43 protein-coding genes are annotated in these 57,671 nt (G+C 51.7%); 19 read left to right on the top strand and 24 right to left on the bottom strand.

Going from position 1 to position 57,671, the window contains the following annotated elements; genetic code table 11:
• Positions 1 to 191: 191 nt before the first annotated feature.
• On the top strand, positions 192 to 1,790 hold the full coding sequence (locus tag B036_RS0105210) for a 7TM diverse intracellular signaling domain-containing protein (RefSeq protein WP_083926140.1): 1,599 nt from the start codon (positions 192 to 194) through the stop codon (positions 1,788 to 1,790).
• A gap of 5 nt (positions 1,791 to 1,795) precedes the next feature.
• Here B036_RS0105210 and B036_RS0105205 read toward each other — a convergent pair whose 3' ends face one another.
• Together B036_RS0105205 and B036_RS0105200 are read right to left on the bottom strand one after the other, a co-directional pair.
• On the bottom strand, positions 1,796 to 2,296 hold the full coding sequence (locus B036_RS0105205; RefSeq protein WP_026231714.1) for a hypothetical protein: 501 nt from the start codon (positions 2,294 to 2,296) through the stop codon (positions 1,796 to 1,798).
• Between the two features lie 333 nt (positions 2,297 to 2,629).
• A complete protein-coding gene (locus B036_RS0105200; RefSeq protein ID WP_020567631.1) occupies positions 2,630 to 3,457 on the bottom strand; it encodes a hypothetical protein in 828 nt (275 codons plus the stop codon).
• A 379-nt stretch (positions 3,458 to 3,836) separates the two neighbouring features.
• On the opposite strand from B036_RS0105200, the gene carB reads away from it, so the two are divergent.
• Both carB and B036_RS0105190 read left to right on the top strand, forming a co-directional pair.
• Positions 3,837 to 6,674: a carbamoyl-phosphate synthase large subunit gene (carB, locus tag B036_RS0105195; protein ID WP_020567630.1), complete on the top strand. Its 2,838-nt coding sequence runs from the start codon at positions 3,837 to 3,839 to the stop codon at positions 6,672 to 6,674.
• Positions 6,675 to 7,156: 482 nt separating this feature from the next.
• Positions 7,157 to 7,762: a 3-keto-disaccharide hydrolase gene (locus B036_RS0105190; RefSeq protein WP_020567629.1), complete on the top strand. Its 606-nt coding sequence runs from the start codon at positions 7,157 to 7,159 to the stop codon at positions 7,760 to 7,762.
• 196 nt (positions 7,763 to 7,958) lie between these two features.
• Here the strand turns inward: B036_RS0105190 and B036_RS0105185 are convergent, their stop codons facing one another.
• The 5 genes from B036_RS0105185 to B036_RS0105165 all read right to left on the bottom strand — a co-directional run bounded on the left by B036_RS0105185 (position 7,959) and on the right by B036_RS0105165 (position 13,420).
• Positions 7,959 to 9,047, bottom strand: coding sequence for a catalase family protein (locus tag B036_RS0105185; protein WP_020567628.1), 1,089 nt, complete (start codon positions 9,045 to 9,047; stop codon positions 7,959 to 7,961).
• Between the two features lie 11 nt (positions 9,048 to 9,058).
• On the bottom strand, positions 9,059 to 10,903 hold the full coding sequence (locus B036_RS0105180) for a di-heme-cytochrome C peroxidase (RefSeq protein WP_020567627.1): 1,845 nt from the start codon (positions 10,901 to 10,903) through the stop codon (positions 9,059 to 9,061).
• A gap of 301 nt (positions 10,904 to 11,204) precedes the next feature.
• Entirely contained in the window at positions 11,205 to 11,687 is a 483-nt protein-coding gene (locus B036_RS0105175) for an Lrp/AsnC family transcriptional regulator (protein WP_020567626.1), read from the bottom strand.
• 97 nt (positions 11,688 to 11,784) lie between these two features.
• On the bottom strand, positions 11,785 to 13,212 hold the full coding sequence (locus tag B036_RS0105170) for a Glu/Leu/Phe/Val family dehydrogenase (RefSeq protein ID WP_020567625.1): 1,428 nt from the start codon (positions 13,210 to 13,212) through the stop codon (positions 11,785 to 11,787).
• Positions 13,199 to 13,420, bottom strand: a complete 222-nt coding sequence (locus tag B036_RS0105165) for a CcmD family protein (RefSeq protein ID WP_020567624.1) — start codon at positions 13,418 to 13,420, stop codon at positions 13,199 to 13,201. Before B036_RS0105165 ends, B036_RS0105170 begins: the two co-directional genes overlap by 14 nt.
• A gap of 481 nt (positions 13,421 to 13,901) precedes the next feature.
• On the opposite strand from B036_RS0105165, the gene B036_RS0105155 reads away from it, so the two are divergent.
• The 4 genes from B036_RS0105155 (at position 13,902) to aroC (ending at position 16,638) form a co-directional block, all read left to right on the top strand.
• Positions 13,902 to 14,282 (top strand): hypothetical protein, encoded by a 381-nt coding sequence (locus B036_RS0105155; RefSeq protein ID WP_020567622.1) that lies wholly within the window; start codon positions 13,902 to 13,904, stop codon positions 14,280 to 14,282.
• 53 nt (positions 14,283 to 14,335) lie between these two features.
• Positions 14,336 to 14,737, top strand: coding sequence for a hypothetical protein (locus B036_RS0105150; RefSeq protein ID WP_020567621.1), 402 nt, complete (start codon positions 14,336 to 14,338; stop codon positions 14,735 to 14,737).
• A 23-nt stretch (positions 14,738 to 14,760) separates the two neighbouring features.
• Positions 14,761 to 15,213 carry a GNAT family N-acetyltransferase gene (locus tag B036_RS0105145; protein ID WP_044101887.1) on the top strand — a complete coding sequence of 151 codons (453 nt, stop codon included), beginning with the start codon at positions 14,761 to 14,763 and terminating at the stop codon, positions 15,211 to 15,213.
• Between the two features lie 336 nt (positions 15,214 to 15,549).
• Positions 15,550 to 16,638, top strand: coding sequence for a chorismate synthase (gene aroC / locus B036_RS0105140; RefSeq protein ID WP_020567619.1), 1,089 nt, complete (start codon positions 15,550 to 15,552; stop codon positions 16,636 to 16,638).
• 24 nt (positions 16,639 to 16,662) lie between these two features.
• On the opposite strand, the gene rfbD is transcribed toward aroC, so the two are convergent.
• A complete protein-coding gene (rfbD, locus tag B036_RS0105135) occupies positions 16,663 to 17,508 on the bottom strand; it encodes a dTDP-4-dehydrorhamnose reductase (protein WP_020567618.1) in 846 nt (281 codons plus the stop codon).
• 209 nt (positions 17,509 to 17,717) lie between these two features.
• Between rfbD and B036_RS0105130 the strand changes: the two genes are divergently transcribed.
• Positions 17,718 to 21,116 (top strand): DEAD/DEAH box helicase, encoded by a 3,399-nt coding sequence (locus B036_RS0105130; protein ID WP_020567617.1) that lies wholly within the window; start codon positions 17,718 to 17,720, stop codon positions 21,114 to 21,116.
• A gap of 170 nt (positions 21,117 to 21,286) precedes the next feature.
• On the opposite strand, the gene B036_RS0105125 is transcribed toward B036_RS0105130, so the two are convergent.
• The 5 genes from B036_RS0105125 to hpf all read right to left on the bottom strand — a co-directional run bounded on the left by B036_RS0105125 (position 21,287) and on the right by hpf (position 26,619).
• On the bottom strand, positions 21,287 to 23,617 hold the full coding sequence (locus B036_RS0105125) for a TonB-dependent receptor (protein WP_020567616.1): 2,331 nt from the start codon (positions 23,615 to 23,617) through the stop codon (positions 21,287 to 21,289).
• Positions 23,618 to 23,768: 151 nt separating this feature from the next.
• The gene (locus B036_RS0105120; protein ID WP_020567615.1) at positions 23,769 to 24,395 is read right to left on the bottom strand and encodes a fumarylacetoacetate hydrolase family protein; all 627 of its coding nucleotides are present in this window, start codon (positions 24,393 to 24,395) and stop codon (positions 23,769 to 23,771) included.
• 147 nt (positions 24,396 to 24,542) lie between these two features.
• Complete coding sequence (locus tag B036_RS0105115; RefSeq protein WP_020567614.1) at positions 24,543 to 24,896, bottom strand: hypothetical protein; 354 nt, start codon at positions 24,894 to 24,896, stop codon at positions 24,543 to 24,545.
• Positions 24,897 to 25,170: 274 nt separating this feature from the next.
• Positions 25,171 to 26,133: a phosphoribosylaminoimidazolesuccinocarboxamide synthase gene (locus tag B036_RS0105110; protein ID WP_020567613.1), complete on the bottom strand. Its 963-nt coding sequence runs from the start codon at positions 26,131 to 26,133 to the stop codon at positions 25,171 to 25,173.
• A 105-nt stretch (positions 26,134 to 26,238) separates the two neighbouring features.
• Positions 26,239 to 26,619: a ribosome hibernation-promoting factor, HPF/YfiA family gene (gene hpf, locus B036_RS28130; RefSeq protein ID WP_020567612.1), complete on the bottom strand. Its 381-nt coding sequence runs from the start codon at positions 26,617 to 26,619 to the stop codon at positions 26,239 to 26,241.
• Between the two features lie 237 nt (positions 26,620 to 26,856).
• Here hpf and B036_RS0105100 point away from each other — a divergent pair, with 237 nt between their 5' ends.
• Positions 26,857 to 27,681: an alpha/beta fold hydrolase gene (locus tag B036_RS0105100; protein ID WP_169435033.1), complete on the top strand. Its 825-nt coding sequence runs from the start codon at positions 26,857 to 26,859 to the stop codon at positions 27,679 to 27,681.
• Between the two features lie 71 nt (positions 27,682 to 27,752).
• On the opposite strand, the gene B036_RS0105095 is transcribed toward B036_RS0105100, so the two are convergent.
• From B036_RS0105095 to recQ, 6 genes are all read right to left on the bottom strand, one after another.
• A complete protein-coding gene (locus tag B036_RS0105095; RefSeq protein WP_020567610.1) occupies positions 27,753 to 30,857 on the bottom strand; it encodes an AAA family ATPase in 3,105 nt (1,034 codons plus the stop codon).
• Positions 30,854 to 32,173, bottom strand: coding sequence for an exonuclease SbcCD subunit D C-terminal domain-containing protein (locus B036_RS0105090; protein WP_020567609.1), 1,320 nt, complete (start codon positions 32,171 to 32,173; stop codon positions 30,854 to 30,856). Before B036_RS0105090 ends, B036_RS0105095 begins: the two co-directional genes overlap by 4 nt.
• A gap of 444 nt (positions 32,174 to 32,617) precedes the next feature.
• Positions 32,618 to 33,043, bottom strand: coding sequence for a gamma-glutamylcyclotransferase family protein (locus B036_RS31660; RefSeq protein ID WP_020567608.1), 426 nt, complete (start codon positions 33,041 to 33,043; stop codon positions 32,618 to 32,620).
• 223 nt (positions 33,044 to 33,266) lie between these two features.
• Positions 33,267 to 33,626: a GyrI-like domain-containing protein gene (locus B036_RS28120; RefSeq protein WP_020567607.1), complete on the bottom strand. Its 360-nt coding sequence runs from the start codon at positions 33,624 to 33,626 to the stop codon at positions 33,267 to 33,269.
• Positions 33,627 to 33,701: 75 nt separating this feature from the next.
• Positions 33,702 to 34,667 carry a ThuA domain-containing protein gene (locus B036_RS0105070; RefSeq protein WP_020567606.1) on the bottom strand — a complete coding sequence of 322 codons (966 nt, stop codon included), beginning with the start codon at positions 34,665 to 34,667 and terminating at the stop codon, positions 33,702 to 33,704.
• A 233-nt stretch (positions 34,668 to 34,900) separates the two neighbouring features.
• Positions 34,901 to 37,054 carry a DNA helicase RecQ gene (gene recQ / locus B036_RS0105065; RefSeq protein WP_020567605.1) on the bottom strand — a complete coding sequence of 718 codons (2,154 nt, stop codon included), beginning with the start codon at positions 37,052 to 37,054 and terminating at the stop codon, positions 34,901 to 34,903.
• A 336-nt stretch (positions 37,055 to 37,390) separates the two neighbouring features.
• Between recQ and B036_RS0105060 the strand changes: the two genes are divergently transcribed.
• From B036_RS0105060 to B036_RS0105050, 3 genes are all read left to right on the top strand, one after another.
• The gene (locus tag B036_RS0105060; RefSeq protein WP_020567604.1) at positions 37,391 to 37,798 is read left to right on the top strand and encodes a hypothetical protein; all 408 of its coding nucleotides are present in this window, start codon (positions 37,391 to 37,393) and stop codon (positions 37,796 to 37,798) included.
• A gap of 364 nt (positions 37,799 to 38,162) precedes the next feature.
• Complete coding sequence (locus tag B036_RS0105055; protein ID WP_020567603.1) at positions 38,163 to 39,344, top strand: carboxypeptidase-like regulatory domain-containing protein; 1,182 nt, start codon at positions 38,163 to 38,165, stop codon at positions 39,342 to 39,344.
• Between the two features lie 70 nt (positions 39,345 to 39,414).
• Positions 39,415 to 40,704, top strand: coding sequence for a carboxypeptidase-like regulatory domain-containing protein (locus B036_RS0105050; RefSeq protein ID WP_020567602.1), 1,290 nt, complete (start codon positions 39,415 to 39,417; stop codon positions 40,702 to 40,704).
• A 30-nt stretch (positions 40,705 to 40,734) separates the two neighbouring features.
• Here B036_RS0105050 and hemC read toward each other — a convergent pair whose 3' ends face one another.
• Positions 40,735 to 41,622 carry a hydroxymethylbilane synthase gene (gene hemC / locus B036_RS0105045; RefSeq protein WP_020567601.1) on the bottom strand — a complete coding sequence of 296 codons (888 nt, stop codon included), beginning with the start codon at positions 41,620 to 41,622 and terminating at the stop codon, positions 40,735 to 40,737.
• A 103-nt stretch (positions 41,623 to 41,725) separates the two neighbouring features.
• Positions 41,726 to 43,159 (bottom strand): asparagine--tRNA ligase, encoded by a 1,434-nt coding sequence (gene asnS / locus B036_RS0105040; RefSeq protein WP_020567600.1) that lies wholly within the window; start codon positions 43,157 to 43,159, stop codon positions 41,726 to 41,728.
• A gap of 436 nt (positions 43,160 to 43,595) precedes the next feature.
• Here asnS and msrA point away from each other — a divergent pair, with 436 nt between their 5' ends.
• A complete protein-coding gene (gene msrA, locus B036_RS0105035) occupies positions 43,596 to 44,090 on the top strand; it encodes a peptide-methionine (S)-S-oxide reductase MsrA (RefSeq protein WP_020567599.1) in 495 nt (164 codons plus the stop codon).
• A gap of 15 nt (positions 44,091 to 44,105) precedes the next feature.
• Here msrA and B036_RS0105030 read toward each other — a convergent pair whose 3' ends face one another.
• Both B036_RS0105030 and B036_RS0105020 read right to left on the bottom strand, forming a co-directional pair.
• Positions 44,106 to 44,912 carry a Cof-type HAD-IIB family hydrolase gene (locus B036_RS0105030; RefSeq protein WP_026231711.1) on the bottom strand — a complete coding sequence of 269 codons (807 nt, stop codon included), beginning with the start codon at positions 44,910 to 44,912 and terminating at the stop codon, positions 44,106 to 44,108.
• Positions 44,913 to 45,460: 548 nt separating this feature from the next.
• Entirely contained in the window at positions 45,461 to 46,036 is a 576-nt protein-coding gene (locus B036_RS0105020) for a YceI family protein (protein ID WP_020567596.1), read from the bottom strand.
• Between the two features lie 501 nt (positions 46,037 to 46,537).
• Here B036_RS0105020 and B036_RS0105015 point away from each other — a divergent pair.
• From B036_RS0105015 to B036_RS0104995, 5 genes are all read left to right on the top strand, one after another.
• Positions 46,538 to 49,699, top strand: coding sequence for a tetratricopeptide repeat protein (locus tag B036_RS0105015; RefSeq protein WP_157472040.1), 3,162 nt, complete (start codon positions 46,538 to 46,540; stop codon positions 49,697 to 49,699).
• Between the two features lie 179 nt (positions 49,700 to 49,878).
• A complete protein-coding gene (locus B036_RS28115; RefSeq protein WP_052333915.1) occupies positions 49,879 to 51,516 on the top strand; it encodes a TonB-dependent receptor in 1,638 nt (545 codons plus the stop codon).
• A gap of 265 nt (positions 51,517 to 51,781) precedes the next feature.
• Positions 51,782 to 52,771, top strand: a complete 990-nt coding sequence (gene trpD, locus B036_RS0105005) for an anthranilate phosphoribosyltransferase (RefSeq protein WP_020567593.1) — start codon at positions 51,782 to 51,784, stop codon at positions 52,769 to 52,771.
• Between the two features lie 139 nt (positions 52,772 to 52,910).
• Entirely contained in the window at positions 52,911 to 53,726 is an 816-nt protein-coding gene (trpC, locus tag B036_RS0105000; protein ID WP_020567592.1) for an indole-3-glycerol phosphate synthase TrpC, read from the top strand.
• Positions 53,727 to 53,882: 156 nt separating this feature from the next.
• Positions 53,883 to 54,536, top strand: a complete 654-nt coding sequence (locus B036_RS0104995) for a phosphoribosylanthranilate isomerase (RefSeq protein WP_020567591.1) — start codon at positions 53,883 to 53,885, stop codon at positions 54,534 to 54,536.
• 364 nt (positions 54,537 to 54,900) lie between these two features.
• On the opposite strand, the gene mdh is transcribed toward B036_RS0104995, so the two are convergent.
• Entirely contained in the window at positions 54,901 to 55,833 is a 933-nt protein-coding gene (gene mdh / locus B036_RS0104990; RefSeq protein WP_026231709.1) for a malate dehydrogenase, read from the bottom strand.
• Positions 55,834 to 55,986: 153 nt separating this feature from the next.
• Here mdh and B036_RS0104985 point away from each other — a divergent pair, with 153 nt between their 5' ends.
• Positions 55,987 to 57,510 (top strand): zinc-dependent metalloprotease, encoded by a 1,524-nt coding sequence (locus B036_RS0104985; protein ID WP_020567589.1) that lies wholly within the window; start codon positions 55,987 to 55,989, stop codon positions 57,508 to 57,510.
• The last annotated feature ends 161 nt before the right edge of the window (positions 57,511 to 57,671 follow it).

Below are 57,671 nucleotides of genomic sequence, written 5' to 3'. Positions count from 1 at the left end.
CGCTTACCCACGAAACAGCTCCTGCTACCACGAACCTGATACCCGAAGCTTGATTTGCCTACGCATGTTAAAGGTGCCCCCCTTAACCTGCCGTCAAATAATTCTTTGCACCTGCGTCCGCGCCAGAATTTATTAAAAGCGAAATACAGTCAAGCATCCCACATCCAGCCCAAAATCCTTATTATTACAATATGAAATCGTGTCGCAACACGCTGATTGCCTTAATCTTATTCAACTGCTTACTCTTCAGTCAGGAAAGTTTTGACCTGTGGGACATTAGCCATGTCTTTACTGATTCAACGAACACACTTTCCGCAACTGAAATATTAGCGTTGCCAGGCGGTAGTTTTTCACCGCCACAAGGTGGTTCCAGACGATTAAGCACGTTTCATCCTACCTACCTTAAGTTTGACCTGCCTGCACAAGATACAGGTATGCGGTACCTCATTTTAAATCCACAGACGACGGATTCGATTGTTTTGTTGCAAAACGGGGTGCCTATCGGACTTACAGGAGGTGATATATGGATAAAAAATCGCACCAGCCCCACCAGTAGAAACGGATTTGTTGTTCCCAATGAGGCAGACCAGTACTTATTGAAATTAACCAACTATACGCCTAATTTTAAAAGCCACAACACCAATCCTATAGCCATCTCACTGCTTACTTCAGCTTATGCATGGGAAGCGTCTCTGGAGGAAATTGATTTCCAAACACGCATACGGGCGAATAATGAAACGTGGTTTCTGAGCTTCATCCTGATTGTACTAATACTTGTATTCATATCCTGGATTATTCTAAGAGAAATGACCTTTGCCTACTACGCAATGTATGTGACGGCAATTTTGGTGTATTACCTCGTTCGGCGGTCTTACCTATTCTATAATGATGTATTTTATTTGCCCTCCTGGCTCAGGAGTTCTTTTGAATTCCTTTGGATCCCGGTAATTCTGTTGTCGTATTCCCTATTTGTAAAAGCTTTTCTTGAAACTCGTACCAGCTCCCGTAATCCTCGTATTCTCAAAACCTTGTGGCTGGCCATATACCTGGCTATTGGTGCTTTTGGCATTAACTTGATTTTACTCCCGCTTGCCGGACTATTCTGGAGGGGTAGTTTCAGTATTTTCACCCAATTATGCTTTGCCCCCGTCACAGCGTATTTGGTCTTTCTACTTCTTCGCAACAAAGACCGGTTCTCGCGCATCATTGCTGGCGGAATGACGCTACTGGTTTTTGGCGCGCTCCTCATTCTATTAAATAATTGGCTCAAACGCAAGTATGGTCTTGACCTCGAGCCGCCGCCTTTTGGCTTTTTCCAATATGCCATATTGGGGGAACTTTTCATCTATTGGATTGGCCTGATTTATAACTGGTATGACCTTCGGAGAGAAACGGAGCGAAGCCAGGGAGAACTTAAGAAGCTCCGCAAAGAGATGGTGCTACGGGAATTGAATCTTGCGCAAAAGCAGCTAATCATTACCACTCCACGTAAGCAATACAAGTGGGCGAGGACGCAGGTGCAAGGTTTCACGGCCGACCGGGAGATCACCCATTGCCTACTCGCGGGCGGGCAAACTGTATCTATTCCCCTCCGTCTTGGGCAAGTAGAAGAGCAATTGCCTGAGGAATTCATCCGCGTTCAGAGAAGCTATATCGTCAATAAAGAATTAATTGTTCGGTTGGATACTGGTCGCAAGGCTCGTCTGCATTTGGCTAATTGGCCTTCCCCTATTCCCGTCGGAAATCGATTTCGGGAAATTGTACATGCGGAAATCAAAGGAGCTCACTAAAAAAACTACCGCTTTCCACCTCTCCCCAGTTCAGGAAGCTTAAAACCACCCTTTTTCTTCCCCCCCTTAGGTATCCGCCGGGTAGCCGCATCCTCGTGGCCTTCCTTCAGTCTAGTCCTGACGAATGACCTGAAATCCCCAGTCAGTACATCTTCTAACGCTAAGCTATCCCGGTCCAGGCTGATAATACTATAAGTCAGGTAAAAATCCCGCCCATCCCGGTATCGGCCAGGAACCATGTTCTTTCCCAAAAAGTAATCAACCGCGAAGGTGATCGTATGGCCCGTTGAATCGACCGTCCATCGCCCCATCAGGTATTGAGAAGAACGTTTATAAGCCCGGCCTGCATCTTCTTCGAAGGTACCATACTGGTCCAGTTGCAATACGTACCCATTTCTTTCTCCCCCAGATGTCTCTTCCCAAACGGTATTCACCAAAAGGCTGTCTGCCTGCGCAAAGAGCAGGCAAGAGCAAAGAAACATTGCGGAAGTATAGAGTAGGCGCATAACAAATAGAGGTTTGTTCCTACTTAAGACGTAGAAAGCTCTTCTTAGGCTAGGGTTCGACTTGAGTTTAAGAGGGGTTTAACTTAAAGTGAAAGACGTACCAAAAGCAATTGCTTCTGGTACGTCTTTGAATTTTAAACAGCTTTAATAATGGGGTCCTCTCAATTCCAGAGGTTCGCCGATGTTAATATGAGAGACGATGTTGAACAGTTTGAATAACACTATGAACGGTGCAAAAATAACACGTGACTCATAATAGAAAAAAGCAAATCTGTCCTACCTAAGACGATTCCTGCCGTTAAAATTAAATGCTTCTTCTGGCTTTCGGTCCCCTCATTCATCCGGGGAACTAAAGATTTCATTCAAAAAAGCAGCGAAAGTTCCTACCGAACCAAGTGTGCACTTTGGGAAAGCGACCTTTGCCGCGCGCAGGATTCTGGTGTTTGCCTTGTTCAACGCTTGTTGATTGAGAGAAAGCAGTTCTTGCATACGTGAACTTGAAGGCGGCGTCCATTTCCCATCAACCAGTACCGTATTTAATCGATAAGCCAGTAGGTTTCGGTAGGATGAGTTAGTCAAAATAATTTTCAACTCCCTGTCAATGGCGTCGCCAGCCGCCAGTTTCAACTCTTCGCTGTAAATTTCATTCACCACTCCATTAGTAGCAATTTCAGGTGCGAAAGGACGTAAATCATCAAACGGCCCCAGCCGCAAATACTCGTGATGTAAGTGTACAATCTTCTCTTCCTTGTCAAAGGATCCAAGAAGAAGAAACTGCTTGTACCAGGAATAGCTGCCATCCTGCTGTCGCATGGGTATGTAGCCAGAGTAAGAGCGCTTTTTAGCGAGTCCGTCTGGGGTCATTTCCCTGGATATTTCATAGCCGGCAAACGTAAGCCGGCGGTAAGTTGACTGCCAGTGGGGGTGGATCAAGTCAAAATAATTTGAGAAGGTCAACTTCGGCTGCCCAAAATGCAAACCTGTATTGTGCTGCCAGAATATCGTGACCGGGAGCCTAACATCTATCGTGATGTAAAAGCTGTTCAGGTTGCGGCGCTTCACGCAATTAGATTGAATGGCCCGCAACTCTGCACTTGACGCAAGAGTAGGTTCTCCGATGTCATCGAAAAGGTGCTTTTTAAAAGGGCGTTTGGCTCTCATTTCACAGTGTATTCGTTTCAGATCAACAAAACATCACACGCTTTCCTTTGCTCAATATTCTAATTTAGGGAATTCATTGCAACAATACCTCACTTGTAAAATCAATGTATCAGCACAGAAATAGTTGAGTAGGGCGGTTTCTCTTCATCACCAAAAAAACCAAGAAACCATCCATTATTTGCTAGATCTGTGGATCTTTAACGTATGACCATCAATAATATGGATTTAGTCTAAATTTTTCCCAAGTGCCTTTTTCTCGAGTTTTCTGTAAAAGAAACTGGAAATTGGACCGATTCAAATAGCAAAAGTCTTCCTAAAAGTCTTTCTTCCCTAGCAGTGGTCCCTATCTTTGCGCGAATTTGAAAACACCCCATCAGGCATGCCAAAGGATACCAGCATAAAATCAGTACTCATCATAGGTTCCGGTCCCATTATTATTGGTCAGGCTTGTGAATTCGATTATTCGGGAACTCAGGCAAGCCACAGCTTGAGGGAAGAGGGCATTGAGGTTACCATACTTAACCCGAACCCGGCCACGATCATGACCGATCCTTCTACGGCCGACAACGTGTACCTGCTTCCTCTTACGCCGGAATACGTTGAACAGGTCTTGAGGGAACAACCACAAATAGATGCCGTACTTCCTACTATGGGAGGTCAGACCGCGTTAAACCTGGCCATCGAGTGTGGTGAGATCGGACTTTGGGAAAAATACAACACGCGCCTGATCGGCGTCGACCTCGAAGCCATCGACCTGGCTGAAAACCGGGAACTTTTCCGACTCCATATGGAGAAACTCGGTCTCAAGTGTGCTCCCGCCATGATCGCCAATTCCTTCCTGGAAGGAATGGAAGCTGCTCAGGAAATCGGATTTCCCCTCGTTATTCGCCCAAGCTATACGCTCGGCGGTTTCGGTGGTGGTTTTTGCTTTAAGGAAGAAGACTTCGCCGAAATGCTTCGCCGTGGACTCGATGCCAGCCCCACCCACGAAGTACTGATTGACAAGGCCGTCCTGGGATGGAAAGAGTTCGAACTTGAACTACTGCGTGACTCCGCCAACAACGTCGTCATTATCTGTGCCGTTGAGAACTTTGACCCGATGGGCATTCATACCGGCGATTCCATAACGGTAGCCCCCGCGATGACCCTTTCAGATAAGGCTTATCAGGACATGCGCAACCAGGCCATCATTGCCATGCGCGGCATGGGTAATTTTGCCGGTGGTTGTAACATCCAATTCAGCCAAAACCCGGAAACGGAAGAACTCATTGTCATCGAGATCAACCCTCGGGTAAGTCGTTCTTCCGCCCTTGCCTCAAAAGCTACCGGTTACCCCATCGCAAAGATTGCCGCAAAGCTTGCACTGGGCTACCAACTCGATGAGTTGAAAAATCAGATCACCCAAACAACCTCGGCTTTCTTCGAACCCACCCTGGACTACGTGATCGTAAAAATGCCCCGTTGGAACTTCGATAAGTTCCCCGGCGCAGACCACCGATTGGGACTACAGATGAAATCTGTAGGTGAAGTAATGGGCATTGGCCGTAACTTCCTGGAGGCACTCCAAAAAGCCTGTCAAAGCCTCGAAAATGGCCGCGCTGGACTGGGTTCCGACAAGAAGGAATGGATTAAAACTGACGATATCCTGCACCGTTTGGAAAACGTCTCTGACGACCGGATCTTCCGACTCAAGGATGCCTTGCGCCTGGGTGTTCCGCGTAAAACAATTCAGAAACTTACCAAGATTGATCCTTGGTTCATCAATCAGATCAAACGTCTGGTCGACCTAGACCTGCAAGTCCAACGATACAACGTACCCGAAGACATCCCCGCAGACTTTTTCCGGGAACTCAAAGAACTCGGCTACTCCGATGCCCAAATCGCCTATCTGCTAAGGGTTGATGAAGAAGCAGTTACCAAGCGCCGGTACGAACTTGGCATCCGCCGGACCTACAAGATGGTAGATACTTGTGCAGCAGAGTTTGAAGCAAAAACCCCCTACTTCTATTCTACTTTCGACAGTGAAAACGAAAGTATTGTCTCAGACAAACCGAAGGTGTTGGTCCTCGGCTCAGGTCCGAACCGCATCGGTCAGGGTATTGAGTTTGACTACTGTTGTGTTCACGGCCTTCGGGCGGTGCAGGAAGCGGGTTACGAAGCCATTATGGTCAACTGTAACCCGGAGACGGTTTCCACAGATTTCGACCAGGCCGACAAACTCTACTTCGAGCCCGTCTACTGGGAGCACATCCGGGAAATCATCGAACTGGAACAACCCGAGGGCATCATCGTTCAGCTTGGTGGGCAAACCGCCCTCAAACTGGCGGAGGAATTCCACAACCGTGGCATCAAGGTATTTGGCTCCAGTTACGAGAGCCTTGACCTCGCTGAAGATCGGGGCCGGTTCTCCAACCTGCTCAAGGAGTTGGACATCCCCTACCCCAACTTCGGCACGGCTAAAAACGCCGATGAAGCGCTCGACGTAGCCCACCGCGTTGGTTATCCTGTGCTTGTACGCCCCAGCTACGTGTTGGGTGGGCAAGACATGCGGATCGTCATCAACGACGACGAACTGGAACGCCACGTGCTTTCCATCTTCAAGAAGGATCCAAAAATGGTCGTCCTCGTAGACCATTTCCTCGACCGTGCAAAGGAAGCAGAAGTAGACGCCATCTGTGACGGTGACGAGGTACACATCATGGGCATCATGGAACACATTGAGCCCGCCGGTATCCACTCCGGAGACTCTTCCGCCGTATTGCCGACCTACTCCCTGAGTGTCGAAGCCGTAAACAAAATGCGGGAATACACAGAGAAGCTCGCTTTTGCGCTTAAAACCAAAGGTCTGATTAACGTTCAGTTTGCCATCAAAACCGAGAAAGACACGGGGGTTGAGACGGTCTACGTGATCGAGGCAAACCCACGTGCTTCCCGGACTACTCCGTTCATCGCCAAGGCCTACAAGGTTCCTTACCTCAATATTGCCACCAAGGTTATGTTGGGCACCCATAAGCTCAAAGACTTCGTGATCAACCCGCAACCAAGTGGTTTTGCCATTAAGGTCCCGGTGTTCAGCTTCAATAAGTTCCCGAACGTAGACAAGCAACTCGGCCCGGAAATGAAGTCGACTGGCGAGTCCATCCGCTTCGTTAAGGACATGACCGACCCCTTCTTCCGGGAGTTGGACCGAAACCGGAGCATGTACCTGACGCGGTAAGTAAGTAATAGAATGGGTGAATGGCTACCGGCAGTTGCTGCTTACTGCGCTGCGATTATTCGCCAGGGTGGGAGCCTGCTGGGCTACGGACGGAACTTTCGGTAGCGGTTCTCTCATTCAATAATTCACTTTATTTCGGGCGCGGTCGCAGGTGCTATGGGGAGATTTAAAGAGCTAGGTAAGGGCGGAACACCGTTATTACCAGCCCGTACATCTCCGGCGAGACAACCCCTTGTAATATTTGGAAAGAAATACTTCCAGCCCTTCGCAACACATTGGCAACCATTTGCCTTGTTGCGTTGGATTCGTATTTCCGGTTCTCTTGGCTTTGTGTGCTTTGTTCCCCGGCACTCGTGCCGGTTGATAGCAAAGGACCGGCACAAGTGCCGGGAAACAAAATCCGAAGCGCTATTTACAATGCACGCAAGACTAACCTCTCCGAAAATTTTCCGCTACATTGTCAGCAAATCAATCATTCGATCATGCTGAGAGTTACCAATCTACTACTGTTCACCTGCTTATTCGCCTGCCTGTTCACGAGCTGTGCCACCTCACAGACAAGCCTGTTCAATGGTAATAACCTGGACGGCTGGGTCAACCATGGCGAAGAGAAGTGGTTTGCCGAAAATGGAGAGATCGTCTGCGAGAGTGGCCCTTCGGCTCAATACGGCTACCTGTCTACCGAAAAATTTTACGACGATTTCGAGCTGACGCTCGAATTCCTACAGGAGGCCAACGGCAATAGTGGGGTTTTCTTCCGCTCTACATTGGAAGGTACCAAGATCACCGGCTGGCAGGCCGAGGTGGCACCTCCGGGTAATAACACTGGCGGCATCTATGAATCCTACGGACGTGGATGGTTAATTAAACCTGATCCGGAAAAGGACAAAGCACTGAAAATGGGAGAATGGAATAAAATGAAGATAAAGGTGGTTGGTTCGCGGGTAACCACCTGGTTGAACGGTACAGAAATGATTGACCTTACGGACGAAAAGATCGGGCAAGGAAAAGGGGCAATTGCACTGCAAATACACGATGGAGGGGGGATCCGCGTGCGGTGGCGGAACCTTAAATTGCGGGCTTTATAGGTCATGGTGTAATCATCAAAACGTTAACGACCAAAGAGTAATCGGCTTAAATAAGAACGGCCGCAGGTACAAATACCCGGTAATCCGGTGGATAAGAAGTATAACCTGCTCCTTTATCCTCGTATTTGCACCTGCGCACCGTCGCCAAAAAAATAAAGCTGTTGTCTCTCTTAAAAATAATTCTGGATAAAATAAACTACTCTTTGAAGTCTGCCCAGCTTCCCGGTTCAGACATTTTTTCCTCATTCCGGTCATGCCGGAACTTCGACATTGTATCATAAATAGCCCGACGACCACGGTTGATTCCTCCTAACGGGCGATGTACCGGCAGCGCGTGCCAGGGTGAGAAGGAGAGATTATCGCCGTAGAGCTGTTGAGCAGGCGTATCAAAAATCTGCTTTAAAACCTTAATTGTGGCCACCTTGATGAAGGGAGACTCATCTTGCGCCCAAAGTTTTCGGGGGTCTTCGATTGGCATTTTTCGGGCGTCCTTCTGAACCTGAACGTAAAAGTCCAGATATATATCGTCGTTCGCCAAATTTGCCGCCAGTCGTTCCCTTAGGTAGCTATCCGAAACATTGTCTTTCTTCCCCGGAATAGTCTCGGTAGTGGGCGTACGCGGTTTTACGGCATACTTTACTGCCGTTCCATCTCCCAGAAGATAGGGCGTTGTACTCCCCCACTCTATTCCCGTCAAATTAGGAAGCTGGATCTGGACTTTCAGAAACAGGGAAACCAACCGGGGGTGCGTCAGGAAATGCAGCCCGGCGTTCAATTTCCCACGGTTTATGGACCCGAGGAGATTTCCAAATCCCCGGACATCCTTCGTCACAAATATCTGGGTACTCATAAAGACGAAGTCCTGTGTCGGCGCGTCGATCAAATCAGGGAGAATTTTCTTTCCTTTGACGCCCATCACCTTGATGGCCATCCCCCGTGAATCTTTCTTTATATCGGGTTTCCCAGGTGAAAGATTGGAGTAACGGATCCAGGATTCGTAGGTCTTCGCTTCTCTGAAGATGCCAACTTTCAGATTCTCGGGAAGGTCTGGCTCGATGATGAATTCCGCTTTTACCAGACCGTGCTGCAGGGGGTGTGCGTCCCTTTCCATCCGGGCAGGGGCAGGGTAATCCTTCTCCAGCAATTCCTTTAGCAGACCGATGACCTTTGCGGTGGCCTTCTCTTCACTTTTTGAAGGGTATTCCGTGGCCAACTTCGCATTTCGCGGTGTTGAACAAGCTGTAATCCCGAAGGCAAGAATCAGGAATAAGCAAAAGTGTTTCATGATTCGTTTGTTTACATTGATTTCATGAACTCAATCAGGGCCCACTTCTCCTCATCCGTCAAATGGGTACCGTAATTGTGCCCAAGGTTGGAGTTGCCTTCGATAATGTTGCCGGAGTTGTCCCGTACTTTGAATTCATTCTTTCCCTTATTGTCGACAAAGCCAACGCGCGTAGGGTCAAATTCGGTACTGCCCACCCAAAAAGCGGTGGGACGATTTGGCGGGTCCGTCAGCAGCGCCCACAGGTTGGGTATTGAGCCGTTGTGCAGGTAAGGAGCTGTAGCCCAGATGCCGTTCAGAGGGCGGGCTTTGTAGTAAAGACCGTCCAGGTTCCGGATCGTTGGCGTACTATCGTCGTGATCATGATCTATATTTCCCATTAAGTCATGCTCATCGGCACGGTTCTCGGCGATGGCGTCCCGGTTATCGAGATTTTGGTTGAATGCTTGTCGGGGCTTAACCCGGTTAGTATTTGCTATGCCACTAACCACCTTTCCCGGGTGCTTCAGCACCAGACCGGCTACGCCGTTGACGGAAATACTTATGGACTGGGTGCTGTCCGGAAAGCGTTTGCCAACCAGGACTTTTCCTTTCGTCCCCTTAAGAATTCCAGTACTCGCCATATGATGTTCTGCCGTCCAGGAAGTCATGGGGTCAGTCCCCACTTCCTTTACGGGTGTAAGAACGGCATTATAAGGCTCATCCCACTGCTCCGGGGTCATAGTTTGGTGGCAGCTTTGGCAGTTGTTCGCAAACAGTATTCTTCCCGCAGAGATCTTGTCCGTATCAAGTTCCGGGAGGTTAGACGCAGGGTCGTTCCATCGCGGTGCTTGAATATTTCTCACCAAGCCTTCCAGTTGGCCCAGACTCTCGAAGTCAATGGTGGAGGAATACTGGATCTTTCTATGCCCCAGCAGCCTTTTCCAAAGCGGAGCTTTTTCCATTTCAAGCCCTCCGAACACCCCTACAACCTGGCCAATATTTCGAACCATAGGGCCTACTGCCCGGGGGATATTCGGTGCACTCCCGTTCCATTGAACCCGATCAGACTGGTGCGTACCCCACAAAAAGGGGTAGGACACCGGAGCATTGGTAGCATTACGGTTACTCAACAAGTTGAGGGCAAATGCGGTACCCGCATTCTCAATATTCGTAAAAGCATCCAGGCGGCCGTAGCTGGTAAAGTCTTTGGGGAGGTGAGGAGAAGTAGCGTTAACGCCCTGCCGCTCCGTAGCGCCAATCATCCACTTCTGGAGACGTTCCCGGAGTGCCTTCTGGGCTTCCGTATCTTGATAGTCATCTCCGAGCACTCTTTTGGCGAAGCGGCCGAATTTTTCCGGATCGTCGTAGGTCCTGTTCAATGTCAATACCAGGTTATCAAAAAAGCCTACGAAATTGGCCAGGGTTGGTGCCCCGTCGACCAGGAATTTTTTACCCTGATACTCTAGTTCATTGGTGTGACAGGCAGCACAGGTAAACCCGACAAAAGCTTCTTTCTGAGAGCCCGCCCGAGACATAGCAAAACCGACCGGTAGCCCGGAGGGATTCATCCTGGAAGAATCCATCGGCAGGTAGCCGAGCATCCCCATATAATCATTGCTCCGAAAGAACTTCTCATTGTCTGGCTGTTCCAACCAGGTGAACCAATCATAAGGGAGCACGTGGGCCCCCTGGGGGGTAAACCAAAATTGACCACGTTCATCATTGTTGAGCCCCTGTTCAAAGGACTCCCGCATTGGAGCTTTACTTCCATCAGCGGGATAGTATACGGTGTCATCAGGGATTAAATCCTTATAAGGAGCACAGCATACCACTATCAGGCCCATAAGCAGGGCACAAGCGTAAATCTTCTTCATCTTGGGTGTGTATGGATTGGGTGATTCTCTAAATGAGGACCTTAGGCAGTAAATCTCAAAATCTCTTAGACTTAATAATAACCTAAATCTAGTGCTGAAACAAGTGACCACCAAAGTACCGGGAGAAATACCGTACAAAAACCTTAACAAACAGGTATAAACCCCTGCTGATTATTATCGCCTTCCTGTGAGTAGATACCTGAAAAACGGTTGATTAAACTTACGGATAGGTCCAACAGAAATACCCCCAGGCGTTTAATAACGCTGGCGGTATACATTACCCAAATTCAAATAGAAGAGACTACTCTCCGCCTTCGTAGTCGAAGGGCAACACTTTCGAGTCTTTCACTGTCGAAAGCGTCATTAGAGTCTTCAGTCGCTCGATCTCATCAATCTGCTGTAAGGTCTTGAACAGTAACCGTTCGTAGGTAGGAATATCCTTACAAACAATTTTGATCAAAAAATCAGCTTCGCCAGTAATGATGTAGCACTCAGTGATTTCATCAATCCCTTCTACCTGGGAAAGAAAACTTTCACGGGCCTGGTTCTTACGCCAGTCGAGGGATACTAATACAAAAGTTTTGACCATAAGGCCAATAGCTTCCGGATTAACCTGAGCGTGGTAGCTGTTAATCACCACGTTCTGTTCCAGCTTTTTAACGCGCTCCAGAGTTGGTGCGGGGCTAAGACCAATTCGTTTAGAAAGGTCTAGGTTGGTGATCTTACTATTGTCCTGAAGGATTTTCAGGATATTCAGATCGATTTTATCAAGTTTATCGGACATAAGATGGGTCAGGGAATGTTGGTGCGGCGAAGATAGCCGCACCAACAATTATTTCAAAATTTCGCTTGAAAAAGTATAAAATTTTCCTGAAGTCCGGTTATGGCCAAATTCCAAGGGCAATGTAGTCACTGGATATCTTACTGATTGCCAGTGCGAAAGCAGCAGTTCTCAGGTCTTTGATCTCCGCGTTATCTTTGTACATAGAGTAAATGCCTTCGAAACCAGTGATCATAGTTTCTTCCAATCCGGAACGAACCAGGTCGACCTCGTCTGCTCCCCGGATGATCAACTGCTTATCGCGATCGCTGATCGATTTGCCGGTAGTCGCTTCGATTTGGTCTACGATCCGTCCGTAGGCACGTTCGTCAAAACGCTTCTCAAGGCGTCCGAAACGCATGTGGCTCAGGTTCTTCAGCCACTCGAAGTAGCTAACCGTCACACCACCGGCATTGAGGTAGATATCTGGAATAACGATGATGCCGCGCTCGGCCAGGATGGCAGCTCCATCTGCAGTAACGGGTCCGTTAGCCGCCTCAGCAACGATCTTGGCCCGAACGTTAGGGGCGTTTTCCGCATCGATCTGGTTTTCCAGTGCGGCGGGTACCAGAATGTCACATTCAAATTCCATCACCGCCCGACGCTTCTCTTTACCGTAGATCCGCGCATCCGGGTAGCTGAGGATACTGCCATGATGCGCACGGTGGCGGAGCAGGGCGTGAATATCGATGCCGTCTGGATTGTAGATAGCACCTTCGACCTCGGAAACACCGATGATCTTAACACCACCTTCATCCTGGCTGATGGTTGCAGTATGGGAACCCACGTTACCGAGGCCCTGGATCACCATGGTCTTACCTTCGATGCCCACCTCCATTCCGAGCTGGTCCATCAGGTCTTTCTGGTTACAAGCCTCCCTGATGCCGTAAAAAACACCACGCCCGGTCGCTTCCGTACGTCCACGAACACCATTTTGGTTTACGGGTTTGCCCGTTACACAACCAGCGGCATTGATGTCATCGGGGTAAAAAGCACGGTAGGTATCATAAATCCAGGCCATCTCGCGGCTTCCCGTTCCGTAATCCGGAGCAGGTACGTCAATGGCAGGACCGATAAATTTGTGCCGGATCAGTTCGGTGGTGTATCGCCGGGTGATCTTCTCCAGGTCGGCCTCGCTGTATTCCCAGGGGTTGATTTTCACCCCACCTTTGGCACCGCCAAAAGGAACGTCAACAATGGCACACTTGTAGGACATCAGTGTAGCTAAGGCCACCACTTCGTCCTGATTCACATGGTTAGAATAACGGATACCGCCCTTAGTAGGGCTACGGTGATTACTGTGCTGCGCACGGTAAGCTTCAAGTACAATTACCTTCCCGTCAATTTTAACGGGGAAGTGAATTTGGTATACGCCGTTACAGACTTTTATCTGCTTGAGGAGGCCTTCATCCAGGCCGGTGTGTGGTGCGGCAGCGTCAAAATACCGATTAACGCTGTCGAGAAACGAAACTTCTTTAGGCATGATCATCAATTTGGTTTTCTAAATCAGATAGGCGGCGATCCATTCGCCACAGGTAAAAAGCAAGCCCCAGAAAAACAACCATGATTACCGCCACCACTACATAGATTTTACCAACGCTTCTCAGAAAATCCGCCGGTGGTTCGACAACGGTTTGAGCGCAAAGACTTGCGGTAAAGCAGAATAGTAAAGGAATGAATACTAAGAGGCGGGCCATTATTTGCCGGGGCATTTGGTTAGGGGGGCAAATATAAGCTTGCCACGTTGGGTAAATGTAGTTGTTTGAAGCCGGAAACAGATTGTTGCGGGAAAATGATTTTTAGATTTTATGGCGGAGGCTTGCATAACCAGGAAAATAAGGAGATTCAGGGGTTGTACTTTCAACTTAGCTGCATCCTTCATGGTTGGGCGGGGCCGCAGGTCCAGGGGCAGGTTTGCGGTGCAATGTTGAGCAATCTATGGAGGTTTCGCCAGAAGTGCCACCTCTCCTACAGAGAAAGGCTGACCACCGATTCGCCGGATCAGATACAACCTTTATTATTCGTTGAAAGTCCGTCTTTCCAGGCAGGCTTCCTTCTCTTTCAGCATAAATGCGGAAGATCCAATTATTCATCGAGCTTCCGCTTGGATTCATCGAACGAATTTTTACCGCCTGAGAAATAACCCCACTTTAGTACCATCAATCAAAAAAGCCAACCATGAAAATTGCATCTCTTACCATCGGTAACAACACCATCGAAGCTTACAACAGTATGTGGACCGGCGTCGAAACGGTTTACTTTAACGGTATCCGGGTCAGTAAGCAGTTCAACTGGTTTGTCGGCATTCATGAGTTCCAGGTTTTGGCCGACGACGGAATCAATACCGATTATTACCGCGTAGATTTCCGATTCAGTTTCAACTCCATGTCTGCCGTTACTGTTGATGTATTCAGAAACGGTGAATGCCTGCTGGACCAGAGCGGCTCCAACTACCGCCACGCGAGTAATGCCTTACCCGTTTTACCCGGTAATCGCGGCTACCATCACCGCAAAGAGCGGGTGACTGCGCCGCTGTACCGGGAAGAAGACTTGGTTTAAATGAGTAGGAGAATAAAGGGATGTTGTAATGTCTTCCCTTAAAACCAGTATCCATGTTGAAAGTTAGCTTGCCCGTTGGAGATGATCTTCTTGAAATCCACCACGGAATGTGGACGGGAAAAGACACCATTTATTGGAATGGAATGGAAATGAGCAGAAAACGCAGGTTCTTTGGCAGCACCCATGTGTTCCGGGTTCCTACGGGTTATTCCGGGCAGGACCATGTGTTCCGTGTCAGGATCAGCGTTGGGCTAAACGGAACAACGTATAGTGTAAAACGCGACGACAAAGTCTTGCTGGGCACCTGGCGGGACAAGCTGACGCACACCAATCGTGGTCAAATGCCAACGCCTCCGGGCTTGGACCTCAATGCACCACCACCACGTAGCAACCGTTCACGGCATGCTGAACCCCAGCCCATGAGGGATTATTCGGAAGATGATTTGTTTGTATGAACCCTTCCAGCCTTGTTATCCGGATGGCAACGAAGCTAGATGCCCCAATACTTGCTTCTTTGAGATGGGATTTTCAGCGGGAAGAAGAAAACAGCCCGCCAATAGTAACTAAGGTGGAATTCTTGAAAAATTGCACCCTCTTTTTCGAAAGCAGCCTGGCATCCGGTTCCTGGCAACATTGGTTAATGGAAGAAAGTGGAAAGCCGGTAGCTAATGCAAGTCTAAAATTGGTCAGCATGATCCCCCGCCCCAATAGGCCAGAGGACACCTTTGGTTACCTGACCAACGTTTATACCATCCCGGAATATCGCAACCAGGGTATTGGTTCGCAATTGCTGCAAGGAATAAAAGATTGGTCAGCCTCAGAAGATCTTGAAGTGGTCATCGTGTGGCCAAGCGAAAAAAGCCGGACGTTCTACCAAAGGCTTGGATTTCAAGCTTCGGACGAGATTATGGAGTTGGGACTTAGGGGGTGATAACGTTTAGGATAGATTTCACCTACCTGACTAATAAATACGAAGGGCTGCGCTCGTACCGGCTACCGCAAGAGATGCTAATCACCTTGCTTCTTTATCCCCTTCCCCTTTGGGGACCGGGCCGGCAGGCACGGATAGGGGGGCTTGCACCTGCGGCCCCGCCATCTGCTAAATAAATAACAGGACCAAAAATCAACCGCAGAAAACTATCCGATTAGCAGTTGGACTTCGCCGGTCAAAAAGCCCCCATCAAAACATTCGCCTAAGTACCTTTGTCCCGGCGAAGCTTATTTTCCCATTCTATTATTCCCTCATTCGCTTATTCCCCAATTCCCTATGGCTGGCAGCTCCTACGGTTCCCTTTTCCGCATCACTACTTTCGGCGAAAGCCACGGCGTCGGTCTCGGTGTCACCATCGACGGGTGCCCCGCCGGGCTGGACTTCGATGAAGCATTCATCCAGGCCGAGTTGGCCCGTCGTAAGCCCGGCCAGAGTCGCATCGTGACCCAACGTAAAGAAAACGACGGCGTGCAGGTGCTTTCCGGCGTATTCGAAGGTAAAACCACGGGTACACCCATCGGGATGATAATTTTTAACCAGGACCAACGGAGTAAGGACTACGGTCATATTTTCGACAAGTTCCGGCCCAGTCATGCCGATTACACTTTCTCCGCCAAGTACGGTATTCGCGATTATCGCGGTGGAGGTCGCTCCAGTGCACGGGAAACCGCCGCCCGGGTAGCCGCCGGAGCTGTGGCGCAATTATTGCTTCGCCATTATGGCATCACCATCAATAGCTACGTCTCCCAGGTCGGCAACATTGTCGTTGACAAGCCTTACCAGGACCTCGACCTGAGCCTGACGGAAAGCAATGATGTTCGCTGTCCGGACCCCGAGAAGGCCGCAGCAATGGAAACGGAGATCCTCGCCGTCCGTAAAGCCGGTGATACCATCGGTGGTGTGGTCACCTGTGTAGTACAGGGCGTCCCTGCCGGCTGGGGAGAACCCGTATTTGATAAACTACACGCCGAACTTGGCAAGGCCATCCTCAGTATCAATGCCTGCAAAGGCTTCGAATACGGCTCCGGCTTCGCCGGTGTCACGATGCGCGGCAGCGCGCACAACGACGAATTTTATACCGACGATGCTGGCACCGTAAGAACGCGAACTAACCGTAGTGGTGGCGTTCAGGGAGGCATCTCCAACGGTGAAGACATTTACTTCCGCGCCGCCTTCAAACCCGTGGCTACCATCATCCAGGATCAAACCAGCGTTAATGAAGCTGGAGACCCCGTGACGGTGACCGGCAAAGGCCGGCATGATCCGTGCGTGTTGCCCCGAGCGGTACCTATTGTGGACAATATGGTAGCGTTGGTTTTGGCGGATATGGCGTTACGGGCCAGGAGTCAGAAGCTAGGGGACTAGAAACCAGGAGCTAGATTCTAGTTCTTAAACCTTCCCCAAACACTCCACCAGCGCATCGCGCCAGTGGCGTGGAACACTCGTCACTTCCGAAATCTTCCGGGTATCCAGAATGCTATAGTTCGGCCGTTTAGCCGGCGTAGGATACTGCTCCGTACATATCGGCTTCAAGAGGCAATCGGTCCCGGAGATCTCAAAAATAGCGTGGGCAAAATCGTACCAGGAGCAGGCGCCGCTGTTGGAAAAATTGTAAATACCACTGGGGGCGTTGCTTGCAGCCAGTTTCAGGGTGGCCGCAGCGAGGTCGGCGGCATAGGTTGGACTACCGATCTGATCAGCGACGATGCTGAGCTGATCCCGTTCTGCTCCCAGACGCAGCATGGTGCGAACAAAATTCTCCCCGTATTCAGCATACACCCAACTGGTTCGGATGATGTAAGCGTCGGGATGATTTTTCATCACTGCATTTTCCCCTTCCAGTTTGGTCCGGGCGTAGACGCTGGTCCCAAGGGTCCGGTCATCTTCACGGAGGGGTCGGTTGTAGCCGCCGTCGTATACATAATCGGTACTGAAGTGAACGAAGCCGACACTGGCTTCAAAGCAGGCTCCGGCCAGGCGGGCAGCTCCCTCTACGTTGACGGCGCGGCATTTGTCTGGCTCACTTTCAGCCCGGTCCACCGCGGTGTAGGCCGCAGCGTTGAAACAGATGTCGGGCTTTGCTTCAGCAAAGGCTGCGCGCAAGTCAGCAGGTTTGGTTAAGTCGAGGGAGGAACGATTGTAGGCAAAAATACGCACACCTTCAAGCTGGCGGGCCGCGCCGATAAGCTTTTGCCCAAGCTGACCACCGGCTCCACAGATCATGATTCTTTTCATTGGCGGCAAAGGTAATTGGTCTGTTGGGATTATTGGTCTATCGAGCTATTGGTCTATTGAAACAATTCGACTATTGGGTGATGAACCTCAATTACAATGCTGTTTAGTGGTAGACAATGGTGATCCGGTCGTTAATAAGGGGAGGCGGGGCCGCAGGTGCCAAAAGTCCAATAGTCCAAAATCCCGACAGACCAATTACCTTCGCACCAATGACCGAGACCCAGCGCCACGATGCCTTTCGTAAGTACTTCTACCGCCAGCTAGATAAGATCGCGGCCAACGAAGTGTATGCGGATACCGAGCGGGCTCTGGCGTTGCGACGACTTGTTCTGGAGATTTTTGAACGGGCGACGGAAAAGGATAAGCTGCACTTCAGCACCAGCTTTGCCCGAATTAGCTATGCTGCGCATAAATACGGGATTCCCAACGTCCATATCTTTCAGGAGCGGCGGTTCCGGCAGCGGCGTCCGGCGAAGTTATCGGAGCCGGAATTAGCCGACCACCTCGTGACCGGTTACCGGGTGGCCACAGAGTTGACCCGTGCCTTGTTTGGCGGGGCGGTACCCGCCCCCTGGGTCGATTACCTTACGCTGCCCTACCCCATCCCCTACGTTAAGACGGAGGTCAGACAACGCTTCCCCACCCTTCGGGTTGTTGCGGTGGAATTCGATGAGGAGGACCAGTTACTGTACGTCCGTGAAGAGGAACGCCCGGAAAACGTTTACGCTATCCCCTATGCGGAGGAAGAAGTGGCTAACCCCTTTATCGCTCAGGCCATTGCCATTGTTAAACAAGTCAGCGGTTTACCCTGCTTGCTCAACCTGATCAATGCGGAATTACGCGACGACGATCACTTGCACCCGGCGCAGATGGTGGTTGACCCAGACTATCTGATCGACGTCACTGCAGTAGCTGAATCTTTCAGCGGAACGCACCACTACCAGCCCTGGACGGCAATTGCGAAAAAGCTCGTCCCGATGCGCGTAGCCATGCCACTGGTTCGGGGTAATTTAGTCAACTATTTCCTCGACCGGTTGGTAGAAAACCCTGAGGTTAGTTTCAAAGCCCTGATTGGTAATATTTTCCAGACCCAACCGCTCCAACTATGTTTGTTTGACGACCGGGAGATTAAGGAATTGATTGCCCAACTAAACAAACACTTCGTTACGCTGCAAAAATTTGTACGGCAGGAATTAGAAGGCATCGATGTAGACCGGGAAGCCATTTTGCTGGAACCAAGCTTTCTAAGTCCGACTTACGGCGTCCAGGGCCGCCTTGACCTCTTACAGGCTGGAAAAGACAGGGACGACCCCACCACCATTGTGGAACAAAAAACAAGCAAGTATTGGAAGCAAAATCGTCATGGTATCAACCAGACGAATTATATCCAGACGCTGCTATATGATCTGATGATCAACCAGGCATTAGGCGAAGGGGCCAATGTCCGCAGTTATATCCTTTACAGTGCCGACTACGAAAGCGGTCTGAAGTATGCGCCGCCAGAGTACCTGCAAAAGCTCGAAGCCATTGCCGCCCGCAATCAGTTGATGGGCGTAGAATTGTTGATCGGCCAGCTGGGAGCCAGCCCCGATACTGACCTTGCTGCTCAGACGACAAAACTCCTCAACCGCCTGCAGCCCACTCGTCTTCCGGACCTGAGCAGGTTCGCCAAGCGGGACCACGATGCGGTCCTTACCCACTACGGTGACCTTAACGACATTGAACGCCGCTACTTTGGTGCCTACCTCGGGTTTACCGCCAGAGAACAGCGCCTCGCCAAAACCGGAGAACAACGCCTGGAAGGGATTAACGGGTTGGCGAGCCTTTGGCTCGACGACCGGGAAGCGAAGATCGAACGCTTCGAGCTACTCGACGGTCTGACCTACGCCGGCTACGACGAGAAAACCGCTATCCTGACGCTGCAACGACCAGATCAAGACGACCGGCTGGTGAAATTCCGCCAGGGAGACATCATCGCCCTGTACGCGACGCCAGAGGCGGCGGCAGGGCCTAAGGATGTGCTGGCCTCGCAGGTATTGAAGTCGACCATTACCAAAGTTGATCAGCAGGAAGTGCAGCTGAGATTGAGGAGCCAACAGCTGAACGACACCGCCTTTCAGCGGGGTAAGTTTTGGAGCATAGAAAAAGATGTCCTGGACAGTAGCTTCCGGAACCATTACCAGGGTATGCTGACCTGGGCGTCTGCGTCCAGTGAATTCCGGCAAAAGTGGTTGGGCTTCCAGCCTCCGGGGCAGGCAACAGCCCATCAGGAGACCATCGCCGCGACCCTGACCGACGAACAAAACCGCATCCTGCAACGCATCATCACGGCACCCGATTATTTCCTGCTGTGGGGGCCTCCGGGGACTGGTAAAACCAGCCAGATGCTTCACCACCTGGTGCGGCACCTTCTCGACAATACTTCAGAAAGTCTGTTACTTGTCGCTTACACCAATCGCGCCGTAGATGAAATTTGCGAAAGCATTGAGCGTATCATCGGACCGGACGGCGAGCCTTTCCGTAATTACCTTCGGATTGGTAGCCGCTACGGGGTAGCGCCCCGCTTCGAAGAACGGCTACTTCAGGTACAAAGTACCAGGATCAGTAAACGAGTGGAGTTAAAGGCCTTGATTCAGGAGACCAGGGTAATTGTAAGTACCGTTGCCAGTGTTGGCGGCAAAGCGGAGCTGTTTGCGCTGAAAAGCTTTGACCGGATCATTGTGGATGAAGCGAGCCAGATACTGGAACCATTACTGGCGGGGCTGTTGCCCCGGGCTCCGCGTGCGTTACTGATCGGAGATCACCGGCAATTACCCGCGGTGGTCCAGCAGCGGCCACAGGACACAAAAGTACACGATGAAAAGCTACGGGAGATCGGGCTAAAAAACCTGGCCACCAGCTTATTTGAACGGCTCTATCTGACGGCCCAGCGTAAGGAGTGGTCATGGGCATTCGATCAACTCAGTCACCAGGGAAGAATGCATGAAGACATCATGGCCTTCCCGGCGCTACATTTTTATAACCAGCAGCTCAGCATTTTGCCGGAGGGCATTGCTCACCGGGAAACCCAGCTCCAAAAACTTTCCCTGGCACCTGCGGCCGCGCCCCTGGAAAAAACATTGAGTAACCACCGGCTGGTGTTCCTGCCGACCCAGCCCGACAGGTCTACTGCAGACCCTAAAGTCAACGGCCACGAAGCAGCATTAATGATCCGGTTGATTGAGGCATACACCCGCCTTTATGCCCCCACAGACCGGCCGATTCAACCCGGAGACATCGGCATCATCACCCCTTACCGCGCACAGATTGCCCATATCCGCAGGCAATTACAGCAAGCGGGGTTGCCTGCAGAAAACTTCCAGGTAGACACGGTGGAGCGCTATCAGGGCGGCGCCAAACGGATCGTGCTGATTTCCTTATGTACCAACGAATACAGCCAGATCCAGATGCTTTCCCAGATTAGTGAAGAGGGCGTTGATCGGAAGCTGAACGTCGCCATGACCAGGGCGCGGGAGCACCTCGTCATTGTCGGTTGCCCGGAGATCTTACGGCAGAGTATGGTGTATGGGGAGTTGCTGGATTTTGTGGCGGGTGGGAATAACCACTAATGGAAGCTTTTAGTCGTAAACTGGTCGGGTGGGAGCAAGCCCCGCCCGTACCAGCCTCGAACTTGTTGGGCGTGTCGCTGAGCGAACGCTAGTCAGCTCTTCGTTAGCGAGCAGGGGCGGGGCAAGTCCCGCTCCTGCTCGCAAGAATTTCAACGAAAATCTGTAGGCTTCTACCAGTAAAAAGTAGCCCCCAAACTAGGCAGGATCGGCAACTGATTCACCCGTTCATTAGTGATCCGGTCTACGTAGAAGATATTCTCCCGGTTATAGCTGTTGGTGACGCTGGCCGTTACTTCCAGTCGGGCATTGTCTCCGAAATTGATGGTGCGCTGCAGGGAAAGGTCCAATCGGTGGAAATCGCTGAGGCGACCGCCGTTTCGGTCCGGGCTAAGCAAGACACCCAGGTCGCCGTTACCAGTAAGGATATTGGGCAGTACTGGATTGGAACTCAGGTCTGGTTCTTCGACAAACCCGATGGTCTGCGTGAAGGGGAAGGCGGAACCGAAATTGAAACGGAAGCCAAATTCCCAGGCATTATCGCCACCAAAGATGTAGGAGCCGTAGGCATTGACGTTGTGGCGGCGATCAAAACTGGTCGGGTATTCGGCAATGGCGTCAGTGCGGTTAACGAAGCCCAGGCTATAGTTACCTGCAAGTAAGATCCGGCCACTCCGGTATTCTGCGGAAATGTCACCGCCATAGGCAACGCCATCGAGGGTAACGAAATCAGGATCAGAAGACAGTACTTTGTTGCGGTTCAGCTCGATGAGTTGGTTGAAGCCTTTGTAATAACCCTCCAGGTTAAAGGTCAGTTTTTCATTTGCGTCTACTTCCACCCCGACGATACCGTGAACGGCCGTCTGGAGATTATTGTCAGTTGGGGTAACGCCATCAGTTTCAAAAATAACACGTTCGGGCCCCACCAGATAACCGTTGAAGAAGTTAACAATGTCAAGATCGTTCTGGGTAGAAATAAGGTTTTGGCTATAGAGACCACCAGCAGCCTTAAAGCGCAGGTTGGAGGTGGCGTTAAATTTGAGTCCCAGACGAGGTTCAGGAGAGAAGGTATTCTGAGAAGCGTAATATTGAACGCGGAACCCAGGTTCCAGAATCAGTTTGCCGATCGTACGTTTGTATTTGACGAAACCATTTAACTCGGAAGTAAAGTCCTCCTGATTGAAGGTGACGTTCAACGGGTTGACAAAAGAGAACTTAGTGTTAAGTCCGTTAAAATCGAAACCGTAGGCCAATTCCGTATTCTCACCAAAGTAGGTGAAGGTCAGCTGCGCCGTGTAGTTCGAAACTTGGCTGCTGCGAGGAGCGCCGGATTGCTCCACCAACGCCACGTCATAGACCGAAGCACTGATCACCCCGTCAATAACGACATTACTGCTGGGAGGTACAATGTTGAAGCTGGTACCACCACCGTTATTAGTCCAGTTAAGCCGGGCCAAACCGGGCACCTCAAAATCATCGGTAAAATTAAAGCCAAAGATGTTCAGCTTAGAACCGTTTCCGCCTACCAAGCTTATTTTCCCGTAGATGTCCTGGTAGTTGTAAGGAAGACCAATATCTGCACCGGTGACGGACGAAGTATCGCTCAGGTTGAAGAAGTTGTCCTGTACAGCGTACTCGTATAAGCTCTTACTGGTTTCAGGAAGCAAGCTTTTCTTACCAGTTACCAGAAAGCTGATGCTGCTCCCCGTGGCCGGATTGAGAGGTTTGATCGGGCCTTCCAGTAACACCTTCGCCTGGAAGGGACTGGCGGAGACAAGACCACTGAAGTTTTTCTTGTCGCCCTCGCGGGTTTTGATGTCAACGATGGCGGAAATACGGCCACCGTACTCGGCGTTGAAACCGCCGGTGTAAACATCGGCAGAACGTATCGCCTCCGTTTCGAAAACGGAGAAAAGGCCGATGGAATGAAAAGGATTATAGATGGTCATACCATCCAGCAGCAATTTATTTTGCACCGGGCTACCACCCCTGATGTAGAGCTGTCCGCCCTGGTCTCCGGTACTAACAACGCCCGGAAGCACGGTAAGGTACTGGGCGATGTCTGGTTCGCCTCCCGTAGCAGGAAGGCTCATAATTTGCTCAGCGCTGAAGGTCACCTTAGACACAGCCACATCGGAGCGGGCCTGTTCCCGGCGGGCACTTACGTCGACAGTTGCCAGGCTGATACCACCAGATTTGAGGTTAATCCGCTTGTACTCAATCTCGTTTGCTACCGCGATATTGATGCTGACGACGGTGCTGTCGTAACCAACGTACGTTGCAATGAGCTTGAAATCCCCGATGGGCAAGCTGGCAAAACTGTAGAATCCATCGATATCCGTATTCTCTCCTTTATTCAGACCGTTCGGTCCAATCAGTTGCACCGTACCAAATGCGATCGGATCGCCGGTTTCCTCGTCGAAAACGTTACCCCGAATGATGGCGGACTGCGCGGTGAGCAGGCCGGAGAGGAACAAACAAATTAAGAACAACAGATTGCGCATGGTAGGCTGGGGCTTTGAAAGGCGCAAAAGTAACAGGAAGGAGGGAGAGTAGGTAGCAATATGGTCCGTAAGGTGGAATAGTTGGGTATTTGGTCGGTTGGGTGGCTGTTTTAGAGAACTACTCCAACTTTTTAAAAAGTTGTACTAGCGCCTACCGCACCCTTGTCCGGAACATCTCCTGCTCCCCTCCCTTGGTCATCAGGAAGCCCACCAGCTCATCACCTGGCGTAATCGGCCCTACGCCTTCCGGGGTACCGGTAAACAGCAGGTCCCCCTTCTGGAGGCGAAAGAACTGGCTGACGTAGCAGATCAAGGTCGTGAGATCGAAGATCATGTTACGACTGTGGCCGTGTTGGGCTTCCTCTCCGTTTTTCTCCATTCGGAATTCGATGTCGTTGAGGTCGATGAATTGGTCAGGGTCGAAAAATTCCTTGCTTAGTGGGGCGGAATTGTCGAAGCCTTTGGCAATCTCCCACGGGTGACCTTTGGCTTTTAACTCGTTCTGCAGATCACGGGCCGTTAAGTCTAGTCCCAGGCCGATGGCCCCGACGTAGTCCATGGCAAACTGCGGCTGGATGTGCCGGCCGTTTTTGGCGATACGGATGACCAGCTCCGTTTCGAAGTGGATGTCCTGGCTGTATTCAGGATAATAAAAGGGCTTGTTGTTCGGCAAAATGGCCGTTGGCGGCTTCATGAAAACCATTGGTTTTCCGGGGGCTTTATTACCTAGTTCGGCGGCGTGGGCGGCGTAGTTGCGGCCTATGCAGAAGATTTTCATTAGTGAGTTTTTGAGTTGGTGAGTCACTGAGTTGCTCCGCACTTTGGAGGAGTTGGATTTAGCTTCGCTGCGTCCTTCGGAGGTGGGCGGGGACGCGGGTGCAAAGAAAGTTGGTTACCCAGCCTTTAGGCTGGACTTTAGCAGGCACTAAGGTATGTCCGGAGCCGTAAACAGCAAATAAAGATTATAACCAGGCACGAGCAATAACCATAAGCTAAGACCAGCTGCCCGGAGGCGGTTGATGCATACTACCAAGAAAAAGTATGACCATAAGACGCCACAAATCAAATAGCCGATACGGGCAAATGCAACCGTCGCATCGGCAGGAACTGGATTGCCGTCATCATCCCCTGCACCAGCAATAAACAACGCCGGCAAACCGATGTAGATCAGCAAAACCGACACTCCAAAAAAGAGCATTAATGGACTGAAATAGAATAGGCTCACGCTGCGGCGAGGATCAATCAAGTCTTTAAAATAGATGGGGTTGGGTTCGGGCATATTAGTTCTTAATCAATTTATGCCTACAACACGCTCGCGGAGCAGCTCGTAGAGCTTTGTATCACAGCACCGGCTTCAGCCGGGAAAAACAAACAGCACACCGCTCCCCCGATTCCCGTGCAAAAAAAGGGCCGGAAGTCCGTCTCTCGTAGCAACGGGGTTCACCCCGTTGTTTTCGTTGGTTCGTTGTATTCGTTGGTTCATTCGTCCAAATATCTGTCAGGCCGATGATTTTCGTTGGCCAGCCAGCCTGAAGGCTGCGTAATCAAGGGAGTTACACCACCCTCCACCCAGTTCCCATCAAATTCTTAGCAATCCGCCCCTCAATATCCGAAGTCTCGGCCGGCTCAAAGGTCTTCCCGGTAATTGTTTCGTAGAGCTCGACGTAGCGGTTAGTGACCAGGTTGACGAAGTCTTCCGGCATTTCGGGCATCGTCTGCCCCTCCAGTCCCTGGAAGTTGTTGTCCATCAGCCATTCGCGGACGAACTCTTTGGAGAGTTGTTTCTGGCGTTCGCCGGCGGCCTGGCGCTCAGCGTACCCCTCGGCATAGAAATAGCGGCTGGAGTCGGGGGTATGAATCTCATCGATGAGGTAGACTTCACCGTTGAGCAGACCGAATTCGTATTTGGTATCAACCAGAATGAGGCCGCGTTCGGCGGCCATGGCCGTACCGCGGGCGAAGAGGCGCCGGGTATAGTCCTCCAGCTTTGCGTAAACTTCCGGGGCAACGATGCCTTGAGCCAGAATGTCTTCGCGGCTGATGTCCTCGTCGTGTCCTTCCTCTGCTTTGGTGGCCGGGGTAATGATCGGCTCAGCAAAAGCATCGGCTTCGCGCATACCGGCCGGCATCTCCACCCCACACAGCACCCGCGGCCCCGCCTCCTGCTCCGCCTTCGCGTACGTCCGCCAGGCATGCCCGACGGCGTAGCCACGAATCACCATCTCGACCGGAATCGCGTCGCAGGCCTTTCCGATGGCGATATTGGGATCAGGAGACAACTCCAACCAGTTCGGGCAAATGTCCCGTGTTGCTTCCAAAAAATGAATCGCGGTCTGGTTAAGTATCTGGCCCTTGTGCGGTATCGCCTTCGGCAATACATGGTCAAAGCTCGAAATCCGGTCACTCGCCACCATCAACAACTGATCGCCCCGGCGGTAAACGTCCCGGACTTTACCTCGGTAAAAGTCGGCAGGAGGGTCGAAAGTAAGATTGGTTTCAAGTAGCGCTTTGGACATGAGGGTTGAATTTAGCGCTAAGGTAATTCAGCGCTCGTAAAATAACTGCGGCCCTTCTCCTGACAATCAGGAAAAGGGCCGCTGGCCTTACGATACCGTAATTTGCTATAGCTGCTCTTCGGAGACAGCGATGTCCTCGTCGAGCTCATCCTCCACGGGAAGCACAGCTGCGGCTTGGGTCATTCCCTGATGGTGGTCGTTGTTCTTCTCTTTGTGCTTCTTGATTTGCCGACGCAACGCTTCGGTGACCTCGGCAATGGCACGCTTGATGCTCTGGTCGTTGTATTCTGCGACCAGGTCATTTCCGGGAATCGCGAGACGAACGGATACCGTATGGCCGTTGGCCGTGTTGCCATCGCCGTCCTTGATGTACACGTCCGCACGCTCGATGCGATCGTAAAAGGTTTCTAGTTTATTTACTTTTTCGTTGATGACTTGCTTAGTGCTCTCCAGCAATTCGCCGGACTTATGAATGGTAATCTGCATATATGATCAGGTTTTGGTTAGAAAATAGGTTATTCTGGCAGGCAGTATAACTACTGGCCTTACCACTTTATTCTATCTGGTAAACTACCGGCGGGTAACTTTCGTTCGCTGCAAGGTGAGATCATTGATTAATCATTTTGTTCACCAGACAAACATTACCGACGCCAGGATAACATGACTAAAGCTACGTTAAAATTCACGGAATTTCAAGGTCATCGGATCGCAACTTTAGCGCATGTGCACCCGACTACTGATTTACAGCCGGTTGTGTGGATTCACGGCCTGACGGGCAGCGTAAACTTCTGGGAGGCGGCTATGTATCCGGAGATTAAGAACCAACGATCCTGGCACTCCATCAGCCTGCCACTTCATCACCCCAGCACCTATTCCGGCAAACCAAACCTTGCGGCCATAGATGAAAATATTCTGGCAGAAATAATTCAACATGCAGTAGACGATCTGGTGCCGGAAGGGAAATTTCATTTGGTGGGCTACTCCGTCGGCGGCTTCGCCGCCATGAATTACGCCGCTAAGTTCCCCGATCGGGTGGCCTCCATCATCAGCGTCGGAGGCTTCATGACCGGCCGGGCAAAGGGCATCGAAGGAGCCCTGCAGTTCTTCGCTAAAGGAACTTTTTTCCGAAAGGGTATCTTTCATGCGAGCTATTGGATGATGCAACGCCATCGCGCCTTTTTTAAACTGGCGACCCTGGCCTACGCCCACAGTTGGCGCAGCCTGCTCGACTACCCCCAGCTTGATCCGACCATTCGCAACATTTTCCCGGACGTAAAGCAACATGAAATTGCCGGACAACGTGCCTGGTTCAGGTATTTGTTAAACATGAACCTGCTGGATGAAATCTGTCAGATCCAACACCCCGTTCTGGTAATTGCCGGCGACCGTGATCCGGTCATTCCATTCAGGCACCAACAGCGATACGCCAATCTATTACCCAACTCCCAACTGGTGGTACTTCCTGATGTAGGACACGTTGCATTTGGTGAAGCTGACGAAGAATTCCGAACGGCAGTACTGAATTGGCTGGCGGCGTTTGACGCTTAACGCCCGTATCGCAATTCATCTTTCGGCAATTGTAACGCTTTCGCTCAACCCACTTTCCTACACTTACTATTTTATCCGCCCACTACTTTAATCTCGCTGAACCCATCCCCTACCGGCTCCAGCTGAATCTGGCAATGAATGCGTTCCCGCAGCTCTTTGACGTGGCTGATCAACCCGATGGTCTTGCCCTGTGCCTGAAGCTGTTCAAGACTGGTCATTGCCTGATCCAGGATTTTCTCGTCCAGGGTGCCGAAGCCTTCATCGATGAATAAGGACTGAATGACCTGCTTACCTGCTGCTAAATCCGATAATCCGAGGGCGAGAGCGAGAGAGACGATGAAGGTCTCTCCGCCGGAGAGCGTACTCGTTGGCCGACGGTTGTCGTTCTGGAAGGTATCAATGATCTCCAGTTCGAGCGCCTCCTTATCCAGCCGGGCAGCAGCTTTGTGCCGCATCTGATAGCGGCCACTGATGGAGTTGAGGTGATAATTACCAGCCTCCACTAAGCGCTGCAAGGTCAGTGTTTGAGCGTAGCGGCGGAATTTGGTGCCGTCCTTCTGGCCAATGAGGTTATTGAGTGCCGCCCAGCGGTTGAGTTCTTTCTTGCTCGCTTCGAGTTGAAAGCTGATGGACTTGGCGGCCGTGCGACGTTCATCGTCCCGGGTTACTTCACCTTTCAGGGCACCAACCAGCTGTTCGTTTTCGGCGTAAGCAGCCTCGTCCTTAGCAAGGTGCTCACTAAGCTTTTCAGCTGGCGGCAAGTCTTTTACTGCGGTGGATAATTCGCCGTGACGTGCTACCGTCTGCTCAACTCGTGCGCGGTAAACCTTCAATGCCTGTTCCTTATCGCTCAGTTCCTTCCGAAGTGCTTCTTCTTCCGCCAGCGGCAGTAATTCCTTACATCCCGCGGAGAGGCCGGTAAAGTCAAGACTTTCGGCCAAAGCATCGAGTTCCTTCGACAATACTTCCACTTGTGCCTCCACCGCTGCCAGGTCTTCCATTCGGGCATCCCGGGTAGTTACCGCAGCTGTTTTTTGTCGACCAACACGTTCAGCCTCAGCCCGACTACTATCCGCCAGGTCCTGCACTTTTTTATCATGCGCTGCCAGCATTTCCCGACACTCCTGTACGGTATGGGTGCCGATAAGGCCAACCTTTTCAAGTCGAAGTTGCTTCAAGCTTTCCACCGTTGCGATGCTGCTGGCCGTCAATGTCTTCAGGTCAGCAGCAGCTTTCGCTTTTTGGGCCACGTAGGTGGTTATTGATTGCTGAACTGAAACCATTCGTTGCAGATCTCCGCGCAGTTGGCGCAGTACTTTTAACCTTCCGGTAGCCGTGGCCAATTGTTCTGTGGCAGCAACGAGCGCGGCGGGAAGGTCGGGCAACGCAGGCGGCTCTCCGGGCGGAAGAAGCGCGGCAGCTTGTTCCCTCCATCCAGTAGCCGTTGCCTTGGAGGCAGCAAAGTCACTTGCAGCTTTCAGTGCTGCCGTCGTTTTTTGCGTTAGGTTGGCTTTTGCACGTTCCAGTACTTCCTTTGCCTGCTCAACATCCCGACGGGCAAGGCCAATCTCGGCGTCTTCCACGGGCTCAAAATCAACGAGCGCAGGATGTTCTGTTGCTCCGCAGACGGGACAAGCCTCCCCTTCAGGAAGCGCGCTGCGCAGGTGGTCCAGGCTTTGGGTTTGCTCCTTTCGGCGTAAGTCCTTCTCGCGTAATGCAAAGGTTTCTTCAGCCTTCCGCTGCGCCTTTTCAGCAGCGATCTGGTCGCCTAATGCTGTTGCTCGTGCCACATCGGCCTTATCTTCCGCAGCCTTAGCTAATTCCAGTTTACTGGCGGCAGCCTGGTATCTGACCCAGGCTGTAAGTACGTTAACTTGTTGGTCAAGTTCGGGGTGGCGGTTTTCAAGTTCAGCCAGTTCAGTTTCCAGCGCCGGTGGTTCGGCATTCCCCGTTTTTTGCCGGAGGGTTGCCAGTTCATGCTCAGCCGTAGTTTGCTTAAGGCTTAGGTCCGCCACTTCCTTTTGTAGCTCGCTCAGGCGAACTTTCTCTTTATTATCCGCTACTTGCAGCTCGGCAATCTTCCGTTCAAGGCCTTCTGCTTGCGCCAGAGTCTGGAGTTTTGACGGCCGTTCCGAAAGGTGTTTTTCGAGTTTTTCCGTTGCCGTTTCCACGGCGTTACGCGTCCTCGTTACTTCGGGCTTAAGTGTTTTCAGCGCAGCTTCAGCGGCAGCCAATTGGGTAGTAACTGTTGCTTTATTTTTTTTCAGGCCATCCATTTTCGCCAGTGGACTGCGCAGGGGTTGGAGGCGTAAACTAGCAGTTAATGCGTCACGTTTCGGCGTCATGGTTTCCCACTCCGCCTCCAGCATGGCGACATGCTTTTGTTCCGTTTCCAGCAGCGTCGTTTGCTCGGCGTACCGGCGGTGGCTTTCCAGTGCTTCCCGGCTGCTTTTCAGGCGCGGCCGCAGGTGCAGGGAGGTTTGTTCAGCTTGCTTGAGTTTGTCTACCAGGAGCTTGCGGTCTTCCGCAGCGAGCGGCGGTTGTAGCTCCAGCTTGTTTTTAAGGGCAAGGTATTCGTCGTTGGCCACCTTGTGGCGAATGAACGCCGCCTCACTAATTTGGCTATAGATCTCCGTACCGGTGATCCGCTCCAGCACGCCGGAGCGTTCGCTTACGTCGGACTCCAGGAACCGGGCAAACTGGCCTTGGGTCAGCATGACCGAACGGACGAACCTACCGTAATCCAGGCCCAGGATTTCTTCCGTTCGCTCATTGACGCCGCGGAGGCCATCGGCATTATCTACTGGTTGGTATTCACCAACTGTTTCATTCCAGGCGCTTAAGGAACGTTCGGCGGTCTGGAGCTTACCGTCGGGTTTGGAGCGCGCCCTGCGGCGCTCCCATCGGCTGAGGTAGCGGCCGTGATCATTACTGAATTCCACTTCGGCGAAGCAGTCTCCCGTTCCGTGGCTCATCACTTCGTTGCCGTAGCGGTCGCGTTCGGTGCGGCCGTACAGGGCGAGCGTGATGGCGTCAAGGATCGAGGTTTTGCCGGCCCCGGTGGGGCCGACAATGGCGTACAGGCCGCTGGAAGCCAGCGGCTCCTTGCGGAAGTCGACTTCCTGGTCCCCGTGCAGAGAATTCAGGTTACGGATACCGATGCGTAGTAGTTTCATTCGGCAGCGGCTTCGGTTTCGTTCATCCAGTTCCGCAGTTCGCGGAAGCTGTCCAGGAGATCGTCGTAGTCTTCGCGTTTCTCCGCTATCTCACCATTGTGGCAAAGCTGATAAAAAACGTCTTCGGGGTCAAGTTCACTCAGGTTGCGGGTGATTAGCTGCGGGGTGGCGATGGCCGCATCCGGACGCACCAGGCTGGTTCGAAGTATTTCAGGTCTGGGGTAATCATCAGTCGGTTCACCCGAAGTGATAACTGCCTGCAGCTCCTCCCGCAACAGGGGCAAGGGGTGGGCAGTTTCAACCCGAACTTCAACCCAGGGGGCCAGCTGACTGGATTCCAGTACCTTTTCCATCAGCGTAAGTGCCTTAAGCTCCGACAATACTTCCTCAGCAGTACCACGGACGCTCTTTAATTCTCTGAACCTAGGTACAGTAATTTTCTGAACATCAACTTCTTGGCCTGCCTTACTTAAATCAAAAACACAGACCGATTGTGGTTGCCGCGCTTCTCCGAAAGTAAGTGGCACCAGGCTACCGGAGTAGCGCACGTTTTCCTTTCCCCCTACCCTTTGGGCCTGGTGGATATGGCCGAGGGCCACATAGTCAAAAGACGCAGGGAATTGTCCGGCTTCGATGTTGTTCTTATCCGCCAGGTAGATGTGGGAGGCTTTGTCTTCTGCATCCTCGGAGCCCGCGGCGAAGAGGTGGCCGGTGGCCAGAATGGGAACTTTTGTGTCACCTTGCCGGGCCTTTACCGCAGCACCGATTTCCTGGTAATGGGTGAGAATGGCCGCTCGCATGCGTTGCTTCCTATCCTCCGGAGATTCTCCGGCAATGCTGTATTTAAGGTCCTTGTCCCTAAGGTAGGGAACCGCGGCTACCAACACTGCTCCTTCTTCCTTTTTCTTTGCACCTGCGGCCGCGCCCACCTCAGAAGGACGCAGCGAAGCTAAATCAAGCAAAAACACCTGATCGTTGAGGTCTGATTTTGCCCCGCCAACAACATGGAGATTAAGGTGACGCATCAACTCCGCTGGGGCGTCAAGCAAGGATGGGCTGTCGTGATTCCCCCCCACGATGATGGCTGCTTTACAGCCAGTTCGTTGCAGCTCTCCGAGGAAATTGTAGTAGAGTCCCCGTGCCGTATTGGATGGATTCATCGTATCGAAGATGTCTCCGGCTACGACCAATAATTCGACCTTCTGCTCCTCAATAGTATCCAATAACCAGGCCAGCGCTGCGCGATGCTCGGCCGTTCGGTCCCGCTCGTAGAGGCGGTGGCCAAGGTGCCAGTCTGAGGTGTGAAGAATACGCAAAGGTGAATGGAAGAATTAAGGAATGAATGAATAGTGGCAGATTGGGCCGAAGATAGTTATTGGAGCGCATTGTTCCCCGGTACTTGTGCCGGTTGTTAAGAAGATGCCGGCACAAGTGCCGGGGAACGATGTGGACCCTGGCTGAGGTTGTCGGTTACTCCGTAAAAGACAGCGAAGGAGAAGGTAGCCACTCCATGCTTTCGTTTCTCGGTCAAGACGGTTCCAACCTATCAAAAGGGAAGCGGTTGTACATCATTCCATAAATGGGAACTTCGCCATTAGGAAAGGCCATTGGAAGTTAATTATGACCCCAGGATCAGGCGGTTGGAGTTTCCCTCGTCTCCCTAAGGATCAGGAAGCCATCAATACCATGCCAAACATACAATTGTACAATTTGGACGCAGATTAACTTTATTGAGCGCCCTGGCTAAAGCCGGGGCTACACTATTCCCCATTCACAAACCGCTCATGATCCGGTTTACCATGATAGTATTTCGTGTAATCTCCCCGGTGGATTAGCTGCATCCCTTCGGTTTCTCCCGTAAACTCGTAAGTCTCGGCCTTAAAGTTGCCGCCTCCACTTACCTGAACGCTGATTTCGAGCCGGCGGTACTGATCATCCGGCTCTCCGGTCACGCTTTCATACGCATCCAACATTTCCAAAGTCTGTACCTGCTTGTCGGAATTAAGATGATAAAGTTCACCGGTTACCGTCTCTTCTCCTCCCGCGACAAACCCCGGATACATACCTAGGTCGTACAAACTACCCTTGGTTATTGCCTTACCAATCAGGGTAGCCCGACGGCTTAGGAATTTGCTCATTGAGCTGGGAATATTACTTAAAAGGGTACCGTATACGAAAAGGTGCATAGTAATTTGTGAAGTTGTCGGGTGATCGAGTTATCTGGTTGTCCAGTTGTCGAATTCTCCGGATTATCTGGTTATCAAACTGACAAAGTTACTGCTTAGTTGATTCAGATCTGATGGGTATCCAGATTTGTTGTTCAGCGTCAGGAGCCATGGGTTGATATCCCTCCGACATGATTTCAAAGTGCGGCCGGTCATCGAGCTGGTACCCCGAAGAAGGCAGCCATTACCGAAAAATGAATCCGAATATCCGGGGGGTATCCGACGCCGGACCCTGGTGGTTGAAACAAGCATAAAGGCCGCCGCTCAGGTGGAAAGAATTGGCTCCAGCATGTTCCGCAGGAGTGCCTTTAACTTCCACTGCTGCCCATTTGGTAAAGACGGTGGTTGGCCCAAAAGTCGAAAAATCAAGCCCCGGCGCATAGACTCTTAAATCGTACACCTTTTTACCGACCCTCCCCACAATGGTATTTCGTATCGGCATAAAGCCCTGGAACAAAGACCGGGTATGGTCATCAGCCAGGGACATCTCCTTGAAATGGCCGATCAGGTTTGTGGGAGACAGGTCAATGATTCTGGGTCGCATCGAATACAGTTCAGGGTTAAATCAATGCTTTGACACAGATTCATGATGTTGTTAAATAGCAGAGACTGCAAAAATTCATTTTCCTTTTTTAAGGACAAATTTTCTGCTCGCAGCAGTTTCCGGCCCCGGAAAGTCCTCTGGCAATTGCTGTGATACGCTTCCCGTTGCAGCCCATTCCACCCCCCGCAAGAAAGAATAGATGAAGCCTACACCTTCAAAAGATTGGGTATTGTGCCCCAGAGTAGTATGAAACACGCGGCCTTTTCCGTAATTGATCACCATCATCACGGGTTCATGCCTGTCGGTGGGCGCTTTCTCTGACTGATCTTTACCCGTAGCAAGCACCTTCAACTGCTCAGCGGGGCCTCTTAGTTTGGCGTAACATTCATCTGCTGTGGTCAGCCAAACATCAGGCATTCCCTTTGTGATGGGATGCTCCTTATCCCGAATCGTAACAGGAAATTCATGCAGTGCACCGTGTTGTCCGGCATTTCCAGGAGAGGCATCCCTTGCTAATTTGCCCTCATTCGTGTAGTAGACGTAGGGCCCGTCCTTTTCATTACGGTCTCCCCATCCTCCTATGCCAATCATCTTATTATAGGCTGGCCATTCGGGAAAGGAATTATCTGCAGCATGCACAGAAACAAAGCCTCCACCCTTAGCAACAAATTTGTCGAATTTTTTCCGGGTGGATGCAGGCCAGGGGGCTGCCTTCCAACCGAAGTTGGAAACAACCACGTCATACTTCCCGAACTTTGGCTTGAAGCCTGGATCTGTAGCGGGCTGTTCAAGATCAGTTGTTGGTTCGGTTCCTGCCAGCGCGAGATACGCTTCCTCCTTATCGCCTCTCCAGGTAACCTTCGTCCGTTGTATCTCTACACTAAACAGCCCCGTTGCCTCCAGGTACTGCTTCATCATAATCGTAGATTTAGGCCATACAACATGATTGTTCTGACCGTCGATAATCAACACCTTTATCTGGGCAAAAACAGTTTGCGGCAAAAAGATAAGAAGGCCGAGGATGATAGATAGATTTTTCATTGTTCTTAGTCTATTGGTTGAATTTTAGATTTCCCAATGGCTTATCGCAAGGACGTAAGGGTAAATTATCGTACTGACCGAGAGCACTGGAGGCTTACTCCGGTCAGTGCGACTTGGCTTTACGCCCAATCGTATGAGGGGAGTCCTGACGGGCAAAGCTGCTAAATCCACTTGGTGTTGCAGGAAGCTATAGTTCCTAAACAACAATTTAATATAGCGTATCCGTGCCCAAATTAATTCGCCATTTCCCGGGCCCGCATTGCCCGAACGAACTGAATTTGTCCGTAATCCAGACTTCCCGCACCGTATTTCGTATTTACAAATTCACAGATTGCTTTCATGCCAAGGCCTTCGTCAGGGAGGTTAGCAATGGCTTCATCGATCCAATCCGGCGCATCGATCCTGAAAAATTTTGTGGGGTCAAGGTTTGGTGCCTTGTCCTCCACGTAACATTTGGCAAGGTGCCCCAACACTGTATTCTCCGCGATCTTACGACTGGCAGCAATCTCCGCCACCGTTGCACCAGCGGCGTAGGCTTGGTAGCTGGCTTCGTGGGTAGACAAGTCCCCGCGCTTATCCTTATCTTCTCTCCGGACGTGTTTCTTGATCACGGTCATGAACTGGTCGCCAAAACGGTGAAGCTTCCGCTCCCCCACGCCGCTTATCCGCCCCATCTCCGCATTGGTTATCGGCTTTTGGGACACCATTTCATGGAGGGTCGCGTCGTTGAAGACTAGGTAAGGCGGTATGCCAAACTCCCGGGCCAATGTCTTCCTGACTTCCCGTAATTCGTCAAACAGGCCAAGGTGTTCGCGTTTGACGGTTGCCCGTTGCTTAGTCTTTTTCTCTTCTTGTGCACGCCGGGCTTTGATGGTGGTCATTTTTACCAGCTCCACTTTGGCACCTTCAAAGAGTACGCGCTTTGCCGCTGGGGCCAACTTAAGTTTTCCATAGTCTTCGTGCGCGACGTAGAGATACCCCAGGCTGATAAGTTGGTTGAAGTATTGGTTCCAGTCGAAGGTGGAGGTTTCCCGGCCGGCACCGTAGGTTTTGATCTGGTCGTAGCGACGGTTACGGATCTCGGCGCGGGCGGAGCCGCGCAGCACATCGATCACCATGCCCATTCCGACGCTTTGTTTCAGCCGTGCCACGGCACTCAGGGCCTTTTGAGCCAGCACCGTTCCGTCGAAGTGCTCCGGCGGATTAGCACAGATGTCGCAGTTGCCACAGTTCTCCGAATGGTCCTCGCTAAAGTAGTTTAAGAGAATACGACGGCGACAGGCGAGGCTGTCTGCGTATTCCTTCATCCGGTCCAGTTTGGCGATCTGCAGTTCGGAGTTGGTGTTACCTCCGATCATGTCCTTCAACGTCATATAGTCGTTATAGGAATAGAACAGCAAGGTATCTGCTTCGGCTCCATCCCGGCCCGCGCGGCCGATTTCCTGGTAGTAGTTCTCCAGGTTTTTTGGCAGAGAATAGTGGATGACCCAACGGACGTTGCTTTTGTCAATCCCCATACCGAAGGCAATGGTGGCGCAGACGATCAGGGTTTTGTCGTTGATGAAGTCCGACTGCACCTTAGCGCGGTGATCTCCCGTAAGGCCGGCGTGGTAAGCCTCGGCATTGTAGCCAGCTTCGCGTAGCTTCTCCGCCAGACTTTCCGTTTGCTTACGGCTCAGGCAGTAGACGATACCGGCCTGGTCCGGTCGTTCCCGCAGAAAATTAATGATCTGTTCTCTGCGCTGCCGACCGGGCCGGACGGCCAGGGACAGGTTTGGACGATTGAAGCTGGCGATGTGCTGTTCTGAATCGGGAATGCCGAGTTGCTCGGCCATATCACGGCGGGTAAGGCGATCTGCGGTTGCCGTCAGCGCCATGATGGGCGTGTCCGGGAAAGCTTTTTTGAGTCCCTTTAACTGGGTGTACTCTGGCCGGAAGTCGTGGCCCCAGGCAGAGATACAGTGTGCTTCGTCGATCGCGAACAGGCAGATGTTCCGCCGTTTCAAGAAGGTAAAGAAGCCCTGTGATAACAGTTTTTCAGGACTGACGTAGAGCAAATGAAGTTCGCCATTTTCGTAAGCAGTTTCTACGCGGTGCGCATCCGTTCGGGCTTGGCTGGAGTTGAGAAAGGAGGCGCGGATGCCGACGGCGTTCAGGCCGTCTACCTGGTCCTTCATCAGGGAGATCAGGGGGCTGACCACCACCACCGTCCCGTTCATCGTTACTGCGGGAATCTGGAAGCACATAGATTTACCGCCACCAGTAGGCATCAGTACAATGCTGTCTTCTCCCCGATAGGTATTTTCGATGATCTTCAGCTGTAAAGGCCGAAAATCATCGTAACCGAAGTATTTCTTGAGGGCCGTTCGGGCTAATTCGGGGGTCATATGGTGTGTTGAGCTGCTGTACTCGCAAATATGGGAAAATATAAATAAATATTACTAATTGTTTGTAAAATTAATCGAGTTGTCGGTTGTCAGGTTATCGGAAGTATAAGGCCCCTACCTGACAGACGGAACACCCTACATCTAGAAACCTGGACAACCAAGAGAACTCGACAACCCGAAAACTGGACACCTGGACAACTAGATAACCTGGACAACTAGAAACCTGAACAACCGGGAGAACCCGATAACTGGACAACCCGATACCTTGAAACCTTGACATTTTCTACGAAAATGTCTTGGCCCTCTCCCCCGCCCCTTCGTAACTTTGGGCTAACAATGGCAGATCGTAAATTCAAACGGCAGATTGCTCAGCTGGAAAAAGCTGGAAATGACGACTTCCTCCTCATACTGACGGGGGGTGCGGGTGCTTTTGCCACCCATGAGTTGCACCAGTTGCTACGCAGAATCAAGGTTAAAAAGCGGCAGATCAGCAAATTGCGTGATACCATGTTTAAAGTTGGCCTCTGTATTCCCTTTCTGATGTTCGCCGCCTGCGCAGCGTCGCTGGCCAGCCTGAGAAGTTTGGTTGGCTTTTTTTTAATGGCGATCCCTGCCTGCCTTATTCTGCTGGTCATTGCCCAGATACATGCTGGTAAAAGCTTCAGTTGTTATGACCGGGCCAAGCGTTTGCGCTGCATCATTCAGCAGGAGCTGGAACGGAGAAGGGATAGTTCTATAGTCTAGTAGTTCAGTAGTCTAGTAGTCGGTAGTTCAATAGCTTGGTGGCATACTTTGCGCAAACAACGAACGTCCACTTGCGGTAGCACTACAAGACTACTAAACTATTCGACTACAAGACTAATAAGGGCGCGGCCGCAGGATGCAAACCAAGTTTGTTAAGGAGCAGCGTATGGCACCGTTATTTGCTTCGACGAACGTTTCGCTACTACCCCCGGCAAGTGATCCAAAACTTGCCCTTAACCTTTTCCTTGCACCTGCGCCCCCGCCCACCTTATCACTACACCTAAAACACCTATGCCCGATGCGATTACTTACGCTCCTGCTTCTGCTTTCGTCAATGCTCCCCGCTCAAAGAAACCTTCAAGGCATGTTAACGGATGCCAGCACCGGAGCCCCCCTGGCCTACGCCTACGTCTTCCTGGAGAAGGACCAGCAATACGGTGTGATCAGCAACGAACGGGGAGAATACCGGATTACGCTGGACAGCACCCAAATGAACGACCGGCTCGTCTTTAGCCTGATGAGCTATCAGCCCCATTACCTGAAACTACAAGAACTTGAACCAGAACAGACACACTATAACCTGCAACTAAATACATCCTTTCTCGAACTTCAGGAGATCGTCATTCTCTCAGATATCGGCCTGCGCGCCATCGTAGAAAAAGCCCTGGTCAACATCCCAAATATCTACGGTGCTGAAGACTATTTACTAAAAGGTTATTACCGCAAATACGATATTGACAATCAGGAATACGCTCAGTTGGTAGAAGCTATGGTAACTATCAAAGACGAAGCCTACGACGATCCCGAACGCGGCGTTAAAGCCTGGATTGATGAGTTCAGAATGAGCGATTACACTGGCTCCGGTCAAGAACGGTTTCAAACACGAAAGCGTAACCAACCTTCTCTACTTGGTGGCTATGCAGACATCAGGAATGGCGTTAGAATGCACTACCTGCATTGGGTTACGTCGATTGCCGGAGGCCACGACAACCTCCGCTTCACCAACCGTGGCGAGTACCTCGAAGGCAAAGACACCCTGATCCGGATTGCCTACAACTGGGACCTGAAAGCCAGCGGTGCCAACGCCGAACAACAAGCCCGGTTAAGCGCCTACTTCACCGGGGAAGTCCTCATCAACCGTACGGACAACGCCATCCTGCAAAACACCCAGGGAAACGCGGGTAAAGGTTTTTTCAACGATGCCACCTACCAAAAGACCAAGGGAAAATATTACCTGAAACAACTGGTCCAGGGAGGAGAATTTCGCTACGATTCCCTGCAGCAATCTCACTTCTACCAAAGCATTCTTTACGTCACTGACGTAATTATTGAGGCTAAACAAAAGAAAGCTTACCGGAAAGGTAATCGCATCAACAGCGAGTTGACGCTGGAAGAGGTCAGGACGCCCTACAACCCAAAGTTCTGGTCGGCGAACCCGATGATGGTCAAACTTCCAGCGCCAGCGGCGCTGGAGATCGGGCTTTCTCGCCTGCGGAGCCTGGAGGAACAGTTTCGGGAGAATGCGCGGAAGGTGGTCGAGGAATAATTTCCTGTAAAACCACCTGTTTCTTTTAGCACCGCATCTTGCCAAAGACCTTAACCTAATTAACACTGACATGAGATTTACTAACGCTATCCTTCTATTCTTCCTCTTCAATATCGGCGTAATCGGCTCCTTAACCGGCCAGTATACGGTGCGAGGAGTTGTAATCGATGCCAATACCGGCGCACTCTTACCGTCGGTCAACGTATTCCTGCAGGGCAATCAATCCCGCGGCGTACTGACCAACGAAAAAGGAGAATATAAGATCGTTTTATCAGCAGAAGAGCTGAAAGACCAACTCGTGTTCAGCCTGCTCAGTTACCAGACCCATAAAGAACCCCTCTGGCGTTTAGACACCGCTAACCTTTATTTTAATTTGCAGATGGAGACTTCCTTTATTTCCCTGAATGAAGTGGTGGTCATCTCCGATCTTGGCCTGAAGCAACTGGTTAAAAAGTGCCTGGACAACGTACCAAATATTTACGGACAGGAAGACTATTTGCTTAAAGCCTACTCCAGGGTTTACGACATCGACAGCGACACCTTCAGCCGGCAGATAGAAGCGCGCCTAAACATCAGGGATACTAACTGGCCGCGCCCGCGACCTAAAAAAGGGGAATTTTTCAAAACACGACCTAAGATAAAAATCGAACAGTTCAGAATGCCATCTTATAAAGGTTCTTCTTTGCGTGACCGCTGGGAAGTACTGAATGGTCAGTACGTACTTAACTCAGGATACGATGGTTGGGTGAATAAATTACGTAGTCCAGGAGGCTTCAGAAGTGCTTTGAGGGGTAAGCAACTATTGGAGGCCATGACCTTCCGTAACCGGGGAGAGTACCTGGACGGCAAAGACACCCTGGTCAAAGTACACTATCGCCTGTCCGACGAAGAAGTTGAAGCGGCCAATATAGCTCCTGAATCAGTTGAACATTGGTACTCTGGCGAATTGCTCGTTAACAAAACTGACCTGGCCTTTGTCCGCATCACGGAAGGCAAACTTAGGGAGGATAACACAGAGGAGTTTTACCGGGATGCGCTCTACCAAAAGGTAGATGGCCGGTACTACGTTAAGCGACTCAAGGAAATAATGTCTTTCGATTACAATTACAATACTGCCACTTATTACACCAATCGCCTCCTACACGTAACGGAAGTCATCACTAACACTAAAGCGATCAAGGCTGCTTTTAAGGGTAAATCCCTTGATTATACGCTTGACCTCAAAGATGTCAGGGTACGGTACGATGTGGATTACTGGGCCGACAATTCCATGCTGCAGGACATTCCGGCACCTGATATGATGCAGGCCGCCCTTGAGCAGATGCAGGAATTGCGTAGCCAAAAGAAGAATAATAAATAGCCAGATGTCGGAGACGGCTACGTCCGGAAGCTACGCTGGCCGCAAAGCAGCCACTACACGTTCCGCCAGCCCGTCCCGCGTACTAAGCGAAAGCTGTACACGCTTCACGACGCTGTCGTGGGTTTCGGCGTAGGCGGCCCAAACGTGGTAGTTGCCTACTTCGTCGCGGTCGCAGTAAACGCCAAGAGGCATGGAACAACCACCTTCCATGAGGCTGAGGATGGTCCGTTCTACATTAGTGCATTCGCCAACCGTTACGTTATGTAGCGGGGCGAGTTGCTTACGGATGGCGATGGCATCCTTCCGCGTTTGAATGGCCATCACACCTTGGCCGGGCGCAGGCACGAACTCCTTCGGGCTGGGGCGAACGACGACCATGTCCGACAAATCCAGCTCAAGTCGCTCCAAACCAGCGGCGGCGAGCATGACGGCGTCCATCTCGCCGGTGCGGGCCTTCTCCAGGCGGGTGGGTACGTTGCCACGAATGTCAACGGGCACCAGGCCGGGGTGCAGGTCCCGCAGCTGGGCCTTCCGCCGGGCGGAAGAAGTACCGACGGTAGCCCCGTCAGCTAACTGGAAGGGTTTGCCGGGAACGGCCTTGGCCTTATTGATGACCAAAACATCGTTCACTTCAGCGCGGTAGCTAAGGGCTGCCAGGGTAAGGCCTTCGGGCTGATCTGTCGGCATGTCCTTGAGGCTGTGGACGGCCAGGTCGATGCTGCCGTCCAGCAAGTGATCTTCAATTTCTTTGGTGAAGAAGCCTTTGCCCTCCAGTTTGTCGAACGTCAGGTGCTGGACGCGGTCGCCCTGCGTCTTGATGATCTTTAATTCGGAATCGATGCCGAGGTCTTTTAGTTGTGCCTGGACGAAGTGGGCTTGCCAGAGGGCGAGGCGGGAGCCGCGGGTTCCTATTATCATGGTCGTTGCTTTGAGGGGCTTCTCCCCGGACTACGGCCGATGCTTCGCATCGTGGCTTCGTCCGGGGTAAAACGATTTGATCCCTCCGGGATCTTAAGTCAGGCTAGAAATCTGCTGTTTTAGGCGCACGCGGGAAAGGTATCACGTCCCGGATGTTCGTCATACCGGTAACGAACATGACCATACGCTCGAAGCCGAGGCCGAAGCCCGCGTGGGGGCAACCACCGAAGGTCCGAAGCTGTAGGTACCAGGCAAGTTCGTCTTCGTGGACGTCCATTTCTTTCATCCGGGCACGAAGCACGTCTTCTCGTTCTTCACGTTGGGATCCGCCGACCATTTCTCCGATGTAGGGGAAGAGAATATCCATGGCAGCAACGGTTTCGTTGTCGTCGTTGAGGCGCATGTAGAAGGCCTTGAAACCTTTGGGATAATCGCGTACGATGACCGGCTTCTTGAAGTGCTTTTCTACGAGCCAGCGTTCGTGCTCGGCCTGCAGATCGGTCCCCCACTCTACCGGGAACTCAAATTTCTTCTTTTTGTAGGGCTTGGACCCCTGGATGAGGCGAATGGCCTCCGTGTAGGTGATGCGGGCGAAGTCGTCCCTGACGGTGAACTCCAGCATTTCGATGAGGCCCATGGGGCGGCGAAGCTCGGCCTTCATGTTCTTCTCGGACTGTTTGATGCGGTCGTCGAGAAATTCGAGATCGGCGCGGTAGTTGTCCAGGCAGTGGTTGATGAGGTACTTCAGGTAGTCCTCTGCCAGGTCCTGGTTGTTGTCGATATCGGCGAAGGCAATCTCCGGCTCGATCATCCAAAATTCGGAAAGGTGGCGGCTGGTATGGCTGTTCTCTGCCCGAAAGGTGGGACCGAAAGTGTAGACCTTACCCATGGCCATGGCACCGATTTCTGCCTGCAACTGACCGGAGACGGTCAGGTGGGTGCTTTTGCCAAAGAAGTCCTTGCTGTAGTCGACGTTACCGTCCTCGTCGCGTGGAGGAGCTGCCGGATCGAGGGTGGTGACGCGGAACATTTCGCCCGCGCCTTCGGCGTCGTTGCCCGTGATGATGGGCGTATGAAGGTTATAAAAGTTCCGGTCGTTGAAGTACTTGTTGGTGGCAAAAGACAGCGCATGACTTAACCGGAAGACGGTACTGAAGGTATTAGTCCGCATCCGGAACTGGGCGTTCTCGCGAAGAAATTCCATGCTCTGAGACTTGGCCTGCAATGGGTATTCGCTCAGGTCGGTCGGGCCATAAATGGTGATCTCTTTAGCAATTACCTCGACGGACTGGCCTGAGCCTTGGCTTTCAATTAATTCGCCGGTTACGCCCACACAGGCATGAAAGCCAATGGCGCGAATGGTTTCCTCAGAAAAATCCTCCCCGTTCACGACCACCTGAAGCGTTTCCACACCAGAACCATCGTTAAGGACCATGAACCGATTACCACGCCAGGCGCGTACCCAGCCCATAACGGTTACTGAGGTACCAATGGGCGGTGCTTGGAGTAGGGTAGAAATTTCCTGACGGTGGATCATGACGCTGAATTCTTTGAGGGCGCGAATGTAAAGGATTAAAGGGAGAAAGGAGGAAAGGGGTCGTGGGGGTTCCTCTCTTCCTTTCCCCCTTTTCTCCCTTCTTACTTTAATCAGGGCGCGAAGATAGTAATAGTCAAATAGTCAAGCAGTCAAATAGTCAAATAGTTGCAACTGCACGTTGGATTAAGGGGGCTTGCCTCGCTCGGGTGGTTGCGACGATCTGACTGACCGATTATCTGGCTCTCTGACTAATAAGGGCGCGGTCGCGGGTGCAGGGAAAGTTAGAAGGCAGAGCGATCATATCACTAAAATCGTCAGTGGTAAGGCGGTTTCTCGCCCTGCCCCGGTCTACTGCTATTGTGCAACCAGCATCAACCATCCGGAACAGGGTAAAACTAAAGAACGGTCGTGCTGTTTCTGAGCAAAACCAACTAAAATGGAAAACTATAAAAAAGCATACATCGCAGGAGGCTGCTTCTGGGGCATGGAAGACCTCTTCAGGGTACGGCCCGGGGTTAAAGATACCGAAGTCGGCTACATTGGTGGCACCAATGACCACCCAACCTACCGAAACCATCCCGGCCACGCAGAGGGTATTGAGATCACCTACGACCCCAGTGAGACATCATTTCGAAATATCCTTGATTACTTCTTTCGGATCCACAACCCTACTACGGTCGACCGACAAGGGAACGACAGAGGCTCCAGCTATCGATCTGCCATCTTTTTTCAAGACGAAGAAGAAAGGCAAACCGCGGAGGAAATAATCGAGATTGTCGATGCTTCCGGTAAGTGGGAGGCTCCTGCAGTAACGACACTTGAGCCAAAATCCACTTTTTGGCCAGCGGAGCCTGAGCACCAAGACTATCTGGTAAGGATACCTAACGGCTACACCTGCCACTTTGAACGCTTCAAAGAGAGCTTCATCTAACTGGCACGCTGTGCGTCAAAGATAGGCCCCCAAGCCCTCGGCCACCCCATCAGCCTTATTCCCCGCCACCACAACATCAGCTACAGCCAGCACCTCTTGCTTAGCGTTGGCTACTGCAACGCCCAGACCGACCGCCTGCAACATTTCAATGTCGTTATAATTATCGCCAAAGGCGATACATTCGGCCAGGGAGACACCGGGGTATTTATGGGCGATGAGCTGTTCAATACCGGTTAGTTTGGAAATGCGTTTACTGGCGATCTCCAGATAAGTGTCCTTGGAGCGGTAGAGGTGCAGTTCGTTGTCAAAGGCCTGTTCCAGTTGGGCCACCATCTGGTCTATCCCGGTTGGTTCGCCCATGACCATGATCTTGTGGGCACCGAGTTTACGGGCCGTCCAATCAGCAAGTGTATCCGCTATTTCCCGGACGGAGGGCGTCACTTTAGTATTATTTTCCTCTCGCTTGGCGTAAAAGTCCATGCTTTCCACGTACCACTCATCGGCGTGAAACAGCTGAACGGACAAGGATGTACCGCGCTGTAAAGCTGCGACCGCACGGATGATATCCAGAGGAATACTTTCTGAATGGATGGGCTCACCGTCCACCAGCACCCAACCGCCATTGTAGCAGATCAGCGGCAGGCCGGAGATGCCCAGGTCGTCCTGAAGGTGCGTCATGGCCTGCGGCATCCGGGAGGAGATCAGGATGAAGGGGATCTCATTGGCAGTAAGGCGAGCCACCTGTGCTTTAAGGGCGGCGGAGACTTCGCGGTCTGCGTTGAGGAGGGTGCCGTCGATGTCGGAAAGAGCTAGTTGGTACATTGGTCTATTGGTGCTGTTGGTACTATTGGACTTTGGGGCTAAAGCACCAATAAAGGTGCAAAAGTAGGTTTTGAGGAGATAGGGAAATTCCGCTATCTTAGACCATTGAAAGATAAACACCTTTCCATTAGTCATTTGTCCTCCTGCCTGGCTTATGGTACAAACCGAAAATTTAGTTATGATCCGAGAAAAAAAGAACCTGACCCTGATACTATTGCTTATTCATGTTCTGGAGTTTGTATTCGTTTCTGGGATCATGTACCTGATTTACTCAAAACCGAGCCTGAACAACGAAGCATTGACAACAATGGACCACGCAAGGAACGCTGAACTATCCTTAACGATTGGGCTAATCTGTGCAATCCCCAGCTTTTTGATGTGGCACTTCTATCTTCTTCCAATGATGATGAAAGAAAAACCTGACTAATTGTGTAACGCAAACGGACCGACCCGGCAAAGCCGAATCGGTCCGTAAAGCAGGTACTATCTACAACTTAGTGTAGTACTTAATGCCCTTAGTGCCTTAGTGGTTATTACCCACTCCAGCCTTACTTCTTAGTAACCAGGGTAATCCCCAGGTCAAACTCATCATAGATGGTCTTGTCGCCCAGGTTGTCGATAAAAGAACCGGAACCGTAGCGCACGTCGAAGTCGGTACGGTCGAGTTTCAGGTCGGCGGTAGCGGTGTAAACACCGTCAGCTTCAATTACCTTGGCGTTGAACCGGATGGACTCGGTGGTTTCCTTGATGGTAATGTCTCCAGTGATGCGGTAATCGCCTTCCATACCCCGGCTGACCACTTTGGTAATCTTAAAGGTGGCGGTAGGATGAGCTTCTACGCCGAAGAAGTCGGCACTCTTGAGGTGACCTTCCAGCTTGGCGGCGGAGCCGCCACTGATGTCGGTGGCCTTGATGGTCGACATGTTGATGGTAAAACCACCTCCGGTTAGCACACCGTCGGTGAATTCAAGGTCACCTTCCTGAACGGCGATGGTTCCCTCATGGCTGCCGGTTACTTTGTAACCTTTCCAGGTTACCTGGCTGGCTTCGGTATCAACTGATACGCCCACGGTGGTGGCAGCGAGAAATAGAGTAGTTGTGAAAAGTAAGAGTGACTTAATCATGGTTGCTTATTTTAAATTGGTGATTGTTGATGTGGGTTGAGCGACTACGTCGCAATTAGTAACGGACGGATCACGACACAGTCGCTCAACCCGAACCCGTACTGTAATAGCATTATGGGCTAATGGTTTATTCCCTGCTGCCAAAACCTTTCTTTGTATCCCGCGGCCGCGCCGGAATCTGAAATCAGGCATTGTAAAGCACTAGCCTGGAATACTAAATTCCGCCGTCGCAAAATTCGATGTATATACATCAGTTGATCTCGTATGGTTTAATTCATTGTGGAAAAATGTGAACAAATGGGTAAAAAAGTACGATTGAGCACATATGGCGTAATAAACGGGGCGACTCAAAACGTTAGCCGACTGTATTTTAACATTTAACGCCTGGGGACGGGCAACCTTTCCTTTTCCATCCAGTCCCTGATTATTAACTGTTATCTTGCCGCTTCCAATGGCGGTCACCCAGCCATGGTTCAAAAGTTTTTCATCCGAATACCCACTATGCACAAGCTACTTCCCCCGGCTTCCCGGGCCCTGCTCTCGATTCTCATTGTTCTGCTGCTCGGCCTGAGCGGCGGCCTTTACGCTCAGGCGACCACCGTATATACCGATGCATGGCGCACCTTCAAAAAGGCGGAGGCCGATTATCAGGACAACCTGCTGGCCAAAGCCCAGCGCGAATACGCCGAAGTCGTCGACATGCTCCTGCCGTTGCATCAGCCTGAGGCTAAGTTGCTTCGCCAAAAGGCGGAGCTCAACCAGGCAAAAATTGCGGTCCGTCTCGGCAAGGTGGAAGGCGAGAAATTGATTCTGGACTTTGTGAGGCGTTACCAGCCTGATCCGGTCGCGAATGAAGCCTTGCTGGAAATTGCCAACTACTACTTCAACGAGAACGACCTGGATAAGGCCGTGGAGTACTACAAGCGCGTTCCCGCAGAACTCCTGAGCCCGGAGCAGCGTAGTGAGCTCAATTTCCGCCTCGGGTATTCCAGCTTCGTGAATAAGAAATTTGGAGACGCCAAGCGGTACTTCCAGTTCAGCAAGGGTACGCAAGGAGAATTTTATTATCCAACTAATTATTACCTGGGCATCATTTACTTCTTCGAGGGTAACTACGACGGTGCCGTTGGTCAGTTCAAGATTGCGGAAAAGAGTTCGTTGTACGACGACTATATCCCTTACTACCTAACGCAGATCTTCTTTGCTCAGCGCCGGTACGATGAATTGATCGCTTACGCAGCGCCGATTCTGGGGGCCAATACCCGGATCAAGAATGCCAAAGAGATGAGCCAGTTGCTCGGTCAGGCCTATTTCGAAAAAGGCGACTATGTCCGCGCCCGCCCGCTGCTGGAAACCTATGCCCGTAACAACCGGAACATGGAAGAAGAACAGTTGTACCAACTGGGCTTCACGCAGTATAAGCTAAACGACATGACCTCCGCCGGGAGTACCTTCCGGGAGCTCGCTACCCAGAACAGCCTCGTTGGCCAATCTGCCAGCTATTACCTTGGCGACATCGAATTAAAAAAGGGTAACGGACCTGCCGCGCGTAGTGCCTTTGGCACAGCTTCCCGCCTGAGCTTTGATCCGGCATTGCAGCAGGAAGCCTTGTTCAACTACGCCAAACTGAGCTACGAACTGGGCTACCCGGCCGACGCGATTACTGCCATTCAAAGCATTCAGCCTTCCAGCCAGTATTACCTGCAGGGTCAGGAGTTACTCGGCGATGTCTTTGCCACCACTGAAGACTACCAGCGCGCGCTCGACCTGCTGGAACGGATGCCGAATCGCAGTCCCCGCCTGGAAGAAGCCTACCAGCGTGCGGCCTTTAGCCGCGGCCTGGAGCTACTCAACAACGGAGAAGAACTTACCGCCAAAGACCTGCTCAATAAAAGCCTTCAGCGCCCCGTCAACCCAAGCTACCGCGCCCAGGCCTTGTACTGGCTTGCTGATATAGCCAACCGGGAAGAAGACTACGCGACTTCCATCAACCTCACCAACCAGTTTCTGACCCTGGCCCGCGGCCAGCAGGGCCTGCCGCCGCAGTCTTCCCTTTACACCGGCAATTACCTCCAGGGCTACAACTACCTCAAGCAAAAAAACCACGCTGCTTCGCTGGATTATTTCACGGCCGCCGTGGAGGGGATCGAACGGAACCTGCCTTACATTACGGATGTCGACGTTCGGGAGCGGATCCTGGGAGACGCCGTTCTTCGTGCCGGAGACGCCCACTTCAGCCGCAACCAATACGACCAGGCCGCCCGCTTCTACGACGATGCCGTTAACCGTCGCACCAGTGGTTACGTCTATGCGCTTTACCAGAAGGCGGTCATCGATGGCCTTCGTGGCCAAACGGCGAATAAAATCCTCAATCTGGAACAGCTGATTAATCAGTACCCCCGAAGCGAATATGCCGACGATGCGCTCTTCGAGCTTGCCGCTGCGTACCAGGAGCTTAACCGGCCACAGGAAGCTCTGGCGCCGTTGCGCGCTATTGTAAGTGACTATAAAGTCAGCTCTCCGTTGGTCAATCAGAGCTTACTTAACCTCGGCCTGATCAGCTTCAACCTGGGCAATCAGGAGGCAGCCATCAATTACTACAAGCAGGTTTTCAGCAATAACCCAACTGCGGAAGAATCAGAGCGGGCCAGAGAGAACTTACGGGAGATTTACGTCGACAAAATGGGGCGTCCCGACTTGTTCTTCCAGTTCTTCGAAACACTGCCTGGACAGGAAGTCGATGCCGACGGCCGGGAAGCCATAACCTTCCAGGCAGCCCGCAACCAGTACGAGAGTGGTAACTACGACCGCTCTGCCGCTGCCCTGACCGAATACCTCCGCCAGTATCCCAATACTCCCAATGCGCTGGCCGCGAATTTCTTCCGGGGCGACAGCTACGTGGCGTTGCAACGGTATAATGAGGCGCTCAACGATTTTGAAACGGTGGCCAATTCCGGGCCAAGCGGTTACTACCTCCCTGCACTGAGCAAAGGCAGCCTGATCGCCTACCGGCACGTAAAGGACTATAACCGTTCGGCCCGCCTCTTTACGCTACTGGAGCAAGCAGCTCCTTCGGAAGACATCCGGCTTGACGCCCAGGTAGGCGTGATGCAATCCGCCTACCAGCTCAACGACCAGCGTACGGTAGAAGACTATGCCCGCAAAGTAGCCAACAACCCATCAGCGGCCAGTAATCAGCGCTTGATTGCCAACTTTTACGTTGGTAAGATCGCCTACGACCGCCGTGATTACCGCACGGCCTTACCAGCCCTTGATATGGTGATCACCAACTCCGACGATGAGCGGACTGCCGAAGCGCGCTACCTCCGGGCAAACATCGCTTACCTGCAGGGAGAACTCGACAAGGCAGTAGACCTCAGCCTTGAAGCCAACCGGGAAAGCTCGGGCTACCCTTACTGGGTGGCGAAAGTTGTACTTGTACTTTCTGACGCATTGAAGGACAAGGGAGGCGAGAACATCTATAATGCCCGCGCCGCACTTGAAGCATTACTGGAAAACTATAACGGCGACGCTGCCCTGGTAGCCGAAGCCCAGCAGCGGCTGACCGTAGTAAACAACCTCATTAATGCCAGCAGCCGGATCAACAATACCCCCGCTGATCCTAACCGCCTGCAAATCGACAACGGAGGAGGAGGAGAGTAGTCAGTCATCAGGATTCAGTATTTAGATTTTAGGCTTCAGGTTTCAGGCACCATTGCCACACATTGTGACCACTAAAATCTGACCCCTGATGACTGAATCCTGCAAACTGACTGCTAAACACTGAGTACTAAATACTAAAACCTGGGTTCCGAATACTGAACTCTGATCAATAAAAAACTATGTTTCGCCATATATTTCTTTTTTGCGGTTTGTTTTTTACCGCCACTACCGCCCTTTACGCTCAGCCCGGATTGGACGACAACAGTGTAACGGTTGTCTCTAATTTTGAAGCACGTCTATCGGAAGCCAGTCGGGTTCGGGTTACCGGCGTTACGCCACCTGCAGATTCCTCTCGTCGGCGACAGCAATATTTAGTGGTTGATCGTCCGATCTCCATCGAGTATCCTGCGCCGATCATCCGCCCGCGCGGTGTATCGCGTGACAAGACGCCACCAAATAAGAATGGCTACATCGGCATCGGCGCTGGTTTCCCCGGCGCGCTGTTTGGTGACCTGAGTTACGACCTCAGTGCGGTTGACAATGCAGAACTGGGCATCTATGCACGCCACCACAGCTTCAACAATAACGGTAAGGTGGAGAATCAAAAATCCAGCGATACAGAATTTGGCGCAGAGGGCACCTACTTGTTCGACCAGGGTTTTGCCGTTGGCGGCGGAGCGAAGTACACCTCTCAGAGCCGTTATTACTATGGTTACAACTTCCCGGAGCTGGAAACGGATTCCGTTCCCAGCTTCACCGAGGACCAGGTGCGTCAGCGCTTCAATATCTTCGATCTTCACGCGGAAATTTTTAACGGCGTACGAACCGAGGCTGACTTCGACTACAAAGCTGGCGTTGCGCTCTACCTGATGGATGGTAACCCTGCCGTTCGGGAATCCGGTGTTGACTTCACCATTGAAGCCACCAAGTGGATTTCGGATAAGCAACCATTGGACATCAAACTCCGGACCGATTTCACCACGTACAAAGACACAAGCACGCAGAACCTGAACAACATTTACCTCAGCCCAAGCTACACCACCAGCATCGCGGGACGGTACCGGCTCAAAGTCGGTGTCAACCTGACCAGCCAGGACGATGATTTCGATGTATTTCCGGACATCAGTCTGAATGCTCCCGTAATCGAGGGGGTACTTTCCGCATTCGTTGGGGCAGAGGGTAGCCTACAGAAGAATACGCTGCGTAGCCTGGCTGACTACAACCCCTGGGTACGTCCACGCCTGCGCATTCGCAACTCCGAGTACACTCGTTTTTACGGTGGTGTGGAAGGAAGCATCTCTGGCATAGACTACCGGGCAGAAGCAAGCTTCAAGCTGATTGACAACCTGGCGACCTACTTACTGGATCGCCGCACGGCCATCCCTCAGTTCCAGGTGGTTTACGATGATGGCAATATTTTCACCCTCCAGGGTTCCGCGACCATGAAACCGATCAAGAACCTGCAGGTGAACGCTACCGTCGCTCAACGCTTTTACAGCCTGGAAACACAGGAAAAAGCCTGGCACTTGCCCAGTTTCAGCCTCACGGCGGGCGGTGCCTACAACCTGGAAAAGCAAAACATCACCCTTGGCGCTGATTTCTTCGTCGAAAACGGACTTCCTTACCAGGACTCCGAAGGTGTAGCGCAAAGCCTTTCGCCGCTACTTGACCTCAACCTGAACGGGGAATATGGCATAAGCGATAACTTCAGCGCCTGGTTGCGGGTAAACAACCTACTGGGCAACAACCGGGAACGGTTCGTACAGTACCCTACCATCGGGGTGAACTTGTTGGTGGGTGTGAGTGCTAAGTTTTAAGTCAGGCTTTCAGGTTTTCATGTTGTCGGGGTATCTGAGTTGTCCGGCTGTCGAGTTACCTGGGCTAATCGTTTGTGACCCTTTTTGGCCTACCGAAGATTAGATAACGCACAAGGCAAGTCGGTTTCGGGCGCGGCCGCAGGTGCAAAGAGGGGCTGGCAAGGGTACTCCAGTGCCCGCCCCTTTGTCGTTTTCCGGTTACTGGAGTACCCTTGCCAATCCGGAAACTTGACAACTTGACAATTCGACTTCCTATCTTCGCGCCATGAAAACCGAACTCAATCAAATCTACGCTCAGGAGCCACTATCCCGGCAGGCAGCCTTCGAGATGCTGTCCAGAATCGGGAACGGGGAAGCGGGCGATGTCGAGATCGCCGCCGTAGTTTCTGCCATCAATATGCGGCCTGCAGTGCTGTCCGAGATCGAAGGATTCCGGGACGCTATGCTCAACCTCGCCAAGCCAATTGACATTGGTGGCCGGGAGACGATCGACATCGTGGGTACGGGAGGCGATGGTAAAAACACCTTCAACATCTCTACCCTTTCGAGTATGGTCGTAGCTGGCGCCGGCTATCAGGTGACGAAGCACGGCAGCTATGGTGTAAGCAGCAGCGTGGGCAGCAGCGATGTGCTTATAGCCCTGGGCTATGAATTCACCAATGACGAGGACACCTTGCTCCGGACTTTAGACCAAGCTGGAATTTGTTTCTTCCACGCTCCGCTGTTTCATCCGGCCATGAAAAACGTAGCACCAGTACGTAAAACACTACAGGTACGGAGTTTTTTCAACCTGCTTGGCCCGCTGTTGAACCCGGCTAAGCCGAAATACCAGTTGTTCGGCACCTACAATCTGGAAGTTTCCCGGATCTACGACTACCTCCTGCAGGATCAACTGGACCGGGAGTACAACATCGTCCATGCACTGGACGGCTATGATGAGATCAGCCTGACGGGGAAGGCCAGTGTGCGTAGTCGCACCAGTCAACGCCTGCTTGCTCCCCTTGATTTTGGTTTACCCCAACTGACACCCGCCTCCCTGCACGGCGGAGATACCGCCGAAGAGGGAAAGGCTATTTTCCTGGCGGTTCTGGAGAATCGGGGGACCGACGCACAACGACAAGTCGTTTGTGCCAACGCCGGCCTGGCGATCCACACCATTCATCCCGAACGCAGTCTTCCAGACTGTGTAGCAGAAGCTGCGGAGAGTTTAGCCAGTGGAAAAGCAAGGGAGGTGTTGCGAAAACTGGTGCGTTAGGATCGGGTGGTCGGGTGGTCAAGTTGCCCGGTTACCGGGAGCTACGCCCCCGGAATTCCCGAAGCTCGTACTCGCTCAAATACCTTACCTTGCACCTGCGTCCGCGCCGCATTATTTAGCCCTTTTTTATCCTTCCCTTATGACTATCCTGGACCGTATCAACGAACACAAACGACTCGAAGTAGAACGACGTAAACTGCAAAGCCCTATTGAGTCCTTAAAGGACAGCTATGGCTACCGCCTCGATCGTCGTAGCCTGACAGATTCAATCCTCAACAGCAAAGATTACGGCATCATTGCGGAGTTTAAACGGAAGTCGCCCAGCCAGGATGACATTAACCTCAACGCCGATTGTGTCGAAGTAACCCAAGGTTACCAGGCTGCCGGTGCGGCGGGTATTTCCTGCCTGACCGACGTCCACTTTTTTGGCGCTCGTTCAAACGACATCGACCGGGTACGAGCCGCTATAGACCTTCCGGTTATCCGAAAAGACTTCATGATCGACAGCTATCAGTTGCACGAAGCACGGGCGATGGGTGCCGACGCAATTCTACTCATTGCTGCCTCCCTTACCCCCGGTCACCTGGACGACCTCGCCGCCGAGGCCAATGAACTTGGGTTAGAGGTGCTGTGTGAGGTACATAATGAGGAAGAAGTTGCCAAGCTGAGCCCCAGTGTAAATATTGTAGGCGTCAACAACCGTAACCTCAAAGATTTCTCCGTGAGTATCAGCAACAGCATACGACTGGCGCAACAACTACCTCCAAGCATGCTTAAAATCAGCGAAAGCGGCATTGAAGACCCGCAAACTATTGCCAAACTGCGTCGGGAAGGCTTTAAAGGCTTCCTGATCGGTACGTATTTCATGCGGGAAGAAAATCCAGGGCAGGCTTGTGCCGACTTCATTCAACGGGTTCGGGAGATTGAGGATTTGTATGATGGGGCTATTGCTTAGGGTTTAGGATTCAGCAATCAGGATTTAGGGTTTAGTATTTAGTTATCAGGGGGCAGATGTTGTCGATCCTGACCATAAGCCAACCTTCCGGTATTCTACCCCGTTCCGTTAAAAACTTGTTCGAATTTTCTCCCAAAAACCAAATACACCAGCTTCATGAAAGTAAAAGTCTGTGGTCTCCGCGACCCCGAAAATATCGTTGAAGTGCTTGGCCTGGGGGTGGATTACGTCGGGTTCATTTTCCACAACCGCTCCAAACGCTTTGTTGGCAAATCGGAGTTGAGTAAATGGCTGCAAAAGAACAAGGACCAGTTCAATGGCACTAAGAAAGTTGGCGTATTTGTTAATGCGGAAGTCGATTACATCCTCAACATGGTCCATGATTACCAGTTGGACTATGTCCAGTTGCACGGAAATGAGAGTCCGGGATACTGCCGGGAGCTGAAACTATTATGGTCAGTCTCTACCCTCCGCAAAGCAACATTGATCAAAGCCTTCTCCGTTGATGCTGATTTCAGTTTTGACATGACCAACACCTATGCGGACAGTTGCCCACTCTTCATTTTCGATACGGGCGGGCAAAAGGACCACGGTGGTACCGGCGTAAAATGGGACTGGTCGAAGTTGTCTGAATATCAGGGCCTCACGCCATTCCTGCTTAGTGGCGGGATTGGGCCTGAGGATGCCGCCGAAGTGGCTAAGGTAAATCACCCTCAATTTGCGGGGGTGGATTTGAATTCGCGCTTTGAAGTGGAGCCGGGAGTTAAGGATGTGATTAAATTGAAGCGTTTTTTAGTCGAAGTGCAATAGTCCCCAACCTCGTCACACGGACTTTCCCATTTCCACTCCTTCGTCGCGAATGGGAAAGCATTTGTCGAACAGACAGTCCGGCCGTCCGACAAATGCTTTTGGCCTGGCGAAGCCGGACAAAAGTTTGTCTGCCGGCTCGTGGTAATATGCCTTGCTCCCATAATCCTTCCCCTGCACCTGCGGCCGCGCCCAAACCAAATAAAGCCTTTAAGAACTGCTCCTTACCGAGCGATGCGAGCAGCGGCAATACGGCACAGCATTACCCATAACTTACTACTCTCTACTACTACCGAGCCCCGCCTAAAATCAAGAAAGGCTCCACCCAAACCGGGAGGAGCCTTCCTTACTTCTACAAGTGAATGCCTTAAACATTCATGCCTTTATAAACTTCCAGAACGTCACGAACGGCGTCAGCAGAAGCGTTCATGTCGGCCATTTCCTCTTTGTTGAGGTCAAGCTCGAGCAGCTGAACGATGCCTTCGGTTCCCAGCTTCACGGGGACGCCGAGGAAGATACCATCCTGGCCATACTCACCTTCGAGCAAAGCACAGCAGGGGAAGATGCGCTTTTCATCGCGGAGGATGGAAGCCACCATTTGCGCCGCAGCAGCACCGGGAGCGTACCAGGCTGAAGTCCCCATGAGCTTGACGAGTTCACCGCCGCCCTTCTTGGTGCGTTCAATGATGCCATCCAGTTCTTCCTTACCGATCAGCTCAGTAACGGGGATACCAGAAACGGTGGTGTAGCGTGGCAGTGGCACCATGGTGTCTCCGTGGCCGCCCAGGAGCATCGCCTGGATGTCTTTGCCAGATACATCGAGTGCCATGCTGAGGAAGGCGCGGTAACGGGCGGTATCGAGGATACCAGCCATACCGAACACGCGGCTCTTTGGCAGGCCGGAGGCCTTCCATGCCGCGTAGGTCATTACGTCAAGCGGGTTAGACACCACGATGATGATGGGGTTCTTGCTATGCTCCATGATGGAGCGCGTTACCATCGTAACAATTTTGGCGTTGGTGCTGATCAGGTCATCGCGGCTCATGCCCGGCTTGCGGGGGATACCGGCGGTAATGACTACGATATCGCTGTCGGCCGTATCGGCGTAGTTATCGGTGCCGGTCAGACGGGTGCTGAAGTGATCAACACTGGCCTGCTGGTAGCTGTCCAGGGCTTTGCCTTTGGCAAAGTCTCCTTTAATGTCGAGAATTACGACCTCCTTAACGAGGTCTTTGTGTGCCAGTACATTGGCAACGGTGGCACCTACATTTCCGGCGCCTACAACGGTTACTTTACTCATGGATTTGAAGAATTTGAATTTCTTAGGGTATGGTTGCTTTGAAAAGCAGCGCAAAAGTATAGAAAATTGGCCGGACTAACCGAAATGCCGTCCCTAAGACGCTACGGTCGACAACGATTAGCTACTTTTGAGCCTAATAACTATCGAATCGCAATGAAATTACTCCAGTTAACCTTTGCCACGCTGCTGCTGGCCTCCTTCTCTCTTATCGCCCAAACACAGCCTGAACACGAAAAGGGTTGTGGCATCAGCATCAAGTCTGACTGGCTGGTAAAGTACCAGCATGGAGAAATACCTCCCGCAAGGAAATCACTAATGACACAGTACATCCCCGTGCGCATGGTCGTGGTGGGAGAGAATGACGGTAATGGTTACATAGACCCGACACAGTTGCTTCAGTCCTTCCAATTGCTCAACGAAGACTTTGCCAGCACTAATATTCAATTTTACGTCTCCGACTACGACTTTTTGGATCTTTCATCACTATACGACCACTCCACGACATCTATAGGATCCTCGCTTGCCTCCAACAGGAGGGAGAGCAACAAAATTAACACCTTCGTTGTCGGGACTGCCGGCGGTGCCTGTGGCTACGCTACTCCCCGCACGAACTACCTGGTAATGGATAAGGACTGTATGGGGCGGATAGACCGCACCTGGGCCCATGAAATGGGTCACGTATTTACCCTTGCGCACACTTTCTACGGGTGGGAAAGTGTAGAAGAAATTTCTAATATTGAGCTGACCGAACGGGCGCCTTCCACCCTGAGCTACCGGGGCCGAAACGTCCCCGTAGAACGTACTGATGGTAGCAACTGTGAAGATGCCGCCGACGGATTCTGTGATACAGCACCTGATTACCTGATGGAACGGTGGGCTTGTAATATCGCCGGTGAATACCGCGATAGCCTGACGGATCCGGACTCCATTCGTTTCGCCGTTCCCGCTCAGAACATTATGTCTTACGCTTCCGATGCTTGTGTCAACACCTTTTCGGAGGAACAGAAAACGGCCATGATCACTAACATGTCTACTCGTTCGGACTTCAGCTCCAACAGCAGTGGCGAAGGTGCCGTAGCAGCTAATGGAGAAGACATGAACCTGCTACTGCCCGAGCACAACGTTACCCTGCCGTACAATAACTTTGTGGAATTGGTTTGGAACGAAACCCCCAATGCAGATTTTTACATCGTGCAAATGAATCGTTCGAATAACTTCAATGGTAACATCTTATTTACCAGAGTGGTCACAGATACATCTGTTGTTTTCGATGAAGGTCTGCTGGACAACACCCGTTACTACTGGCGCGTCCGCCCCTTCAACGCTTACCAGGTAGAAAGTGATTTCGGCGACCAGGTGTTCCGTTTCCGGAACGGTGACTTCCCAGTGAACACCATCGATGCAGCATTGAATGCTGCCATCACCATAGCACCTAACCCGGTTGCTGGTGGTCAGGACCTTCGCATCATCGGCCAGGATCTCGGTCTTAGCAGCAACCTCACTTACGACCTCATTGATGCCTCCGGCCGGGTGCTGCTTACCCGGGAGAACCTGCCCGTAGCTGCCGCTGGTTTCAACGAACGGATCGAAACCGGTACTCTCCCTGCAGGTGTTTACTTCCTTCGATTACGAATGAATGAAAAGCTGGTGACTAAGCGGGTGGTGATAACGCCCTAGTCTCAACCTGCTGATGCTTTACTGGTGCCCCAACTGCTTTTAAATGGTAGTTGGGGCATTTTTGGTTGCAGGGTCGCTGCGCTCAGGTTGCAGGGGGTGCAGGGTCGCTGCGCTCAGGTTGCAGGGGGTGCAGGGTCGCTGCGCTCAGGTTGCAGGGGGTG

It is taken from the genome of Neolewinella persica DSM 23188, assembly GCF_000373105.1.
Lineage (GTDB): Bacteria > Bacteroidota > Bacteroidia > Chitinophagales > Saprospiraceae > Neolewinella > Neolewinella persica.
The sequence above is the reverse complement of the archived record's forward strand: the minus strand, read 5'-3'. Positions and strand labels throughout refer to the sequence as shown.

Bases quoted from the DNA above. Each gene is read 5' to 3' on its own strand.
- B036_RS0105175 (WP_020567626.1), bottom strand. From the start codon at position 11,687: ATGTCCGATAAACTTGATAAAATCGATCTGAATATCCTGAAAATCCTT.
- carB (WP_020567630.1), top strand. From the start codon at position 3,837: ATGCCAAAGGATACCAGCATAAAATCAGTACTCATCATAGGTTCCGGT.
- B036_RS0104985 (WP_020567589.1), top strand. From the start codon at position 55,987: ATGAAATTACTCCAGTTAACCTTTGCCACGCTGCTGCTGGCCTCCTTC.
- B036_RS0105155 (WP_020567622.1), top strand. From the start codon at position 13,902: ATGAAAATTGCATCTCTTACCATCGGTAACAACACCATCGAAGCTTAC.
- trpC (WP_020567592.1), top strand. From the start codon at position 52,911: ATGACTATCCTGGACCGTATCAACGAACACAAACGACTCGAAGTAGAA.
- B036_RS0105185 (WP_020567628.1), bottom strand. From the start codon at position 9,047: ATGAAACACTTTTGCTTATTCCTGATTCTTGCCTTCGGGATTACAGCT.
- B036_RS0105125 (WP_020567616.1), bottom strand. From the start codon at position 23,617: ATGCGCAATCTGTTGTTCTTAATTTGTTTGTTCCTCTCCGGCCTGCTC.
- B036_RS0105020 (WP_020567596.1), bottom strand. From the start codon at position 46,036: ATGATTAAGTCACTCTTACTTTTCACAACTACTCTATTTCTCGCTGCC.
- B036_RS0105120 (WP_020567615.1), bottom strand. From the start codon at position 24,395: ATGAAAATCTTCTGCATAGGCCGCAACTACGCCGCCCACGCCGCCGAA.
- B036_RS0105205 (WP_026231714.1), bottom strand. From the start codon at position 2,296: ATGCGCCTACTCTATACTTCCGCAATGTTTCTTTGCTCTTGCCTGCTC.
- B036_RS0105095 (WP_020567610.1), bottom strand. From the start codon at position 30,857: ATGAAACTACTACGCATCGGTATCCGTAACCTGAATTCTCTGCACGGG.
- mdh (WP_026231709.1), bottom strand. From the start codon at position 55,833: ATGAGTAAAGTAACCGTTGTAGGCGCCGGAAATGTAGGTGCCACCGTT.
- asnS (WP_020567600.1), bottom strand. From the start codon at position 43,159: ATGATCCACCGTCAGGAAATTTCTACCCTACTCCAAGCACCGCCCATT.
- msrA (WP_020567599.1), top strand. From the start codon at position 43,596: ATGGAAAACTATAAAAAAGCATACATCGCAGGAGGCTGCTTCTGGGGC.
- B036_RS0105200 (WP_020567631.1), bottom strand. From the start codon at position 3,457: ATGAGAGCCAAACGCCCTTTTAAAAAGCACCTTTTCGATGACATCGGA.
- B036_RS0105190 (WP_020567629.1), top strand. From the start codon at position 7,157: ATGCTGAGAGTTACCAATCTACTACTGTTCACCTGCTTATTCGCCTGC.
- aroC (WP_020567619.1), top strand. From the start codon at position 15,550: ATGGCTGGCAGCTCCTACGGTTCCCTTTTCCGCATCACTACTTTCGGC.
- B036_RS0105150 (WP_020567621.1), top strand. From the start codon at position 14,336: ATGTTGAAAGTTAGCTTGCCCGTTGGAGATGATCTTCTTGAAATCCAC.
- hpf (WP_020567612.1), bottom strand. From the start codon at position 26,619: ATGCAGATTACCATTCATAAGTCCGGCGAATTGCTGGAGAGCACTAAG.
- B036_RS0105055 (WP_020567603.1), top strand. From the start codon at position 38,163: ATGTTAACGGATGCCAGCACCGGAGCCCCCCTGGCCTACGCCTACGTC.
- rfbD (WP_020567618.1), bottom strand. From the start codon at position 17,508: ATGAAAAGAATCATGATCTGTGGAGCCGGTGGTCAGCTTGGGCAAAAG.
- B036_RS0105060 (WP_020567604.1), top strand. From the start codon at position 37,391: ATGGCAGATCGTAAATTCAAACGGCAGATTGCTCAGCTGGAAAAAGCT.
- B036_RS0105115 (WP_020567614.1), bottom strand. From the start codon at position 24,896: ATGCCCGAACCCAACCCCATCTATTTTAAAGACTTGATTGATCCTCGC.
- B036_RS0104995 (WP_020567591.1), top strand. From the start codon at position 53,883: ATGAAAGTAAAAGTCTGTGGTCTCCGCGACCCCGAAAATATCGTTGAA.
- hemC (WP_020567601.1), bottom strand. From the start codon at position 41,622: ATGATAATAGGAACCCGCGGCTCCCGCCTCGCCCTCTGGCAAGCCCAC.
- B036_RS0105180 (WP_020567627.1), bottom strand. From the start codon at position 10,903: ATGAAGAAGATTTACGCTTGTGCCCTGCTTATGGGCCTGATAGTGGTA.
- B036_RS0105030 (WP_026231711.1), bottom strand. From the start codon at position 44,912: ATGTACCAACTAGCTCTTTCCGACATCGACGGCACCCTCCTCAACGCA.
- B036_RS28120 (WP_020567607.1), bottom strand. From the start codon at position 33,626: ATGCGACCCAGAATCATTGACCTGTCTCCCACAAACCTGATCGGCCAT.
- recQ (WP_020567605.1), bottom strand. From the start codon at position 37,054: ATGACCCCCGAATTAGCCCGAACGGCCCTCAAGAAATACTTCGGTTAC.
- trpD (WP_020567593.1), top strand. From the start codon at position 51,782: ATGAAAACCGAACTCAATCAAATCTACGCTCAGGAGCCACTATCCCGG.
- B036_RS0105050 (WP_020567602.1), top strand. From the start codon at position 39,415: ATGAGATTTACTAACGCTATCCTTCTATTCTTCCTCTTCAATATCGGC.
- B036_RS0105070 (WP_020567606.1), bottom strand. From the start codon at position 34,667: ATGAAAAATCTATCTATCATCCTCGGCCTTCTTATCTTTTTGCCGCAA.
- B036_RS0105130 (WP_020567617.1), top strand. From the start codon at position 17,718: ATGACCGAGACCCAGCGCCACGATGCCTTTCGTAAGTACTTCTACCGC.
- B036_RS0105170 (WP_020567625.1), bottom strand. From the start codon at position 13,212: ATGATCATGCCTAAAGAAGTTTCGTTTCTCGACAGCGTTAATCGGTAT.
- B036_RS0105145 (WP_044101887.1), top strand. From the start codon at position 14,761: ATGGCAACGAAGCTAGATGCCCCAATACTTGCTTCTTTGAGATGGGAT.
- B036_RS0105210 (WP_083926140.1), top strand. From the start codon at position 192: ATGAAATCGTGTCGCAACACGCTGATTGCCTTAATCTTATTCAACTGC.
- B036_RS28115 (WP_052333915.1), top strand. From the start codon at position 49,879: ATGTTTCGCCATATATTTCTTTTTTGCGGTTTGTTTTTTACCGCCACT.
- B036_RS0105110 (WP_020567613.1), bottom strand. From the start codon at position 26,133: ATGTCCAAAGCGCTACTTGAAACCAATCTTACTTTCGACCCTCCTGCC.
- B036_RS0105015 (WP_157472040.1), top strand. From the start codon at position 46,538: ATGCACAAGCTACTTCCCCCGGCTTCCCGGGCCCTGCTCTCGATTCTC.
- B036_RS31660 (WP_020567608.1), bottom strand. From the start codon at position 33,043: ATGCACCTTTTCGTATACGGTACCCTTTTAAGTAATATTCCCAGCTCA.
- B036_RS0105165 (WP_020567624.1), bottom strand. From the start codon at position 13,420: ATGGCCCGCCTCTTAGTATTCATTCCTTTACTATTCTGCTTTACCGCA.